This is a genomic window from Streptomyces sp. NPDC005648, assembly GCF_040605395.1.
GTDB lineage: Bacteria > Actinomycetota > Actinomycetes > Streptomycetales > Streptomycetaceae > Streptomyces.
Window position 1 is genome coordinate 1 of the sequence record NZ_JBEXCS010000053.1, and the last position, 56,642, is coordinate 56,642.

Below are 56,642 nucleotides of genomic sequence, written 5' to 3' on the forward strand. Positions count from 1 at the left end.
ACCCCGACCAAATTCTTTTTTTTAATTTTTTATCTTTATCCTTGCGTTATTTTTCACCCCACACACTCTTTCCTAACTCGCCGCCGGGGCTGACCGACCGGTCAGCCGCGTCCGGTCTCGTCACCGTCCGTCAGCTGAGCGTGACCTGCCGGTTGGTGAGGCCTCCGCGCGCGCGGCGCTCGTCCGCGGTCAGCGGCGCGTCCGAGGTGAGGGCCCCGGCGAGACGCTCGGCGAACTCGGCGGCGGGCTTCTCGATGTCGTCGGCGGTGACCCCGCTCGGCAGGTCCCAGACGGGCACGGTGAGCCCGTGAGCGCGGAAGGAACCCACGAGGCGGGTGCCGTCACCCAGGTTGGACCGGCCCGCCGCGTGCAGTCGCGCGAGGGCGTCCAGAAGCTGTTCCTCCGGATGCGGCATGACCCAGCGCAGATGGTTCTTGTCCGGGGTCTCGCACCAGTACGCCGCGTCCACGCCCGTCAGCTTCACGGTCGGGATCGCCGCGGCGTTCGCCCGCTCCAGGGAGGCGGCCACCTCGGGCGTCGCGTTCTCCGCGTCCGGCACCCAGAACTCGAAGCCCTCGTGCACAACTGGCTCGAACACGCCTTCGGGATCCAGCAGATCCTGCAGCCGCGGCCCGTCACCCGGGGCGCGCCGGCCCTCGACCGGCGTGCCCGGCTCGGCGGTCAGCGCGCGCTGGAGGGTGTCGGCGAGGTCGCGGCTGATGTCGCCGGACGCCGTGTCGTTCTGCAGGCCGAGCAGCACCGAGCCGTCGTCGCGGCGCAGGGCCGGCCAGGCCATCGGCAGCACGGTCGCCAGCGTCACCGACGGGACGCCCTCCGGGAGGCCGCTCTTCAGGGTCAGCTCGACGGTGGCCGCCGGCACCAGCTCACGCAGCGCCACCCAGTCGCACTCGCCGGCGAGCCCCTCGAAGGGCCGGTGTACCAGCTCGGTCGCCGCCTGCGCGGCCGCCCGCCCGTGGCAGGCCTTGTAACGCCGTCCACTGCCGCAGGGGCAGGGTTCACGCGCGCCGACGACCGGGATCTCTCCGTCGGTGATCTGGGGTTTGGCCTTGGTCTGGGGGCGCTTCTTGGCCATCGTGGGTCTCCCGGTTACGGCTCGTCTGTACGGCGGGAGCCTAGCCGTTCACGCCATCGACGACGGGACCCTGTGGACAACCCACCGCGGGCCTATGGGCCTTCTGATGGATCTCCGCGGCGTCACGACGCCCGGCACGCCCGCTGGACGCCGCTCCTTCCTCCGCGGCATCCACCAGAAGGGCCCTAGTCCGGCCCTAGTCCAGGTTGTCGAAGGCATCCCCGAAGTCCATGCCCGGCATCGCCGGGATCCGGGAGACCGTCGCCCCCGTGACGCGCGTAGCGAAGCCGTCGCGACAGCGGCCGGCATCCGGATCATGAACGCCCTCGTGGACCACGACCCACACGGTCACCTCGCCGCGCGCGTCGTCCCGTACGCCCCAGTCGTCGGCCAGCGCGGTGATGATGTTCAGGCCCCGTCCGCCGTGCGCGGTGACCGAGGGGGTCGCCGGAGCCGGCCGGGTCGGGCCGCCGCCGTCGGTCACCTCCACCGTGAGCCGGCCGCCGAGATCCACGCGCCACGCGGCCCGTACGTCACCGTCACCGGCCAGGGCGTCACCCAGGGGCCGTCCGTGTTTGCACGCGTTGCTCAAGAGTTCGGAAAGAATGAGTACGGCATCGTCGATCACCGCCTCCGACACACCGCCACTGCGCAGCTGCTCGCGCATACGGTGTCTCGCCTCCCCCACGCCCGCAGGGCCATGGGGTACGGCCATGCTCGACGACGTGGGCACCTCCTGTGCCACCACCAACGCCACCCCCGAGACCTCCTTTGCCCCACGCCACGGTGTGGATGCCCCATTGGCCTGTACCGGAAACCGGCCAAGCCATGTGCGGTGACGCATTCGCAACGATCGAATACGGACCGAACGCGCCGGAGCACTCCCTGTAGCTGAGTGGCTTGAATTCGACGGTGTCCGGAAAGGGAGAATGGTGCCCATGGGGTCGAAGGGTCAAGAGTTCTTCACAGGTCTTTACCAGTGACACACCTGTGAGCGGCCGGTGAAACCCCCGTCAGCGGTCCAGCCGGCGCAGCACCGCGCGCGGGCGGTTGGTGATGATGGCGTCCACTCCCAGCTCGACGCAGAGATCCACGTCCTCCGGTTCGTTCACGGTCCATACGTGCACTTGGTGGCCGGCCTGCTTGAGCCGCTGGATGTACGCGGGGTGGTTGCGCACGATCCGGATCGACGGGCCCGCGATCCGGACACCCGCCGGCAGCCGCCCGTCGCGCAACCGGGGCGAGAGGAACTGCAGCAGGTAGACCGTCGGCAGCGTCGGCGACGCGGCACGCACGCGATGCAGCGAGCGGGCCGAGAAGCTCATCACGCGCACCGGGGAATCAGCGGCGGAGGCGGGAGCGTCCAGCCCGAACCGCTTCAGCAGCACCAGCAGCCGCTCCTCCACCTGCCCGGCCCAGCGCGTCGGGTGCTTGGTCTCGATGGCCAGCTCCACCCGCCGCCCCGCGTCCGCGACGAGTTCGAGGAGCCGCTCCAGCGTGAGCACGGAGGTGTGCTCCGGTCCTTCGGGGAGGTACTCCCAGTCGGGCTCCTCGTCGCGCGTCCGGAAGAGCTCGCGCGTCTTGCGGGAACCGAAGTCCAGCGTGGCGAGCTCGGCGAGCTCCAGCGCCGAGACCGCGCCGCGGCCGTTGGACGTACGGTTGACGCGGCGGTCGTGGACACAGACGAGATGCCCGTCCGCGGTCAGGCGTACATCGCACTCGAGGGCGTCGGCACCGTCCTCGATCGCCTTCGTGTACGCGGCCAGGGTGTGCTCCGGGGCCTCCTCGGAGGCTCCTCGGTGGGCGACGACTTGGATCGTGTGCTGCCGTGCGTGGGTCACCGCGTCATGGTGCCACCGACAGGGGGTAGTCGTGCGGTCGTAGGACCAGAGATTGCATCCCTTTTGCGCGACATGACCTATATAAAGAATGGCCGCACACCCACAGGCACCGCTTATGGTGCCCTGACGGCTCATGGGAAAAGCTGACGGCATACAAAAGGACATGCACAGCTGTAGCGCACCGGACCGTCGACCAACGTGAACGGGCGTGACCGAGTGCGACCGAGAACAACAGCCGTGGATCGAGGAGAGAAGCTGTGAGCACCGAGAACGAGGGCACCGCGGTACCCCCGGCCCCGTCTGCACCCCCCGTGCCGGTGGACGCTCCCGCTCCCTCGGCACCCGCCGCCTCCGAGGGGAGCGACCGTACGGCCCCGCTCCCGCCGGTGCCTCCGAGCGCCCCCGGCGCCCCGGAACACGACGTGCTGCAGGGCGGCCACGCGCCTGCGTACGCGTCGGCGGAGTCGGGCGGGGCCCCGCAGGGTGGCGTCCACCACGGTTCCGCGGGCTCTGCCCCGGACGCGTCCTGGCCGCCCCCGCCGCCCGCGACCCCCTCGTACGCCGACGGCGGCGCCGGTGGTGGCGGAGGGTGGGGCTCCTCCTACGAGCAGCCCGCGCCCAAGCCCAGGTCCGGCCGCGGTGGCCTGGTCGCCGCGATCCTGGTGGCCGCACTGGTCGCCGGCGGTCTGGGCGGCGGTCTCGGCTACACACTCGCCAAGAACAACGACGACAACTCCGGCTCCACCACGGTCTCGGCGTCCACCAGCGGCGGCGCCGTCAAGCGCGACGCGGGCACGGTCGCGGGCGTGGCCGCGCGGGCGCTGCCCAGCACGGTCACCATCGAGGCCGAGTCGAACAACGGCGAGGGCGGCACCGGCACCGGGTTCGTGTTCGACACCCAGGGCCACATCGTCACCAACAACCACGTCGTCGCGGACGCCCTCGACGGCGGCAAACTGACGGCCACCTTCCCGAACGGCAAGAAGTACGACGCCGAGGTCGTCGGCCACGCCCAGGGCTACGACGTGGCGGTCATCAAGCTGAAGAACCCCCCGTCGGACCTCAAGCCGCTGACCCTGGGCGACTCCGACAAGGTCGCCGTCGGCGACTCGACGATCGCGATCGGCGCCCCCTTCGGCCTCTCGAACACCGTCACCACGGGCATCATCAGCGCCAAGAACCGCCCGGTGGCCTCCAGCGACGGCCAGGGCTCCACCGCCTCGTACATGAGCGCCCTGCAGACGGACGCCTCGATCAACCCGGGCAACTCCGGAGGCCCCCTCCTCGACGCCCAGGGCAATGTCATCGGCATCAACTCGGCGATCCAGTCCACCGGCAGCGGCGGCCTGGGCGGCACCAGCCAGTCCGGCTCGATCGGCCTCGGCTTCGCCATCCCGATCAACCAGGCCAAGTACGTCGCCCAGCAGCTGATCAAGACCGGTAAGCCGGTCTACGCGAAGATCGGCGCCTCGGTCTCCCTGGAGGACTCCAGCAACGGCGCGAAGATCACCGAGCAGGGCTCGGGCGGCGCCTCCGCGGTCGAGTCCGGCGGCCCCGCCGACAAGGCCGGCCTCAAGCCCGGCGACGTCATCACCAAGCTCGACGACAACGTGATCGACTCCGGCCCCACCCTGATCGGCGAGATCTGGACCCACAAGCCCGGCGACAAGGTCACCATCACCTACGAACGCAACGGCTCCTCCCACACGGTCGAACTCACCCTCGGCTCCCGAGTCGGCGACAGCTGACCCCCGCACCCACGCGCGCGTACCTCCCCGGTCACCACCAACTGCCCCACACGCGCGCGTGCCGACCCGTTACCCTTGTCCCCGCGCCACCGATCACATCGACGGCGCGGGGTGGGTTGCCCGAGCGGCCTAAGGGAACGGTCTTGAAAACCGTCGTGGCAGCGATGTCACCGTGGGTTCAAATCCCACACCCACCGCGGTGAGAGCAGTGCGAACGGCCCCTGACCAGGTAAGAAGGTCGGGGGCCGTTGCTGTGGGCGCTGCCGCTGCACGGCAACCGGGCGGCGTCTGCTTGGATCGGCCCGTGGCTTCTGACGGCGGACCCGATGAGAGACGAGAGAGGTCGGCCCTCGCGATCTGGTTCGGCGGGTTGTCCACGGCGTGCTGGTTCTTCTGCCCGTTCTGGATGCTGGTCTGCTTCGTCGCGCTGCCCGTGGCCCTTGTCGGCCTCGTGCGGGCCTGGATCGAGTTCCACGCGTCGAGGGCGGGCCGGGCGAGCGGGCCGCGGGCCGTAGCAGGTGGTGTGTTGTCCCTCCTGGGCGCATCGGCGGCGATCGCCTACATGATCTTTCTGGCCGACCATCCGAACCTTCCCATCCAGGAGTAGGAACCCGGAGATCAGAGCTCGTAGTCCCGCGCCAGCCCCACCCAGTCCACCTCCCGCACCCCCATCTCCGCATCGCACTCGTAGGGCACACGAGGTGTCGACTGGAACCAGATCACCGTGAGGGTCGAGCGGTACGACACCGGATCGTGCTTGGGGTCGAGCGCGGTGGAGCGGAAACTGCCGATGCAGGCCACCGTCGGAAGCACCTCGACCGGACCGAACGCGCCGGCGTACTGGTCCGGATACTCGCGTGTCGGCGGCACGAGGTGGACCGGCGCGGTGGGGAAGGCGCGTTCGGCGATGCCCAGCAGGTCCTTGATGACCATGTCGTTCACCGGCTTGCACGGGTAGCCCTCGAGCATTCCGGCATACGTCGACGACAGCTGCAGCCCGGCGAGGTCGACGGCGCGGCCGGAGGTGAGGACCACGCGGCTCAGCGACATGGTCCGCACTCTGGGGCGGTGGTGCATCAGGGTCCTTTGTATTTCTGGTGCAGCAGTGTGCTCTTGGGGCTGGAGGGCTGGAGGGCTGGAGGGCTGGAGGGCTGGAGGGCTGGAGGCCTGAAGGGCCGGAGATCTCAGGGGCGATGTCCCGTCATCCGTGCCGCCGACGCGATCGTCGCCCGTGCCTCGCGTTCGGTCAGGCCGGTGTTGAGGGCCGCGTCGACCAGCGGAGCGACCAGGGCGGGGCCGATGCCGTTCTCGTAGGCGCGGCAGGCGGCCCAGAAGAGACGTGTGTTGCGCTGGCCCTCGTGCGCGGCCAGGACGAACTGGACGAGACCCTGGCCGTGATCGCCGGCCGAGGGGTGGGTCGCGGGGTGCGTGGGGCGCGGGGGCGGCAGCAGGAGACGTAGAAGGGCCGGCGGGCAGGGAGCAGGGGCCAGGTGGGCGGTGCCGGGGGCCGTCGAGTAGACGCCGTGGTCGGTGCGGGAGCCGGGGCCGACCAGGTAGCCGCCGGCGCCTCGGATGTCGATGCCGGGGGCGAGGCGGCCGGCCGAGTTGGGGATCGCGTTGTCCGACGGGCCGGTCAGCCACAGGTGGCGACCGCCGCTCGGGGTGAGGACGACGACCGTCTCGGGGATGGTGAACAGATGGCGCAGGGCCAACTCGCGCAGCGCCGCCGAGGAGTCCGTGCCCGTCTTGGTGTCGAGGTCGATGCCGATGAGGTGATGGGGCGGCAGCCCGCAGGCGATGCCGTAGCCGGTCGCCCAGGGTGCCGCGGCGAACAGTTCGCGGATGCGCGCCGGGTCGGTCGAGGCGTCGTAGACCCCGTGGCCGAGGCGGCCGCACTCGCCGTGGCAGTGGTGGGGGTCGGGGTCGCCGCGGTGGGGGGATCGCAGGGCCGGGAGTTTCGTCCGGGACAGGGGGATGACGGCCAGTCCGCGCTCGGCGGCGGACAGGGCGTGTGCGAGGGCCAGCGTCGTGGCCTGCCGGTCGGTGGTGGCCATGTCTCCATGTTCGTACGCATGTTCGAAAAAGGGAAGAGGGGGCGGGCGCGACGCGCCGGACCGAGGAGATTGGCCGGAAAAGTGCCGGAACGCTTCGCCCCTTGTGTGGCATGGGTGCGAGTTGCCGTTGATGCCCTGACCTGCGGCTTGGAAGTAGCGAAAGGGGTTTATCGACTTGTCGTAGCACTTGAGTGGGAATCAGGGCTTACGGGGTGGTTCGCCGGGGATTCGGTGGGCAACTCTGGTCTCGCGACGTCGTGCACCACACCGAGGCGGTCGGCCAACTGCCTTGGTAACAGCCTTACTTGACGTACTTCCGGCAAGGAAGCCGGGTTCTGGAGGAAGAAACATGGCAAGCATCCGTACCGCCCGCGTCATCGCCGCCCTCTCCGCCCTCCCGCTGGCAGCCGCCCTGTTCACCGGCGTCGCGGCGGCGGACAACGGCGCCTTCGCGGACGACGGATCGAACGCGGGTGTCGCGAGCGTCGTGGGCAGCGGCGTCGGACACGACAACAACGGCAACTCGTCCACCACGAACCAGAACGCGGTCGGCTCCGGCGCCTCGAACCAGAGCAACACCGCGCAGGTGAACGGCTCCGCGTTCACAGCCATCCAGCAGGGCAACGAGAACGTCGCCGTCCACTTCGGACACCTCTGGTGAGCCGGCGGCCCTGACTCCCGGCTGCCCTGACTCCTGGTGGTTCGGGAGTCCTGGTGGTTCGGGAGTCCCGGGCCCGGGGAGCGCAGGGAGCTGTGGGGTGTGACACGCCTGTGCGGCGGTGCTTCGGTGCCGCCGCACAGGCGTTTTCCGGGTACGGCTGCGCCGGCTTCGACCTTGACACCGCACGGTATCTGACGGACAGTCAGAAACTCTTGCGGGGATCGTGGGAACCCACTCGGCGGCTGCGGTGTACCAGAAGTGTCCATGCGAAACGGCAGGAACGGCGCGACCGGCGTGAGCGGTGCAGGCGGCGTAGGCAGCGGGAGATGACGAGGGGGACGACGGTGACCGACGAGCTGGGTGCACGACTGAGGACCTACGAGGGACGGGCCGTCGCCGCCACCGGCAGGGGCAAGGATCCCGTCAACGCGGCGATGATCCGGCACTGGTGCGAGGCGATGGGCGACACCAGTCCGGCGTACACGGGTCCCGACGCCATCGCACCGCCCACGATGCTCCAGGCGTGGACCATGGGCGGCCTCTCCGGCCACTCGGGGCGTTCCCAGGCGTACGACGAGCTGTTCGCCCTTCTCGACGAGGCCGGCTGCACATCGATCGTCGCCACCGACTGTGAGCAGGAGTATCTACGCCCCCTGCGCCCCGGGGACGAGGTCACCTTCGACGGGGTGATCGAGTCGGTGTCCCAGCGCAAGACGACCAAGCTGGGGACGGGCTACTTCATCACCACCCGCACGGACGTCAGAGTCGGCCAGGACCTGGTCGGCACCCACCGCTTCCGCGTCCTCAAGTACGCCCCCGCCCGCCGGAAGCCCGCACCGCAGCCCGCCCGCCGCCCCCGTCCGGTGGTCAACAGGGACAACGCCGGCTTCTGGGAGGGAGTCGAGCAGCACCGCCTCCTCGTCCAGCGCTGCACCGACTGCGCAACCTCGCGGTTCCCCTGGCTGCCCGGCTGCAACCACTGCGGCTCCCTCGACTGGGACACGATCGAGGCGAGCGGCGAGGGGACGGTCTATTCGTACGTCGTCATGCACCACCCGCCCTTCCCGGCGTTCGACCCCCCGTACGCGGTGGCCTTGATCGAACTGGCAGAAGGCATACGGATCATCAGCAACGTCATCGGCCTGCCCCACGACAAGGTGCGCATAGGCCTGCCGGTCCGTCTCGAGTTCCAGTCCTACGACGACGAGTTGGTGCTGCCCGTGTTCCGTGCCCTGGAGGAGGCCACCGCCGGTGGAGGCCGTGTGAGGAAGGAGGTGGAGGCTCCATGAGGCCCGGCGAGAAGCTTCCCCCGCTGGAGATTCCGATCACCCGCACCCTGATCGTCGCCGGGGCCATCGCCTCCCGCGACTACCAGGATGTACACCACGACGCCGAGTTGGCCCGGCAGAAGGGCTCCCCGGACATCTTCATGAACATCCTGACCACCAACGGCCTGGTCGGCCGCTACATCACCGACCACTTCGGCCCGACGGCCGTGCTGCGCAAGGTGGCCATTCGACTGGGGGCGCCCAACTACCCGGGAGACACGATGGTGTTGACGGGCACGGTGGAGGAGGTCGACGGCGACACGGCGACGGTCCGAGTGGTCGGGGCGAACGACATCGGCAAGCACGTCACAGGCACGGTCACCGTCACAGTCCCTACGCCCACATCCCCGCCCCCCACCCATCCGTCCGGAGGCACCTCATGAGTGTTCGTGTCCGCGACGCGCTCGGCGGGCGGGCGGCTGTCGTCGGCATCGGGGCCACGGAGTTCTCCAAGGACTCGGGGCGCAGTGAGCTGAGGCTGGCCGTGGAGGCTGTGCGGGCCGCGCTCGAAGACGCCGGGCTGACGCCGGGTGACGTGGACGGGATGGTGACCTTCACGATGGACACCAGCCCGGAGATCACCGTGGCCCAGGCGGCCGGCATCGGCGACCTGTCCTTCTTCTCGCGCATCCACTACGGCGGAGGCGCGGCCTGTGCGACGGTCCAGCAGGCGGCGCTCGCCGTCGCCACCGGTGTGGCCGAGGTGGTCGTCTGCTACCGGGCGTTCAACGAGAGATCCGGCCGCCGTTTCGGCTCCGGGGTGCAGTACCGCGAGCCTTCGGCGGAGGGCGCGGCGCTGGGCTGGGCGCTGCCGTTCGGGCTGCTCACCCCGGCGTCCTGGGTGGCGATGGCGGCCCAGCGCTATCTCCACACGTACGGGCTGACCCCGGAGGCGTTCGGGCAGGTGGCCGTGGTCGACCGGAAGTACGCGTCGACCAACCCGGCGGCGTACTTCTACGGCCGTCCCATCACCCTCGCCGACCACGCGGCCTCACGCTGGATCGTCGAGCCGCTGAGGCTGCTGGACTGCTGCCAGGAGACGGACGGCGGCCAGGCGATCGTGGTGACCTCGCTGGAGCGGGCCCGTGATCTGCCGAACTCACCGGCGGTGATCGCGGCGGCCGCCCAGGGCGCGGGGCGGGGACAGGAGCAGATGACCAGCTTCTACCGGGACGATCTGGCCGGTCTGCCGGAGATGGGCGTGGTGGCACGACAGCTGTGGCGCACCTCGGGGCTGACGCCGGCCGAGGTGGACGTGGCGATCCTGTACGACCACTTCACGCCGTTCGTGCTGATGCAGCTGGAGGAGTTCGGGTTCTGTGGGAAGGGGGAGGCGGCCGACTTCGTGGCGGGGGAGGTGCTGCCGGTCAACACGCACGGAGGGCAGCTCGGGGAGGCGTACCTCCATGGGATGAACGGGATAGCGGAAGGGGTCCGTCAGGTGCGGGGGACGGCGGTGAACCGAATACCGGGTGCGGGACGGGTTCTGGTCACGGCCGGTACCGGAGTACCGACATCCGGCTTGATCCTAGCCTCGGACGACTGAACGCCCGCACCCCTGGCTGTGCGCCGAACGTACCCTGGCCACACTCCCACTCGTACCGTCGGCCACACGCCCGCCACACCGTTCTCCGTACCCCATCCGCACACGCTCCCGTACACCTCAGCGGGCCATCCCTCAGGGGTCATCCCGCAGTAGCCCCGAGCCGTTCGTCCACCTTCAGGAGGTGCAGCCAGCCCCACCCCTACAACCTGAGGCGGACTTTCCTTCGGGACCTGCGGCCGATGAGCGGGAGGCGCCCTCGCTCATAGCGTGGAGTCATGACCACACCCGTCTGCACCAGCGCTTCGACCGCCGCCACCCCGGCGACGCAGACCTTGCCGTACCCGTCGTTCTCCTCGTACGTCAGGGCCCGGCAGCCGGTGCTGCTGCGCACGGCCCGGTCGCTGACCGCGAACCCGAGCGACGCGGAGGACCTGCTGCAGACCGCGCTCACCAAGACGTATGTCGCATGGGAGCGGATCGAGGACCACCGTGCGCTGGACGGTTATGTGCGCCGGGCGCTGCTGAACACACGGACCTCGCAGTGGCGTAAGCGCAAGGTCGACGAGTTCGTGTGCGAGGAGCTGCCCGAGCCGGAGCCCGTGCCCGGCGAGGACGACACGGCCGAGCAGCAGGCGCTGCACGACGCGATGTGGCGGGCGATCATGAAGCTGCCCGACCGGCAGCGGGCGATGGTCGTCCTCAGGTACTACGAGGACCTCAGCGAGGTGCAGACGGCCGAGGTGCTCGGGGTGTCGGTGGGCACGGTGAAGTCGGCGGTGTCACGTGCGCTGGGAAAACTCCGCGAGGATCCCGAGCTGGGACTGGTCCGTTAGCCCCAACGTGACTTGATCGATCATCGGCACCTAGTGACATACCAAGCGGTATGTGCGCAGAATCAGGCGCAGCCCCCTACTACCGCGTAGGCAATGTCGCCCCGGGAGGACGCCGTGCTGAGCACGATGCAGGACGTACCGCTGACCGTTACCCGCATCCTCGACCACGGGATGCTGGTGCACGGAAGGTCCCAGATCATCACCTGGACCGGCGAGGGTGAGCCGCAGCGGCGCAGCTTCGCCGAGGCGGGCAGCCGCGCGGTGCAGCTGGCGAACGCCCTGCGCGACCAGCTGGGCATCCAGGGCGACGAGCGGGTCGCGACCCTGATGTGGAACAACGCCGAGCACGTCGAGGCGTACTTCGCGATCCCGTCCATGGGCGCGGTCCTGCACACGCTCAACCTGCGGCTCCCGCCGGAGCAGCTGGTGTGGATCGTGAACCACGCGGCCGACAAGGTGGTCATCGTCAACGGCTCGCTGCTGCCGCTGCTCGCGCCGCTGCTGGAGAAGCTGCCGACGATCGAGCACATCGTGGTGTCCGGGCCCGGCGACCGTTCGCTGCTCGCGGGTGCGCGTGCTCAGGTGCACGAGTACGAGGAGCTGATCGCGGGCCGTCCGACGACCTTCGACTGGCCGGAGATCGACGAGCGGCAGGCCGCCGCCATGTGCTACACCTCCGGCACCACGGGGGACCCGAAGGGCGTGGTCTACAGCCACCGTTCCATCTACCTGCACTCCATGCAGGTGAACATGGCTCAGTCGATGGGGCTGACCGACCGGGACACCTCCCTGATCGTGGTCCCGCAGTTCCATGTCAACGCCTGGGGTCTGCCGCACGCCACCTTCATGACCGGCGTCAACATGCTGATGCCGGACCGCTTTCTGCAGCCCGCGCCGCTCGCCGAGATGATCGAGAGCGAGCGGCCGACGCACGCGGCGGCCGTCCCGACCATCTGGCAGGGCCTGCTCGCCGAGCTCACCGCCAAGCCCCGTGACGTCTCCTCGCTCACCCAGGTCACCATCGGCGGCTCGGCCTGTCCGCCGTCCCTCATGGAGGCCTTCGACAACCTGGGCATGCGGGTCTGCCACGCCTGGGGCATGACGGAGACCTCGCCGCTCGGTACGATCGCCCGCCCGCCGGCCCATGTGGTCGGTACGGAGGAGGAGTTCGCGTACCGGCTGACGCAGGGGCGTTTCCCGGCCGGCGTCGAGGCCCGCCTCACCGGCCCCGGCGGCGAGCGTCTGCCCTGGGACGGCGAGTCGGCTGGCGAACTGGAGGTGCGCGGCAACTGGATCGCGGGCGCGTACTACAACGGCCCGGATGCCGAACCCCTGCGCCCCGCCGACAAGTTCAGCGAGGACGGCTGGCTGAAGACGGGCGACGTCGGGACCATCTCCCCCGAGGGCTTCCTGACCCTCACCGACCGGGCCAAGGACGTCATCAAGTCCGGCGGTGAGTGGATCTCCTCGGTCGACCTGGAGAACGCGCTGATGTCCCACCCGGACATCGCCGAGGCCGCCGTGGTGGCCGTCCCCGACGAGAAGTGGGGCGAGCGCCCGCTGGCCACGGTCGTCCTCAAGGAGGGCGCCACCGCCGACTTCGAGTCTCTGCGCGCCTTCCTCGCGAGCGACGCCTGCAAGATCGCCAAATGGCAGCTCCCGGAGCGCTGGACGATCATCGAGGCGGTGCCGAAGACGAGCGTGGGCAAGTTCGACAAGAAGGTGCTCCGCAGGAAGTACGCCGAGGGCGACCTGGACGTCACCAAGCTCTGAGACACACCGCACCGACGTATCGACCGACGTATCGACCGACGTAACGAACGGCCTAACGACTGACGTAACGACCGACGTAGCGCCCCACGTACGAAAGCGCCGGGCGGGTTCCTGCCGGGAGACCCGCTCGGCAGCCCGGCGGCCGGCCGGCGGACGCTAGTTGGTGCCGATCCGCGAGAGCAGGTCGACGATCCGCGACTGCACCTCGGGGCTCGTGGAACGTTCCGCGAGGAAGAGGACCGTCTCGCCGGACGCCAGTCGCGGCAGGTCCGCCTGGTCGACGGCGGCCGTGTAGACGACGAGCGGGGTGCGGTTGAGCTGGCCGTTCGCGCGCAGCCAGTCGATGATCCCGGCCTGGCGGCGGTGCACCTGCATCAGGTCCATCACCACCAGGTTGGGCCTGAGCTGCCCCGCCAGCGTCACCGCGTCCGCGTCGCTCGCGGCCCGCGCCACCTGCATCCCGCGCCGTTCCAGCGTCGCGGTCAGGGCCAGCGCGATCTCCGCGTGCTCCTCGATGAGCAGCACCCGCGGCGGATGCTGCTCGGTGTCCCGAGGCGCCAGGGCCTTCAGGAGTACGGCGGGGTCGGCGCCGTAGGCCGCCTCGCGCGTCGCCTGCCCGAGTCCGGCCGTCACCATGACCGGCACCTTCGCCGTGACGGCGGCCTCCCGCAGCGACTGCAGCGCGGTCCGGGTGATCGGTCCGGTCAGCGGGTCCACGAACAGCGCGGCCGGGAACGCGGCGATCTGCGCGTCGACCTCCTCGCGCGAGTGCACGATCACCGGCCGGTACCCGCGGTCGCTCAACGCCTGCTGGGTCGTCACGTCCGGCGCGGGCCACACCAGCAGCCGACGCGGATTGTCGAGCGGCTCGGGAGGCAGCTCGTCGTCCATGGGCTGCGGACGCGGCGGATCCGCGACCTCGACCGCCCCGCCGGGACCGTCCAGCGGCTCGGGCCCCTCGGCGGCGTTCTCGTCCGGTGCGCCTATGGCGTACGAACGTCCGTTCCCCTCGGTGGCCTGCGCCAGCCGCGACTGCCCGGCGAGCGACGGCTGGGCCTGAGGTTGCGCCTGTGACTGCGGTTGCAGCTGTGGTTGCAGCTGCGATTGTGGTTGCGGTGCTACGGCGGCCTGTTCGCCCGACGGATGCGGACGCGCCGCCTGTTCCGGGCCGGCCGGGTCGGGACGCGTCCCGAGTTTGCGGCGTCGGCCGGAACCACCGGGGGTGTTCGGCGCGGGCGTGGCCGTCGGCTGCTGCACCTGCGCGGCCTGCCGGGTGAACGGCACGCCCTGCCCGAGGGTCCGCACACTGATCGCCCGACCCTGCGTCGAGTTGGGGTCGACAGGGGCGACGGCGGCCGCCTCGACGGGCATCGGGGTGCCGGGGGCAGGGACGGGGGCGTTGACGCCGCTCGGCGGTAGGGGGTTCGCCCCGGCCGGGGGTTGGCCGGGAGCGACGGCCTGCGGGCCCGGTGCCGGAACCGTCTGGGCCGGGTTGCCGGACGCGCCCGGCGGAAGCTGCTGACCGGGACCGGCCGCCGGGACCGGCGTACCCTGCGCACCCGGCGGAAGGGGCTGCCCCGGCTGCCCGGGGACGACGCCCGCCGGAGCGGCGCCCTGCGTACCCGGCGCCAACTGCGGCTGCCCGACGACACCCTCGGGGGCCTGAGCACCCGCCGCCGGAATCTGCTGAGCCGCGCCCGCGACGGCCTGGGCGGGGAGCGGCTGCTGCGCGGGAACGGCGATCTGCCCGGGCGTCATCTGACCGGGAACGGCCACCTGACCGGGAACGGCCACCTGTCCAGGAACGGCCATCTGCCCAGCAACGGCGGGCCCTTGAGCGATGGCCGGGGCGGGGACGGGCTGACCGGGAAGGCCTTGCGCTGCGACCGGCTGTCCGGGGGCGCCTTGCGCGGGCACCGGTTGGCCCGGGAGCCCCTGTGGGGAAACAGGCTGACCGGGAAGTCCCTGCGCCGGAACCGGCTGACCCGGAAGCGCCTGTGCCGGTACCTGCTGACCAGCGGCAGCCTGCGCCGGGATCGGCTGGCCCGGGGCCATCTGCACACCACCCGGCAGCGCACCCTGCGCGGGTACGGCCTGCGGGACCTGCGGTTGTCCCTGCTGGATCTGCTGAGCCTGCTGGACCTGCTGACCGGTCGCCGTACCGCCGACGACCGCGCCCGCGCCGGCCTCCAGCGCCGGTACTCCTTGTGCGGGCGTCCCGGTCGCCGTCCCCTGCTGCGCCACGGCACGGCGACGGCGGCCCGTCGGTGCGGTCGTGGGGTGTGGTTGGGGCGGGGTGTGGTCTCCGGACTGGTCGTGCGGAACGGCGTCGTGCCGCCCGTCGTCGATCAGAGCGTCACCGGAGACGTCCTGACCGCTCTGCCCGGGAAGCTGAGGCCGAACAGCGGCCTGCGCCTGCCCCACCCCCTGAACCGGAACAGCCCCCTCCATCGGGGCCGGCGACTGTCCGCCGTTCGCCGCCGTCCCGGCCACCCGGTCCGCCTCCGCCGGAGGCAGTGCGAACACCGTGCGGGGGGCCGCTTCCTGTGCGGCGGCGCGCTCACCCGCGGCCGCCAGCGCACGCCGCCGACGGCCGGTCGGCTGGCCGCCCTCGGCGGTGACCCCCTGGTCGACCTGGCCACCCGGGTCCGACATGCCATCCCCGGCCGCGGCGCCGCCACCGGCAGCCGTCGCACCCGTTCCCGTACCCGTCGTACCCGTACCCGCGGGCAGCGCGGCCGCGGGGAGCGCGTTCTGGGCGCCGCCCCCGTGCCGAGCGCGTTGCCCACCATCGGCCGGCACGCCCTGCGGCGGAACCGTGCCACCCAGCCCCGTACCTGCGGCCGCGGTCCCGGCGGCATGCTCGGCGGCCGTCATCACGGCACCCTCGGAGACCCCGCCACCTCCGCCCTCGGCACCTTCGGCACCCTCCGCACCGTCACCCGCGCCCTCGGCCGAGCGTCCGCGCCGCCGCCCGGTACCGCCGGACACCTCCAGGGCCGCCGACGCATGCGCCGCGGCCGACTCCTCGACCGCACGCCTCCGACGGCGCCCGGTCGGCACACCGGCATCAGCAGGAGCCGTAGCGGAGGCAATGGCTGGAGGGGAGGATGTGGCGGATGTGGCGAACGGGGAGGGGTCGCTGCCCTCTCCCGGACCCTCGCTGTCCAGGAAGGCGTCCACGGAGGACCGCCGTCGTCCGCCGGCGGAGGTCTCGTCGGTGATGACGGCGAGCTCGGCGGGCGGTACGGCCCCGGCCCCGCCCCCGATGGGCACCTCCAGCACATACGCGCTGCCGCTCATGCCCGGCACTTCATGGGTCTGCAGCACGCCGCCGTGCGCGCGCACGATCCCGCGCACGATCGGCTCGTGCACCGGGTCTCCCCCGGCGTACGGCCCCCGCACCTCGATCCGTACGACCTCACCGCGCTGCGCGGCCGCGACCACGACCGTGTTGTCCATGTAACCGCCCGCCGAAACGGGCGCGTTGCCGGTCGCGTCGACGCCGGCGACATCGGCGATGAGATGGGCGAGCGCGCCGGCCAGCCGCTGCGGGTCGACCTCGGCCTCGATGGGCGGCGCGTGCACGGCGAACTGCACACGGCCCGGCCCGATCAGCTCCACCGCGCCGTCCACACCCGCCGCGACGACCGCGTCGAGCATCACCTTCGTACGGCTGATCTGCTCACTGCCCGCGTCCAGCCGCTGGTAGCCGAGGACGCTGTCGATGAGCGTGGTGATCCGCGAGTACCCGGCGGAGAGGTGGTGCAGCACCTGGTTGGCCTCGGGCCACAACTGCCCCGCGTCATCGGCGGCCAGGGCGGCGAGTTCACGCCGGAGCTCGTCGAGCGGGCCCCGCAGGGACTGGCCCAGCAGGGTCAGCAGCTGTTCGTGCCGGCCGGCGAGCGCCTCGTAGCGGTCCTTCTCCCGTTCACCCAGCGCCGCGTACCGGTCCTCGCCGGCGGCGAGCTGCTCGTCGTGCTGTTCCTGGAGGTCCTCGAGCTCGTTGAGGTGCTTCTGGCGCAGGGAGGTCAGCTCGGAGGCGTGCTCCTCCTCGATCCGCTCCAGCTCGTCCGCGTGCCGCCTCTCGAGCGCGGCCTTCTCCTCTACGACGGCGTCGTACGGGCGCCGGTCGGTGAAGGTCATCACGGCGCCGACAAGCTGGTCGCCGTCGCGCACCGGCGCGGTGGTGAGGTCGACGGAGACCTTGTCGCCGTTCCTGGCGAAGACGACCTGCCCGCGCACCCGGTGCTTGCGCCCGGAACGCAGGGTGTCGGCGAGCGGAGACTCCTCGTACGGGAACGGTGACCCGTCGGGCCGCGAGTGCAGGATGAGGGTGTGCAGCTCCTTGCCGCCGAGGTCACTGGCCCGATAACCCAGTATCTGGGCGGCGGCCGGGTTGACGAGCACGATCCGCCCGTCGGTGTCCGTGCCCACCACACCCTCGGCGGCGGCCCGCAGGATCATCTCGGTCTGCCGCTGCGAACGCGCCAGCTCCGCCTCGGTGTCCACGGTCCCGGTGAGGTCGCGCACGACGAGCATCAGCAGCTCGTCGCCGCTGTAGCCGTAACCGTCGTAGGCCTGCTGACCGTTCTCGAGGTTGGCGCTGGTGACCTCGACGGGGAACTCGGTGCCGTCCGTGCGACGGGCGATCATCCGGGTCGGCTTGGTCCTGCCCTGCGGGTCCATGTGGTCGGGCCGACGCATGGAGCCAGGGATCAGCTTGGAGTCGAACTGCGGGAGGAGATCGAGCAGCCCGCGCCCCACCAGGGCCGTTCCCGGTGCTTCGAAGGCCTCCAGGGCGATGGTGTTGGCGTTGACGACCGTCCCGTTGGCGTTGACCAGCACCAACGCATCGGGAAGCGCGTCGAGTATGGCTGCGAGGCGAGCAGCGCCTCGGGATGGCCTGCTGCTCACGAGACGCTTCCTCCCTGTTACCGCACCTTGCCGACCGCTCGGGCCATCTTGCCAACCTGCCCGCCACGTGTCACGCGAGGGAGTCTAAGGGCAGTGGTCGCGCGCGGGGCGCCGGATGAGAGGGAGGTCGCACGACGAAGTGAGGCAGAACATGTGACCGTATCCCCGCCCGGTCGCCTGGCCTGCGCGACTTTACGGACCCCGGTGTTTCCACCGGCCGAAACCTGTGCACACGTTCGACGCCCACGAACACACGACCCCGTTTCGGGGGCTCGCGCTACGACTGTCCGCGCGGGCTCAGGTCGGGCAGCAGTGGTACGAGACGGTCCCAGCGGCCGATCTCGCATCCGTCGCTGCGGTCGTACGAGGCGTCGACGGGACGCCCGGCCCAGGTCCCGGTGACATGGGCGGTCGCGGGGCCGCCGTACTGCATGGTGCAGACGCTGCCGCCGGGCACGGGGGCGAAGGTCTCGCGTCCCCACCGGGTGCCGCGGTCGAGGGCCCCGCAGGCGCCGGCCACGTCGGGGTGGTCGCCGCTGCCGGGGTGGCAGTACAGCTGATAGGTCCCGTCCCGGCCGGGACCGGCGTGCCGCACGGTGACGGTGAGGTGGTCGGCACGGCGGTCGGCGGGCCCCTCCGTGGGCCGCTCGGTGGGGCGGTCCTCGTCGCGGGTGGGCGGGGGCGCCAGGGGGAGGGCGTTCGCGACGGGCGCGGCGGCGGAGACGGCCGCGGCGGCTACGAGGAGACCACGGAGGGCGTGACGGGTGACCTGCGACATGACCTGACTAACGCCGACCGCCCGACGACGTTGCGGGGCCGCCGCGCGCCGGGAAGCCCTTTGCCCTGTGGCCGGGCTGCCTAGTACCGTGGAGGCCGATTGGTGACAGCACGCTCGACTGTGTCATCATCTGCACGCACCACTCGCGCTCGCGCGGGCGGCTGTGCTGGAGGCGTCGCCTAGTCCGGTCTATGGCGCCGCACTGCTAATGCGGTTTGGGACTTACATCCCATCGAGGGTTCAAATCCCTCCGCCTCCGCACCTGATCAGCTACTGATCACCGAAGCCCCGGTCCACCCGACCGGGGCTTCGTCGTTCCCGGACCCCCTCAGAGCCGTTTTCGCAGCTCACAAGGGGTAGACCAAACGGATTTCACATGGCGGCGGCAGTCATGTAATGTTCTTCCTGTCGCCGCGAGCGGGTCAAAAGGACCGACCGGGGCGAAAAACAGAACAAGCACTCGTAGCTTAACGGATAGAGCATCTGACTACGGATCAGAAGGTTGCAGGTTCGAATCCTGCCGAGTGCACAGCACGTCAGAGGCCCTGTGGAGTGATCCACAGGGCCTCTGGCTTATGCGTTGACGGCAGTGTTTGACGGCAACCGGATTCGAGGGCCGATCAGACGGCTACCGGGACACCGGCCGCGCCGTCATCGTCGTCCGGATCGTTGCCGTCACCCCTGAGCGCGTCGCCGACGCGGTCGAAGGCGGAGCGCTGGGAGTCGAGCCGGACGAAGGTGTAGATGTCCATCGTCACGCGGATCGAGCTGTGGCCGAGGACTTCCATGATCATGCGGGCGTCGGCACCCTGTTCGTGGAGGAGCGAGGCGCAGGTGTGGCGCAGGTCGTGAAAGCGGACCTTGCGGACGCCGGCGCGGGCGCAGAGCACCTCGAAGGAGCGGTTCAGGTTACGCGGCTCGATGGGGGTCCCGTTCTTGGTGGTGAAGACGAGGCCCTGGCCCGTGCCCTTCCAGTTGTCCCCCGCGCCCTTCCGGTCGGCGATCTGCTGCGCACGCTGAGCACGGAGCGCCGTCACGCACTCGGATGGCAGGGCCACGCGACGGGCCGAGCGCTGAGTCTTCGGAGCGACGATCAGCAGTTCCCCGCCGACGCGCTGTAGGGCCTGCCGAACGGTGAGCACCCCTTCGTGAAGGTCCACGTCCGACCAGCGCAGCCCCAGCAGCTCACCGCGCCGGAGGCCGATGCGGACCGCCAGTTCGTACGCGGCCCACAGCCTGTTATCCCGGGCCGCCGCCAAGAGCTGACGCCCCTCCTTGGCGGTGAGCGGCTCGATCTCGCGCTTGGTTCCCATGCTCAGCTCCACGTTCCGGGCCACGTTGCGGGGCAACTCGTCTTCGCGTACGGCGTGCTGGAGAGCGGCACGCAGGATCACCAGGAGGAAGCGCACGGTCCGATCCGACGGGAGCTTCTTGCAGCACTTCCGGAGGGCGCAGCAGCGCCGCTTGTGCTCCGGCCGATTCTTGTCCTTGCCCTGTGCACAGCACTGGCAGGTGACCGCCGTCTTCGCGAGGAAGGCTCGTATTTCGCGAGCGGTGAGCCGTACCAGCTTCTTCTTGCCGAACTCCGTGGTGACGTAGTTGCGAACGAGGGACTCGTAGTTGACGTACGTCGTCCGGCGGACCTTGCCTTGCGCAACGTTCGTCAGCCAGTAGGCCAGATACTCGGCGATCGTCATCTTGTTGGTGGCGACCGGGAGGCCACTGAGGGAGTTCGCCTTGAGCTTGGTGAGCTTCTCGTGGGCGTCATCCCAGTTCTTGCCGTAGACGCTGCGCCGCTTGTACGTGCCGTCCGTCGTGAGGACGTACGCGCTGCCCTCCCAACGGCCGTCCTTGCGCAGGTAGATGGTGCCCTCGTTGTTGGCGTTCTTCTTCGACTGAGCCATCAGGCGGCTTCCTGTTCGGTGCGGAGGGAGATGTACGCGTCCACGGCGGGTTCGCTGATGCGTCGGCAGCGGCCGATCTTGAAGGAGGCGAGTTCGCGCGAGCGGATAAGGTCGTGGACCTTCCAGCGGCTGATGCCGAGACGCTCGGCGACCTGGTCCACGGTGAGCACGGCCGTCGTCATGCAGGCAGCAGCCCTTCCTGTTTGGCGCGTTGGGCGTGGGCGATGTCGTGGCGGACCTGGGCAGCGAGGAGTTCTTCGCCGGGGCTGTAGCCGCTGCTGAGGTATGTCCAGGAGGAAGCAGTGACGAGGGTGGTGTTTTCGTCCTCGACGGGGAGGCCGGCCCGGATGCGGGCGGCTTCGGCCTGAGCCGTGCGCCAGGCGCGGCGTACGTCGCGGAGTGCGCCGAGGGTGGTCGAGTACGCGCGGGACTTGCTGGAGAAGTGGCCGCGGAAGCCGAGCATGTGGGCCCACTTCCAGAGCTTGAGGTGGGCGAACTCGGGGAGGTGGCCGAGGGCCCAGGCGGTGCGGATCATCTGCCGGGCGTGCTGCTGGACGGGGAGGTCTGCGAGGGGTTCGGCTTGGCCGGTGCCGTCGCAGTCGCCACAGAGGTCGCGGAAGCCGTCAGGACCGCGTACGTGGCCGCGTCCGGTGCAGGGGCGGCATACGAGGGTGCGGTCCACGGTGCCCGCGCCTTCGGCGTTCTTGGTGGCGTACTTGGCGACGTATCCGGCGACCTTGGCGTCCGTGAGTTCGCCGTCCCCGAGAGCGGAGATCTGATCCACCTTGAAGCGGTCGCCCCACCGGATGACGCGTTCGCCGACCGCGTCCGACTCGACGGTGAGCCGGGTCCGCTCGACCGCCAGACCGACGGCGACCCGGAGGGCATCGAAGGTCGCCCAGGCCGGGGGCGAGGTGGTGTGGCCGTCCGGGCCATCGAAGCGGACGACCGCATGGAAGTGGACGAGGCCGCGCTGTTGGTATTCGGCGACCTTGGCGAAGGAGACGCGGAGAGCCGTGTTGAGCGCCTTCTGCGTCATGCCGAGGTGCTCGGCGAGGGCACGACGCAGGTAGGTGGTGAAGCGTGCCCAGAGGGCGCCAGCGTGAGCGTTCCACAGAACGGCCCCGGCGTAGTCGTAGCTCGTTGGGCGGAGCGGGGTGCCGAGTTCGGGGGCGTCCTGGGGGTGGTTCTCACCGCATGCGCAGGGGCGGGGCTTGCCCGTGTCCGTCGTCGGACGGTTGTGGACGGGGCCGAAGGACGGGGCGGTGAGGGTGACGAATGCGCGGGGGTGGTCGCGGACGGCTTCGGCGACGTTCTTGCCGCCGGACAGTCCGGCCTTGATCAGGTGGTAGGTGTCAGCGGCGTAGAGGCGGGAGCAGGCGGGGCAGCGGGAGGCGCGGCGGTTGCCGCAGGTGGTGAGGAGGCGTCCAGAGGGTTCGTCCTCGGAGCGGTAGGAGCGGACCACTTGCTTGGTGGTCTGGTCGGTGGTGACCGTCCAGCCGTGCAGGTTGACGGGACTGGTGCAGCCGCGAAGGTCGCGGACCTGTTCGGCGACTCGGTCGAAGTCGTCCGTATTGGCCAGTTCGACCAGGTCCCGCAGGCCGGGACTGATGACGTGGCGCAGGTCGAGGGGGCGGCGCATGAGTGGCGGGGAGTCCTTTCTGGCATGAGGGTGGGCCTGCGGGCAGCAGCGATTCAGTGCGCTCGGGCTGCTGCCCGCAGGCATGGCGGATCGGGCCCAGGGGCGGGCGGCGGTGGGGAGTGCCGGAGAGGCCGGCGGAGGGGGCGTAGCTGCTACAGAGCGGCGTGCAGCGCGGTGGCCATGGGCAGGCCGATCCCGAGTCGCGTCTTGAGCTGTGCCGCCGTGATCGGTTCGCCGTGCTCGGTGTGGTGGGACGTCGCGATGGAGCGTGCTTCGGTGAGCAGCGGTTCAGGAACCTTGATCGCGGGTGGAGTGGGAGCCGGGGAGATCTGAGGAGCGGCCGAGGCCGGGGGCGGAACGGTGGGCGGCACCGCAGGACGGGAGGGATCGGAAGTCGTCTCAGGCTCCGACTCGATCGCACCCGGCAGGGGAGTCGATACGGCGGGGCGCGCAACAGCGTGGAAGGCGCGCAGGAGCTGCGGGCCGACGGAGCCCCAGCCGAGGAGGAGCAGCGGGGCCACCGCGTCGACAGCGGCACGGCCGTAGTGTCCGGCTACGACCGGTTCGGCGACGTTGAGGGCGAGCGTCAGCAGTCCGGAGAAGTGCATGAGGCGTGTGGCGGACGTCATCTGCTCTGCGGGGAGACCGCGTAGGGAGAGGTAGCGGAGTGCGACCAGGAGGCCGACCACGGACAGGTCGACCATCGGGGCGATGAGCGGTGCGATCGGGCCGGGAACGCCGAGGCGCAGGGCGAGGGACCAGACGTTGCCGAAGGAGAAGACGAATGCCAGCGCGGCAATGACGATCATGACGGCGGTGATGGTGCGCTGAGTGATCCGGTCCTCTGTCATGTGCTTTCACCTCCTCTCCGGGGTGTCGGGAACGTCCGAGCGGGGTCGGGCAGGTCGCTCAGGCATCGAGCTTGGTGAGGTCCACGTCCGGCATGTGAGGCCCGAGGAGAGCTTCCAGAAGGGCGTGCGGATCAACGGTGAGGCCGGCCGTCTGTTCGGCGATGCGCGCCGCTACCGCATCGGGCACGTAGGGCGTACGGATACGGGTGAAGCCAGGTTGCGACTGGTGGTTCATCGACGCGACGCCGACGTAGGTGGGGTCCTGGAGGTTGATCGGGTTGGCGTCCGGCCATTCCCGGATCTCGTCGCCGAGCGCGGCCACGGCGGCTTCGGCGGTCTTCTGGGCGAAGCTCAGGCCCACAGGGCACACGTCGCGGATGAAGGTGGGGATCGCGTCGCCGGTGGACTTCTGAGTGGTGAGGATGACGAGCAGTCCCACGGACCGGCCCTTCTTGACCAGGTCTTCCACGAGTCGCGCGTTCTCGGCGGCGAGCGCGGCCAGCTTCTTCGTCTGCTGGTCGCTGCCCTTGTGGTCGCGGAAGTAGGTGTGGGCTTCGTCGACGATCAGTACGACCAGGGGCCAGCTCTCGGACGGGCCGACGTCCCACATGGACTTCACCCCGAGTACCTGGCGCACCGACGCCGACCGGGCGCGGCGGAGTTCCACCAGGTGCCGGAACAGCTTGTTGGCCTCTTCCAGGTCATCCCCCACGAAGGCGAACATGCGCTGTACCCAGTCCGCGTAGTCACCTTCGTACGCAGCCGACACCTTGCCGTCCGCGCAAGCGAACTGCACCGCAGGCGAGGGCGCCCAGTCGGAGAGCAGCCGGTTGATCAGGCTGGTCTTGCCGAAGCCGGGGAGGCCGGCCACGGTCACGCCGGGCACCTGCGTGAGGTTCACTGACACGGGCTGCGCGTACTCGTCCAGGCCGAGATCCCATCGGGCCGTCTCCTCGGGGGGCTCGCCCGTGGGGTGGTGCTCGGTGGGGAACTTCAGTGGGTCCAGTCGTACACCCCGGATAAGGACCTGCCCGGGACTGTCCTGGGTGATCGCCACCCGTGTGCACCGCCAGGCGTCCGCCAGGTGCGGGCCCGCCTTCTGGAACTGATGAAGCCCAACGCCAGGCAGGCACTGCGCACGCGCGATCACTCCATACGCGTCGTGCTTCACCTTCAGGGCGGGGATGAGGACGCGGGCCTTGATCGGCTTGCCGTTCGTGTTCGCCAGCGATGCCAGCGCGGTCGGTGTCTTGTCCGTGGCCGACAGTTTGAGCATCGGCGCGAGCCGCTTCCACCCGCACCGCACGCGTATGGCCTGGCGTATGGACTGCCGGGTCATGGCATCGGCGCGTACGTAGCGGACCACCCACCAGATTGCCCAGCTGGCGAGCACTACGAGCAGCAGGTCGCCGATGAGCGGGACGTGGGCGAAGACGCTTTCCGTCGGGGCGTTCGGATCCTTCATATGCGGCTCTCCAGCGGGTTGTAGGGGTTGCAGAGGAAGGCTCTGAGGGCCGATTTGAGGGCCGCCCGATCCGAGGAGGAGTCCGGGCGGGGGTAGCCGTAGCCCACGAGGACGCCCGCCACCGAGGTCACCAGCGATTCGGTGGACCGGGCATCCGGCCCGGCGTGAGGCAGCGGGTAGCTGCGATCAGCGCCGGACCGGAAAGCGGTGCCGCTCACGCCGCATCAGCGGCCGGGGCCACCAGGTCCAGACGACCCGCGCGGTAGGCGATGCCGTCCGAGAGCGAGCCGTTGAAGATGCGCGCCCACGGAGTGGCGAACAGCTCCACCGGCATGACCGGGACACCAGGCCGGAGTCCGTTTGGCAGGCCGGTCTCCGGAACGGTGATCTTCAGAGCTTCGGCACGGTCCTCCTCCATGAAGAAGAGGGTGATCGTGTAGAGCTTCGCGCCGGTCTCACGGTCGGTGGCGAACTGTGTCTTCTCCTGGTCCGCGTACTTCGGGACCGGCAGGGTGCCGACCATGAACGAAGAAGTGGGGAGCAGGCCAACACGGATGCGTGCCATGGGAGTTGATTCCTCTCGGTTGCGCGCCACCAGGGCGGTGGGGTGCGATCTCTATTGAACATAGCAGACCTAGCAGTGTCAAGTGAATCGAGTGAGCTAGGTATCAACTGACATGGGTCACCTATGTCAGTGGGGTGTGCTAGGGGTGCTAAGAATCGCTACTCTTGGGCCATGAGCCCCGCGCCAGAGAGCAAGCAGGACCGCCGGCCGCCGTATCAACACGCCGCCGACGAGATTCGGCGCGACATCTTGCAGGGACGGATCAAGCCGGGCGAGCAGATGCCGTCCATCCGCGAGCTACAGGAACGCTTTGGCGTGGCGAACATGACCGCCAGGTCCGCGCTCAACGTGCTGCGCGATGAGGGCTTGATCTACACGATCCACGGGCGGGGCAGCTTCGTCGCTGACCACAACGCCGGCGGGGAGCTCTCGGCGAACTACAACGCTCCAGCCTGGTATCTGGCGAACAAGGACGCGAGCGTCGGCCAGGCAGGGCAGAGGGAGGGGGAGCCCGACGACGTCGAAGCAGTCGAAGCCGCCGGGACCACCCTTGCCGAGGTACTCACCGCACTACGTGACGAGATCCGTGCTCTCAGTGCCGATCATCAGGAACTGCGTCGTGAGGTCGAGGAACTGAAAGCAGCTCAGCAGCCGAAGCCGTAGTACTGAACCGGGACACTTCCTCTCGCAACTCCCTTGTCTCTCTGCTGAGGCGAGCGACCATGGCCCGCATCTCCTCGATCAGTGCGACTACCTGATCCGTGTCCCCGACGTGAATGCTGGTCGACCCCATTTCGTTGTCCGGTATGTGCTCGGTCGTCGTTCCTCGCTTGCCACCGTGCCGTCGTTGCGTGCCGCACTTGCTCCCACCGCCGGGGCCTGCCCGCCGCATCCGTGTCTCTCCCAGGTCGAACGGCTACTGCACTGCGGTGCTGTTCAGAGTTTCTTTACTGGATCAAGGCGGCCCGCCTGCGGCGGGCCGCGCGCGCTGGCGGCCCGGGGCCGCCGCCGCTCCTTGTCTCCGCCACCGCTCCGGCGGCCCCACCCGCTCAGCGCGCAGCCCGACCAAGGCGGACAGCCAGAGCAGGAAGCAACCCGACCCCTTCGAGCACCAGGAGCAGGCCGACCCAGACCACGCGTGACCATGCCGCCCGACCAGTCGCGTTCCGCAGCCGGGTGACCGTCAAGTCGCGGGCGGAGCCCAGGAGCAAGGCGGCTTCGTCGACGACGCCCAGGCCAGGGCGGCGCTGAGCGCCGTGACGCATCGAGGAAGCGTGGCTGAGGCAGGTGGGGGGTTGCTGGAAACACACGTGGCAGGTGCTCGTTCGGCGCACCCGTCGTCGTGGCTGACTTTCGGTGGCTCAGGTCAGAACCCTCTCTAACTCGACATCGAAGCACCGGAGTTGCGGCAGCACCCGAATCAAGGCACGCCAACCGCCCCGGTACCATCGGCACCGGGGTCCTGATCAGGACTTCCGCGACCGGACCACCCGGAATGCTGTCCAGGCTGAGGGTGGTCCGGTCTTTGGTTCTTGGTGTTCGTTGCGAGCGACGTTGGGCGAGCGGGGCCTCAGAGGCAGTTCAGGGCTTTGCCCACCTCAAAGATGGTGGGCCGATCTCCGGGGGCGTGGCTGAGCATCGCGTCGACCAACTTGCCCAGCTCACCGGGCGCCTTGACCGGTCGACGTCGACCGTCGGCCACTGCCTCTCTTTGGACGGAGCGGGGGGCGTCGTCCGGGTACTCGACGGCCCGCCAGCCGGTGGCGGAGATGAGCAGGGAAGCGCCGAGCGCGTAGATATCGGCTTCCGGTGTCGGCTCGGCTTCCCCCGTGTTGAGCACGCTGCGTGCGATCTCGGGTGCTTCGTAGTGGACCAGGCAGCCGCGGAACGGAAAGTCGTAGCCCTCGGGCACGTGCCCGCCCTGGGCAAGGGCGAGGTCGATCAGATGCGTCCGTTCCGGCCCGATGATGAAGTGCGCGGGCTGTACGTCGCCGTGGGCCCAGCCCCTGGCGTGGAGTTCGGCCAGCGCCTCGACGCAGCCCAGTGCCACGGTGAGGTGCGGTTCGATCGATGATCCTGGCCGGCGGCACGGCTCCCACAGCCGGTACAGGTCCGGCCCTTCGTGCCACGGCTGGAAGTTCCAGGTTCCGCGTTCCCATTCGCCGTACGCGAGGTCGACCAGGCCGAGGCGCAGCAGAACGGCCCCCTCACGTGCGGGGGCGAGGGCGGTCCAGGGCTGGGCAGACCAATCGGGACTGGCCTCGATCGGATAGCCGACTTTCACGGCGTAGTGGCCCCGATGGCTCTGTACCTCCCAGACCGCCGAGCCCCGGCGGTTGGTGATCAGGTTTTGGGCCGTGGGCATGAGCGCGTCGAGCACCACGATCGGCAGTTCAGGGGGTGACCCGGACAACGTCTGTTCTCCTTCCGGGCGAACGCGGCCGACCACGAGTGGAGGCCGGCCGCGCCGCTGCTGTCGTGTCCTACTCCTGGTAGTCCTGACCGTACGGACGGCCGCAGTCCGAATCGCACTGCGCGAGATTCGTGCCGTCCACGGTCCACAGGTCGTCGAAGACCCTGAACCCGGCCGCCTTCATGGCGCGCGCCGCAGTGATGACCTTCAGCAGGTCACGGGGCCCGCCGCCCGGCTTCGGGTTGTGGTGCAGGAAGCGCCCCGCGTACCGCTCGCACAGCCGCGCGTACTCCCTCGTGTGCAGGATCAGCGCGTGCAGGCCGAGGTCCACGTCATCCGACGGGACCATGGGGACGTTGGCCGTTGCCGCCGTGACCAGGAAGGCGACCGCCTGGTCCGCGATCCGCTCGGCGCGCTCGGGCGACTGTCCGTTGTGGACGACCACGAAGTGGGCGAGGCTCTCGAACAGCTCCTCACCAGCTACCGCGCGACCGGTCTTCAGATCGTTCGTCGTTGCCGTCATACGAGTACTCCCTGTGTCTGGCGGTACGTGGATTGGATGGCTGGCCCCAAACGGGGAGCGGGTAGAGGGGAGCTGAGACCCGTCCGAGGGATCCGTCTGATGGCCCATGGCGAGTGCCATGTCGATCACCAGGCCGCACGAGTCGCTGATCATGATGGCGAACAGGACTCCTGCGTACCGGCCGAGTGGGGGCGTCACAGTCCGTCCCGGCTGTTGCCGTTCCTGATGGCCAGGCGCGCGCTCAGTTCCTCCCGTGGACTCGGCGCCACCACGTTGTCCGGCATGACGTCCCATTCCGTGCCGCCGCCGATGGGCCTCATCTGCACCCGACCGCCGACCGCACCCATGACGACGCCGATCCGGTCACGGGCGCTGTCCTTCGCCAGTTCACCGATGCCTGGTCTGGTCTGCTGGTTGCTCGCCATGGAAGGAGCATCGCGATCCGGAGGGCCGTGCCAAAAGGTCAGGCTGATTACCCAACTTGGGTAACATCGCGGCAAGTAGAGAATCAGCGACGTTGCGTAGCCCTCGCAGTGTGGGAGCTTGCCGATGCCCGACGCAGACCGGCCGCAGGAACTGCCAGCCAGGCTGCTCACCGATCCCGAGATGATCGACGCGTGCCGGGTGCGGGACTTCGCCAGAGTCTTCCGGCTGGTGAAGACCAAGGCGGGCATCTACCCATCCATGATCGCCAGGCGTTGTGAGCTGACTCCCAGCCGTGTCGGCGAAGTCATCGCCGGACAACGCCAGTTGCTGCACATGGACGTCATCGAACGGATCGCGGACGGCTTGCGTATTCCGGGCCACATGCTCGGACTCGCTCGTCGTGGGTGGGAGACGCCTCAAGCGCTCGTGGTCACCGAGCGAGAGGCTCCGCAGGCGCCGGAGCCCGAGGCGCAGACTCCTGCCGCCCTACCCGGCCCTGATGTGGACAGCATCCTGGCCCTGGCCACGCGAACGAGCCTGAACGCGGCCACACTTGAAGCATTCCGCTCCAGCATCGAGGACTACTGGCGACGAGACGACCAGCACGGAGGCGAGGCGCTGAGGCCGGCCATCGTCGGACAACTCCGCCATGTGGTCGGACTGTTGAAGGAGAACCGACCGCCGTCCATTCAGAACGGCCTGTACGGAATCGCGGCCGAGCTGGCACGCCTCACCGGCTGGACCTACTTCGACGCCCGCCAGTACAACCAGGCCCGCGCGTACTTCACAGAGGCCCTGCAACTGGCCAAGGAGATCGACGACCGCCAGTTCATGGCCAACGTCCTCGCCTGTATGAGCTTGCAGGGGACGTACCAGGACAAGCCCGCTGACTCCCTGGCCTTCGTCACCGCCGCTCAGGACCAGGCCCGCTCGGCCGTCGACACCACCCCACGGGTCCTGTCCATGCTGTCGATGCGCGAAGCCTTCGCTCACGCCACGCTCGGCAACCGGGACTCCACTCACCAGGCGATCGGAGAGGCGCACCGCCATTTCGAGCAGATCCGGGTGACCGACCCAGACCCGTCCTGGGTGACGTACTTCGACGAGACGAAGCTGATCGTGGACACGGGGATTGCGCACGGACGGTTGGGCGAAGCAGCGACCGCCGAACCCTTGATCGCGGACGCGTTGCGGCGCGAGGCCCGCAGCAACCAGCGAGGGCGCGCGTTTCACTCGTTCTGGCTTGCCCGTACGCAGCTGGATCAGGGCAAGCTCGACCAAGCGTGCGACACCGCCACCCAAGCACTGGAACCGGCGTCGGCAGTGGCCTCCGAGCGAGTGTCAGGCCATCTCCGGGAGTTCTACGACCAGTTGGCCCCGCACAGGCAGGAGCCCGTAGCCCTGGCCTTCGAGGCGCGGCTACGGGCACTCCTCCCGCCAGTCAGCGGATCGCTTCGTCCATGAGCAAGTAGAGGAGACCGACGAGCGAGCCGCTGCTCACGACCTCCCGACGGTCGATCATGCCCCGCAACTCTGAGAGGGGGATCCACTCGATCCGGTCGGACTCGTTCTTCTCTGTGGGCGGCCCGGCGTATGTGGCGCCGTCGATCCGGAAGACGTGATGCTGCGAGTCGGTGATCCCGTTGGCCGGCTCGGCGTAGATCAGAGGCTTGATGGGGCCGGGGCGCCACCCCGTTTCCTCCAGCACTTCGCGTCCGGCCGCCTCTTCGGGAGTCTCGCCCTCTTCGACCAGGCCCATGGGCAGCTCCCAGGCCCACGAATCGGTGATGAAGCGGTGCCGCCACATCATCAGGACCTCTTGACGGTCGTTGACCACGGCGGCCACGGCCAGGTGCCGCAGACGCACAACGTGGTACTCCCACCTGCGCCCGTCAGGCTGCTGGACGTCGACCAGACACAGATTCACCCACTTGTTCGTGTAGATCTGTCGCTCACCGTGCGTCTTCCACTCCATACCTGCGACCCCTCTCGATCGGTCTCCAGGATCTCAGACCGGTTCGGAGGAGGGCGCACGTTCAGCCCTTTTCACGTCACCTTGACGAGATGTCCGCTGGGATCGGCCGTCTGCCCCCGTGAGGCTGCGCTGTCATCCACTCCGTGATCTCCGCGGGCTCGCCACGGTTGACGGAAGTCCCCCCATTCGTTTACGTCAGGACGGCTCCCCGTCAACACGCTTTCCAACTGTGGTGGTGGGGCGATGAGTTGTGTGCGAGGGCCTTCACCAGCGTTCATGGTTGTACGGCTGGCGGGACAGTCACTACTCGGGGCCCCGTCTGAACGTCGACGAACGCCGGTGAATGAGACGGACATTGAGACGGACGTGGCCGGACTAGCCAGCACATCGGGCGTGGCCAGTCGGGAGGGAAAACGGGGCGGTGTCCTCGTCGCCATGCACGATGAATCGTGGGAGCTTCGTCGAGTACGACGAAAGTGACGTCCAAGGCCCTTGATCGCCTTTCCAGCGCGGGGGAGGCGCAGCGCGTCAGGCACGTGTGTCTCCGGGGACCTCACTGCGGACGCCCCTTTCGAGGTGCAGGAGCGTCCGCCCTCACGATGCGCCCATCTCTGCGGCTGTCACACCCTGAAACGCTCCGCCTAGGACTGGCACTCGATCTTTCAACCGAGTAGGGATGCTGTATGGCGACCTAGATAGCGGGCCACCTGAGCACCTGTAAGTAGCGGGGGGTCGAGATGAACTGGTGGCAGTTTGGCATCTTCGGTGCTGGGGGAGGCCTGAGCGTTGAACTCCTTGCTGTATTCCGGGGATGCGCGGAATGGCAGGCCGCCCGCCGCACCGCAAGCGGTCGGCTGCGAGCAAGGCCTCCTACTTTGCGGCAGTACCTGGACACGGCTGCTCACGTATGTCTTGCCGTCTTACGCTCCGCCATCGGAGCGGGCGCAGCAGTCCTCTTCGGGACCAGCGGGCAGATCAGTGGAACCTATGCCGCGGTGGCATTGGGGGTCTGCGCGCCGGCCGTTCTGGGCCAACTGGGTGCCTCCCCTCATGTCGCGCGTCTCATCGTCGGTCCTCCTGTGCCCGCACCCGCAAGTAGCGATGCGTCTCCAGGAGGATCCGCACTTGAGACGACTGGTTCCGGAGGCGCCCAGTGAGGACGAACCTGCAGCGGCGCGTGCTGATGACTCTCCTGGGAGTGCCTGAGAAGGGCTACCAGCCTCTCCTTCCCTCTCGACACTTCGAACTCCCTCTGTATCGTCGCGTAGCTGCAGGTCTGTTCGGCGTCTCCTTGGACCACCCTTTTGTTCAGAGGACGGCCGGGACGCCTGCCGTCAAAGCTCGTCCTGTGGGACCGAGCGCAACGCTGACGACGTTACCGAGTGACGGCGCCGCCGACACCGAGCCGCGATCGCCATCAGAGGGACGATCAGGGGGAAGTCTTGGTTGGTCCAGCTCGTCTCTGGAGAGCACTCACGAGGAATCCGAGCATCACGAACCACCTTTTGTGCCCCACCTTCTTCGAAAGCCATTTGACGAGAGCTCGGAGCCTCAGAGCCCGTACAGTGCCCCTGAGATCGTGGGACAGGCACTCCGTCGACCCGATCGCCTCCCTTCTCTTCTTGCCGCGGCGCGGCGGCGCAAGATATGGAGTCCTCAGCTCCTGCTGTCGGTAGCGGCGGGCGCTCTCGGTGCGGCCTTGGTTGTCACTGGTGTCTGGCTCGTCCTGGCGCAAGTCCGGTCTGGGGACGAGAACGTGCCCCCGTACGGGTCGAGGATCTCTCTTGCCGAATCGTTGAAGGACGGTGACTGCGTCGTCGCCGAGTGGCCGGGGGTTCGTTTCAAGGGCACGCCTCGCCTCACCTTGGACCTCACGTGTCGAGCCAAGGCGCTCGATGGCCAAGTCATGGCGATGGTTGAGGCCGCGACTGACTCGGAGGCGCGGTCGCATGGAGCCGCGCAGTGCGAACAGCAGACGCAAGAGATCCGGGCCAAACTGGCGGACGTCCGCAGCTTCGCCGTCGTTCCGACCCGAAAAGGGTTCAAGGCTGCCGGGGGGCGCATCGCGTGTCTGGTGCTGGGCGCGCATGGCCCGTTGTATGGACCACTCGGCAGCTATCGCAAGCTTGGTACAGCGTTCACTGACACGGCGACCATGCAGAAGGGGGACTGTCTGAAAACCTCGTCAAACAGGAACGCCCGTCTTGTCTCTTGCGCCGGCCCGCACGACGAACAGGTGCTCGGTTTTACTCGGCTCGGTTCTGAGGTGACGCTCGCCGAAGCCCGTAAAGGCTCGGATGCGGCGTGTTCAAAGGACGTGCCGCCGCGCGACTACGGCTTCGACCAGTCGATCTACACCTCCGGCTCTTGGAGCAGCAAAGGCTCCTGGTTGTCGGGCACCCATTTCGTCGTGTGCACGGTCCGGAAGCAGAACGGAGGCACCATCGAGGGGAGTGCATTCTCAACGAGCGCGGCTACGCTACCAACGGGCCCGGCTCCACCATCATCTTCGTGAATCTGAGCCGCCTGCGTACGCCCACGGGTTCCCTGGATGCGCTGTCTGTTCTGACCTGCGGTGGACCTGGAGTGGGACGGAGGTGGTCGCCGACTTGTTCCCTGCCGTTCCCCGTGGTTCTCCGCGGGATCTGGCACACATCTGGCACGTCCGACTTCTCCGGGCTGAGAGTCTGGGCCGGTGACTGATGATGAGGTTGTCGAGGCGTTGCGGGTCGTAGCGAGGGCGGGGACTTTGCCACCGCCCGCAACACCGGAGGCTGTCGCCGCGGTGGAAGAGGCCATCGGGTTCCCGTTGCCTCCTCTCCTGCGGCGCTTGTATGTCGAGGTCGCCAACGGGGGATTCGGCCCGAACAAGGGAATCCTGGGCGTGAGCGGTGGGGCCGCGCAGGGCAACTTCGCGGACATCGCCGAGTTGTACCAGGACGGGCCGGAGATTCGTGGCGTATAAGCCCGCCAGGTGGAGGCGTCGGTCTGTCGGTCCCACCAGGAGGCCCGTTTCGTCCTCGCAGAGGCGGAGGTCCCCCTGGTACTCGATCAGGTGCAGCCGGGGCATCCTGCCCGGCGGAGGCACGAACCGGCCTTTCGACCCGTCGGACGGAACGTAGAAGCTTTCTGCGGCTCGCGCATCCACGAGAAATCCTCTCTCCCCGAGTTGGCCAACCTACTGCGGCCACACGTAGGCCAGGGCCCACTTGGCGAGAACCCTGCACCTTGACCTGGCTCACAGCCCCAGAGGGACCGGCTCCACGAGGGTTGGCCTACGCATTACGAGTTGTCTGATCTTGGTCCGTAGGTATCCACGAGTGTCCACGAGTCGAGCTTCATACCTGGTCACTGCGACTATCGGACCTCCCCGGATGACCGCGGGCGTGGCTGGAACGAGAGGTCATCGAGACCACAACTGAGACCCGCCTTCAATCTTTGAGAGCAAGGCAATCTCGACTGCCTACCGCACGCCCCCGCCTTGATGGGCTCCGTTCCAGTTCGGGCCGTATGCCGAGAGAGATGACGCCGAACCCTCGTGCCCCTGTGCCGCACCTAACGCCATAGAAGCGTTCACCTCCGGTTGCGGCAGGCACTCTGCGGAGCGACCATGGAATGAGAGTTTATGGCTGTGGATGCACACAATCTACCAAAGATCTTGATAGTCGAATTAGCTGAGCGCGGCAAAAGAAAGAGTTACACCTCCGCGCTTACTCGCATCCGACACGTAATCGATCACGACAGGCACCCGATGACCAGCGCCTCAATTCTGCAAGGTACTCGTCACCTGCGAACCAATAACCAGAATCCTTGCCTATCTGGAAACCTCCCTCTCCTGAAATGAGGTGATGTTGATGGCTACCGGGGATCTGTTCGAGAACGTCCGCCAGGCAGCGGTTCACAAGCCTATCTGGTACACCCTCATAGCTTGTACTGCAGCAGCGACGCTAGGTCACGGACTAATCTGGCTCTCATGGGCGATAGATTGGACTAAATATATTCCGTGGCAGCCTGTCGCCGGGATTGCCCTGGTTATCACATCGCTAACCTCCTATGCAGGTTTCTACGTCGCTACACGGAGAGCTCGTATCGCGATCGCCTCTAGCTTCCTGGTGACATTCCTAGTTCTGCTTTCTTACACTGTCGCCCTCCAACCGTTGGCCGACGTCACACAAGGCAATGCTCACGAGATAGTAAGTGATTTTAGAGGCATCGTTAAGACAGTGATTGCTTTCTATTTCGGCAGCGAGGCGCTCGTTTCTACCGCAAAAGTCATAGCCTCCCGAAAGACCGCACGGGACGCTTCGGACATTAAAAGGTCTGACGCTGACCTCGTACTCCCCGCCCGGGAGGATGAATCTGACTCTTCTTTCGAACCAAAAATTGATTCGCGCAGCTCATCATAGATGACGGTTACCGGACGGATAAGTGGTGCCAAATGTTCAACTGCAAAGGCTTGGAAGTTCCTGCCAGGAGGTCGGATGTTTAGGATGCTTTTGCACGTCTTGTGATAACCGTGGGCCGCACCGTTCATTTAGCCGTCAAAGAGCGGATGCCGTAATCACACCAGCCACGCCATGATGGTTGCATCTCCCAACAGCCGTGACAGGTGTCCTGTCTCACTCAATCGAGTCGTTTTCTCAACGAACCGAGTCGTTCGGGCTTCCGTCTCAGCGAACCTAGTCGCGCGGTTGAGCGTGCTGGGGGTGCCGGATGGCTGTACCGGCTGGGGTGGATCAGGCAGGGTCGTGCGTCGAGTTGTCGTACGTGGACGCGGTGCACGGACTTCGTCGGCGTCCGCTGCGGGACTGTGTGACGGGCCGGTTCGAGGATGTCGATCCAGTGCGTACGTTCCGGTGGTCGCGCGGTGAGCGTCACTTCCCGGGCTGGTACTGGCCGGCGACGACCGGGCGGCACGTGGGCTTCGAGTCGTGGCTGGAGCGGGACCGGCTGCTGCTGATGGACTTCGATCCGAGCGTGGTGGGGATTGACTCTCAGCCGTTCTGGCTGCACTGGCATGACGGTGAGCGGGAGCGTCGGCACGCTCCGGATTACTTCGTGCGCCGTGCGGACGGCTCGGCGGTGGTCGTCGATGTTCGTGCGGACGATCGGATCGAGCCGAAGGACGCTGAGGCGTTCGAGGTGACGCGTCTGCTCTGCGCCCAGGCCGGGTGGAGGTTCGAGCGTCTGGGGACGCCGGACGCGGAGCTGCTCGCGAATGTCCGGTGGCTGTCGCGCTACCGGCATCCACGGTGTCTGCGCCACCCGGCGGCTGACCGGCTCCGGGAGGTCTTCGCAGCCCCGGGACCTCTCATGGTGGGGGCGGATGCCGCCGGGGATCGGCTGTTGACGCTGCCGGTGCTGCACGGCGGAGCCCGTTCCGCCCCTACTACCGCTGCTGAGCCTTGGAATGCCGGTCTCGCAGCCAGTCATCGATGACCGCAAAGTCCGTATCAGCAAGTCCGATCATGGCATCGACACGGTGGAGGAGGGCGTGCCCTTGATGGTGGGTTGACACCCACGCCCGGTCGAGATCGGTGATCGAGTCGTCGACCCAGACGAACGGACGTCCTGCCGCAGCCTGGACTAGGGCTCGGGTCTTCCAGTTCAGGGCGCCAACCTCGTACTCGTCCGGCACGTCCGGCAAGTCGGCCACCGGAAGCTCTGGCAACCCGAGCAGCGGAGATATGACCTCGTTGGCTTCTTCCATCCATGCAGTCGCCCACATCAGCACACAGGGCAACGCAAGCAGACGCGAACCATGCGCAAGATCGATATTCGCCAGCAGAGGGTTCGACACATCCTGCCAGTCGTCCCATCCCGCAGGGGTCGAAGGGAGCCGCGCTCTCCCGAAGGGCAGGAGCGTCCCATCGACGTCCAGGAAGAGCAACGGGTGCTCCGGATGATCGGCCATGGCCGCACGCTAGCGGCTCTCCGCCCGAGCGAGCAGCTGCATTTGGCTCACGTGGCCAGTCCCAACACGGTGAGTCTGTCTCAACGAACCCTGTCGACGCGTCTCACCCAATCTAGTCCACGCAGGTCAGCCCAGGACTGGACGACTAACTTCGTTGAGACAGGACAACAGGGGCGGCCATAGAGTGAGGCACCATGCGAAGCCTGGACCGTCTACCGAAGGCCCATCTCCACCTTCATCTCGAAGGTGCGATGCGTTCCGTCACTCTCGCGGAGCTGGCGAGCGAGCGTGGCGAACGACCACCGGATTCAGGTGGCTTCACCTCATTGCATGGCGCCGCGCTGCCCGGCTGGTGCGCGAGGGCCCGCGCAGGAACCTGCTGCGGCTGGTACGCGAGGTGGTCGAGGACGCTGCCGCGAACGGAGCGGTGTGGATCGAGCCGCACCTGAACCCCCTGACCTACGAAGACAATTCGGACGCCGCGCTTGACCTGCTGGACGAGGTGATAGACGAGGGTCGCCGCACGAGCGCCCGGCTGGGCGTCGGCTTCGGCATCCTGATGTTCGCCCGGCGCAACGCGGACCCGTCGTAAGCGGCCGAGACCGCCCGACTCGCGGCGAGACGGTCAGAGAATGGGGTGGTTTCCTTCGGCCTGACCGGAGATGAAGCCCGCCATGCCCCTGAGCCGTTCGCTGAGGCGTTCGCCATCGCGCGCGATGCCGGACTGATTCCCGCCGCACATGCAGGGGAACTCGCCGGCCCGGCCAGCGTGCGCGCCGCACTCGACGTACTCGGCGCGCGGCGAATTGCCCGTGGGGTACGGGCCATCGAAGACCCGCCTCTTCTTGCCCGCCTGGCCGCGGAAGGCATAGTCCTCGACGTCTGCCCCACCTCCAACGTCGCCCTCGGGGTCGTCGCACCCCTGTCTGCGCACCCCCTGCCCCAGCTCCTGCAAGCAGGTATCCGGTGCACCCTCAACGCCGACGACCCCCTCGTGTTCGGCCCGGGACTGCTGCAGGAGTACGAAACAGCCCGCACGGCCCTATCCCTCAACGACACCCAACTCGCCGCCGTGGCCCGCACCTCACTCGAAGCCTCCGGCGCCCCGCGCACCACCATGGAAGACGCGGTCACCCGCATCGACGCATGGCTCGACATCCCGGATCAGGCAGCTACGCCCCCCGATCCAAGAGGCACGCCAGCCGCCCGATCATAAGGCGCCTTCAGCACCAGCCAGAGATTGCGAGGCTAGTGTCTCTGAAACTGGATTTTCCGCGGTGCCTGAGCTGAGTTCGCCTGTGGTGTCACCAACGGGATGTAAGCGCCGCGGCAAGGCCGATGAGGGTTACTGAGGCACACATTGGGAAGACTGCTCCTTCTGGCATGAGGAATGCAACGACCAACAGTCCAGCGGTAGCCATGTGGCGACCAAGTTGTGTCGCTTCCCAGACCCAGAATTCTCCGGTAGGGATAAATTCGACTAGATCCACGGTAGACGCACCGACACCGCCGAATCCGAGGCCTAGAAGAAAAAGGGGAATTGTCATCAAGGAAAGGGGTCCGGAGTGGAGAAATGGTAGCGACAAGAGAGTGAATCCAAGGCAGAGAAGGAGGAGGTAGGCGATCCAGAGTGGCCTGGGACTTCTGACCGATTTGCGAAGACGGTGGCGGGTGGTTGCAGCGACACTTGCTGCGAATGCCATCAAGCTGAGCAGCAAGCCGGACTGTAGGACAGTTGCGCCTTCCACCCGCAAGAGGATGAAGGGCGCCATGGCGACGCATACCGCCTCCGCAGCTGCAGTAATCGCGACATTGAAGACAATAAATAGGGTTCTTGGGCTGGGTCGGTACGCAGACGTGACCAGTGACGGGCTAAAACGCCTACTGGACCATTGGCTGATGAGGAAAATGCTGACAGATCCCACCATGCCTGACCCTAGGAGTAGGGCTGCGAACGGAATGGAGCGGCTCGAGAAAGAGATCGACGACAGTGTGGAGACGGTGAAAACTAATGCCACTCCCCACCTTAGCCTTGACTGAGGCGTGGTCACAGTGAACCCATCAATGCGCTGCACTAGTAGCAAGCTGATTGCGGCGGCACACGCAGGGAGGGGGAAAGCTAATTGCCACCCGGAAAGGCCGAATAGTGGATTCTGAGTGACTAGTAGCCCGCCGAGGAGGGGGCCAAGCAAAAGGCCGCAAAAGGCAGCGGCACTGTGGAAGCTGAGTAGGACGATTCTTTCTCTAGCTTGCGAAATCCGGTTCGCATGCATGACCAGTGAGATTAGTCCGAACGAGCCCACCCCTTGCAGGAAACGCCAAACCGACATCTGTTCAGTCGACGTTGCGGTCATGGCTCCCACTGATCCCAGCAATAGCGCCGATAGTGTCACGTAGTGCGCCACCCTTTTCGCATGCTGAGAGCCGCCAATTATGATGGCCGTGGCTGCCGCTCCCGTGACGTAAGGGCCCGCTAGGCGCAACCACTGCCCCGGTTGGTGGAGCTCGCGTGTCAAGGTGGGTAGATTGGTCGCGACCGCAGTCATGGCCACATTGTTGAGAAACACAGCGATAGCCAGCATAAGTACAAGGGTGCGGCTGAGGGCGGACGTCTGCGTTCGGGAATCGACCTGCCGCTCAAGAAGTTGCAATTCGGCTGCGATCGCGTCCATGCCGAGACCGGAATCGTGAACCCGCTCTTTCCAGCTCTCTCCTGCTTCGGTCCTTCCTGTTGCGTCTTCTCTCCGTAGTTGTACCGCTTCGCCACTTACCTTCACTAAATCGTCGGCCGCACGCGAGACCTGCTTCTCTTTCAGTCTACGTTCGAGGCAGTCGGACCAGTTGGGGATGATCGTTGTCTGAGCGGTGGGCAGGAAGGCGGGAGCACGCCGTGACATGACCGCAACGACACGACCAATGAAAGAGTCGGCCCACATGGCGCCTATGCACCCCCTGCCTGTGAGTTCTCACCCTGACCCGTTGAGTTCCCTGTGCTGGACTGGTCTTGATTCTGCTCTTGTGCAACTAGCAGGCTCGCGCGAACTATCAATGGGACGAATGTCGTGATCTTTTCAAGAACGTGAGGCGCCGCTGCGCCGATGATGACTACTGACCATGCAGGTGTCGTGTGTGGGAACGTCGCTGTCATTGCTGCGGCGGTTCCGGCACCGAGGGTCACGCGCAGTACTGTCGCAACGGCATATGCCAACAGGCCAGGGGCCGGTAATGGATTGCGCTGGTTGCGCGGTGGCTTGGGTGGCTCCTGGCCTGACGTCAGACTGCTCGCCTTGACCTCCCAAGGGAGCCGCTGCCACCGTCTAACAGCAACGATGAAGTCGAGGGCGTCCATCGCGAAGCCACCAAAAGCCCCCCATGCTGCCCCCTCGAGTAGTTGCATGACATGAGGTTAGGGCGTGATGGGGCGGTAGTTGAGGGGAATGTTGCAACTTTGCCCACCGGCTCACTTTCGCTGTTCGCCGGTGGGCGGGTGCTTCCGCGAAGCCAGTGCGCACGGGGTCTCGGCGTCGCTCGAATCCTGACCCTCTGACGAGTAGAGAAGGTTGTAACTCAATCGGGTTGTTGGGGTTGTGCCACTGACGATCTGCGGGGGCCGACTGCCGCAGCGGTAGTTGCCAACGTCGGCCGTGCCAGAGCTGTGGCGGATCTGATCACAGACCGTCGTTGACGGCAGCGCTGACGGCAACGACGGCACACGGACGCACATGATCGCCAGCCTGAGCATTCGGACTGGGAGCCCGTTGGTGCCCCTCACAGCAAGCTGCCCGATCCTACGGATCAGAAGGTTGCAGGTTCGAATCCTGCCGAGTGCACACAGATCGAAGGCCCCTTGGGATCATCCCAAGGGGCCTTCGGCGTCAGCCGGTGACATCGACAGCCCCTCAAGGACGCCCCGGCGACCACCCATCTGGTCGGGGCGATCTGGTTCGCGTGTGTTGTTCTTGGCCTGCATGGCCTGCTCATCGGGCGTGGTTTTGCCCTGCACGCCGAACCGAGGACTTGGCCCAGCAACGTCGGTTGGTCCAGGAGGTCCGCCCGATCCTGAAGTCGGGGTGTCGGAGGTGGTCGTATGGCACGATCTTCGGTGTGGACTGGGGGACGCTGGTCGGGACGGCGCTGGGAGCGGTGCTCGGGGTCGGGGCGACGTTGGCCGGGGAGCATCTGCGGTGGCGGCGGACGGTCAGGGACAACAGGTTGCAGGACCGCCGAACCATGTACGCGGATTGCCTGGTCGCCCTTCGTCGCGCGCACGAGGCCATGCGGCTGGCCGCTGACGAGGAGTACTCGGACCCCAAGGCGAGGGCGGCCAAGATCCGGCAGGCGTTCCAGGGGTCGGGGTGCGACGAGGCGCGAGAACGACTTGTTCTGACGGCAGCCACCGAAGTGATGGAAGCCATAGACGCCTCGTACCACTCCTTGCGCGAGGTTCGGGAAACACTCGCGTCCGGATGCACGGTGGCGTCGGACGAGTACCACGCGGCCAGGCAGGCTCATGGCGACGCGACCCGGGCCGCGCGCACGGTGTTCAGGCGGGATCTGGCGACCCTGGAGCTCTGATCCGTCCGCGTGTTCGAACCGCCCGGGACTCCCGGGCGGCGATTCTTCTTCCGATCTGTGCCGACGACCACAGCCAGCGGGGCCCGCGTAGGCTCATACTGAGTCATGACTAAGCCCGCGGTACCGAAGCGTCACCTGCCCACCAGCCCCTTCAAGGCCCCGGTCCCTCCGGCTCCCAAGCACTTCGCCATGGGCGACCAGGTCACTCATGACGTGTACGGCCTCGGCCGGGTGGTCGGCGTCGAGGACGGCATCGCCGCGCTCGTGGACTTCGGTTCGGCGCAGATGCGGATCCTGAGCCCCTACAACAAGATGACCAAGCTGTAGGGCCGCTTCAACCCTCCGGCGCGGCGCGTGACCCACGTGCCCAGGGGACCCGGTGATCGCGGTGGGGATTCCGTGCGCTAGCGTGGCTCGCTTTTGTCGTGTACACCAATGGGGGGTCCGATGCGGCGAACCGCAGCGGCCGCGAGCGCCGTCACCGTGCTCGTGCCGCTTCTCCTGGCCGGCGCTTCCACGGCGTCGGCCGCGACCACCGGGTCGCTCACCGTCAGGACGCTGGACCGCAGCGGCAAGGCGGTCTACGCGCAGGTGGCGGTCTACAACACCAAGACGTACGACTTCCGTTACATCGAGGGGAACAAGAAGACCTCTCTGCCCAACGGCACTTACGAACTCGCCAGCTCCTTCGTCGGCGGCAACAGCGAGGACGCCATCGTCGGCGGCCACAGCGTGAAGGTCTCCGGCGCGACGACGACCACCTTCGACGGACGCAAGGGCCGTGCCGTCAAGGTGTCGCTCAGCCCCGCCCCGGGCAGCGGCTACGACCACACGGTCACCGCGGCCGTCTGCACCGTCGACAACAGCCCGGCCACCATGAGCATTTCGGCCGACGCCGGCGACCTGTACGCCATCCCCAACAGCAGCAGGGCCTACGAGCTCTCCTACGGCACCACGTACGAGCCGCACTCCACGACCGGCGGGGACTTCTGGATGGCGTCGGCCACCCACAGCCGCGGTGTGCCGTCCGGCGTGTCCGCCGCGCTGAAGAAGTCCGGGCTCACCAACCTCAAGGTGTCCGCCCGCTCCGGCCCCGACAGCGGGCAGGCGCAGTTCTCCTTCAGCTACTCCTCGGGGGGTGGGGACGACTGCTCGATGCAGACGAACGGGCTCTGGTTCCAGCGCGACCTGCCCAACTCCTTCACCGCCCACATCCCGGCCGGCAGCTGGGATGTGAGCCAGCAGAGCCACGACTTCGTCTACAGCGGGCACCACACCTACGCGGCCGGCAAGACCACCTCGCTGTCCATCGGCCACGCCGTCTGGGGACCCGGCGGGAAACTGCCGTACACCTGGTACCACCAGCTGTACTTCGGGGACGACAACCCGTTCGCCGACCCGAAGTTCACGGCGGGCGGGGTGCTGGCCTCCGGCACTCTGAAGCTGACCCACGCGGGCAAGACGCTCTACCAGCACAACTACAGCCCCTCGACTCAGCTCGATCCGCATCCGCGTATCCCCGGGTCGGGCTGGTACACGCTCACCGAGACCGCCCATCGAAGCGGTCTGCCGTCCGGTTCGCTGTCGACCTCCTCCAGCCTCTCGCTGCACTTCTACGCCGACGCCGGCAAGAACCAGCAAGTGCGCGACTACATCAGCCGGTTCTGGCCCGAGGGGCTCAACTCCCGGAACCAGGCGGCCGCCGGCTCGACCACCACCGTCGACCTGGGCATGCAGCGGCTCGGTACGGACGACAGCACGATCGGCCGGCTGTCGGACGGCGTGAAGTCCGTGCGCGCCTGGTACACCACCGACAACGGCACCCACTGGAAGGCCACCGCGGCGAAGCTGTCCGGCGGCAAGTGGACCATCGCCGTCCACAACCCGGCCTCCGGCCCCGGCCGCGTCGGCCTGCGCTCGACGGTCACCGACACCCACGGCGACAGCTCCACGACCACGGTCTACAACGCCTACGCCGTGAGCTGAGGAGACAGCCTCTTTCCTTCTCCGGGCGTACGGCGGCCATACTCGGGGCCATGGCTCCAGCGCCCGCGCCCCCCACCGCCTCCGAGCCTCGCCCCCGCCTGCTCGCCGACGTACTCGCCGCAGGTGCTCCCTACTCCCTCGCGCTCACCGGTGACTACGCCGTCCAGGCACACGGCTTGGGGGGCCGTGTCGGCCAGGACCTCGAAGTCGCCACGGAGAGCGGCGAGGACATGGCGCGGATCGTCGCCGTGCTACGGGCGGGACTGTGGGAACGGGGCTGGCAGGCAGGGGTGTCGGGGGCGGCGGACTCCCTCACCGCGCGGCTGATCGTCACCGATCCGGACGACGGCGAGGCACACGGGGTCGGCGTCCTCAAGGAGCTGCTGTGGCGGCGGCCGGTCCCTACCGGGTTCGGCCTCGCCCTCTCCCTGGAGGACGTCGTCGGTACCAAGGTCCGGGCGCTGGCCGATCACGGACTTCCCCGCGACCTCATCGACATCCGCGCCGCCGCGGACCGCTGGACCGCCCCCGAGCTGGAGGAACTCGGTCGCCGTCACACGCGCGACGGCACCCTCGACCTCGCCGACCTCCGTATGCGGCTGACCGGCATGGAGTGGATCGACGACACCCTGTTCACCGCGTACGGCCTCGACACGGACGCGGTCGGCGAGCTGCGCGGGTGGGCCCAGGGGTGGGCGGACGACATCGGGGAGCGGTTGCTCGAAGGGGGCGATCCGGAGGAGGACGCGGGTCAGGCGTAGGTCCAGCGCCAGGCGTTCGAGCTGTACGCGCATCTGATCGCCGTACCGCCCGCCGTGGTCGTCGTGGCACCGTGGTCGCTGTTGCGGCAGAACTGTCCGGCCGAGTAGCAGTTCCCCGAGTTGGAGACGATCGAACAGGTGCCGGTGCTGTCATGGCTGCCACCGGTGGTTCCGGCGGACCTCGCGGTGGTCGTCCTCGTGACGGTGACCGTGGGGCGGGGCTTGGCCGCGGCCTTCACGGTCTCGGTGACGGTCGGAGCGGGCCGGGGCGTGGCCGTGACCGTCGCGGTGACGGTCGCCGCGGGCGGGGCTTGGGCCTCGACGGGCTGCTGGTCGCCGCCGTTGCCGGAGGTGCCGATGAGGATGCCCGCGATGAGGAGACCGGTTCCGCCGGCCCATACGCGCGGACGTCTGCGGAGCGGGCGGATGTCCGGCGGGCGTGGTGCGGGCGGTATGGGTGCCATGTACGGGTTGGTCATCTCGTCCCCCAGGGTGCTTCCGGTGGGGTGACCGTAGTCCCGCGTGCGGCGATGTGTGTGGGTTGTGTGAAATAAGTGATTGCCTTGTGACTTCTTGTGACGTCAGGGGTGTCGGCTCAAGCCGCCGCGCGTGTCCGCCAGCCGGTAGAACGCCTCTGTGGTGCGGGGGTGGGCGAGTTCGTCCAGCAGATGGCGCCATTCGGGGTCGGCGGCGTCCGGGTGGGCCTGGTCCCAGGCGGTGAGGAGCGGGCTGAGTTCGCTCTCGGACCTCTCGTGCGGGATGGGGTTCTGCTGTGGCTTCATGGGTTTCCCTCTCTTGTTCCGATTCCAGTCCCTGTGTTCTTGTTCGTGTCCCGGCTCCCGGTCGTGTTCCTGCTCCCGGTCCTGTTCCTGACCGATCCGATCGGATGCTTCTAAGATGCCGCCCTTCCGGCGCCACCACCATGAAGCGTCCTACCGAACCGGGGGTGCAGCCACCCGCACCCCGTAAGCGGGCGTATGCCCCCATCCCCGTACCACGGTCACCGTCGGTGCGAACCACGCCCCACGCGCGCGGGTACCCATCCGCCTGGGCTTCCGGGTCCCCTTCTCCGTCCCGCCCGCGAACACGAACAGCCGCAGGACGACGAAGCGGCCGACGCCGGCGAGGGCGGAGGCGCCCAGATAGACGATCTGCTCCGTCGCCATCGAGGGGGACGGCTGCACGGTGTGCAGGACGAACATCGCGGCGCAGGTCACCACATAGGCCGCCGTGGCCGAACCGGCCGAACGCCAGTGTTCGCGCAGGCCGGGCCGGCGTCCGGTGCCGAAGGTCACGCGTGCGTGGAGCTCGGTGCACAGGAGGGTCGACGCGACCGTGATCACCGCGTTGGCCACCACCCACGGCATCGTCAGGGCCACGAGCGGGACCGCCGCGCTGGAGAGCAGACCGACACCGCCACCGCACACCACGAAACGGAGGAAGGAGGCCAACGGGCCCACCGGGACCCGGACTTCCGGCGTGACCTCCGTGCGCAGCGTGTCCATGGCGGTTTCCCTCGGGTGTGGAGTCAGTGGTGATCAGCTGTCTCCCACCCTTCCGTCAGACGCCGTCCGGAACGATGGGGCACGCTCCCGAAGCCGGGGTAGGGCTGGCTACACCCTCAGTCCCGGAATCAGCTGGCTGACCTGCGCGGATGCCGCTGAACCGGGCCGTTGTCAGTGGCGCCCTCTACTCTCGGAGGCAATGGCACAGGCATGGAGGTGCTCGGGGCTGCGATGGGCGGGTGGTGGGCCCGAGCTGGAGTGGGACGGCGGGCGGCGCAGTGCGCTGACCTGGGGGAAACGGGTGGCCTTCGGGGTCGCGGACGGGGGTGTGCGGACATGTGTGGGAGCGCGGGGGCATGCGTGTCCGATGCGGGCGACCGTGTCGGGGCGGAGTACGGGGGCGCGGTGCGAGGAGTGCGCGCGGCTGGACCGTGCGCACTCGGTGGCCGCCGACACCATCGCGGACGATCCACGGCCGTACCACGTATATCTGGCGTGGTTCGGGCCCGGCATGGTCAAAGTGGGCATCACCGCCGAGGAGCGGGGCTCGGCGCGGCTGCTTGAACAAGGGGCCGTCTGCTTCAGCTGGTTGGGCCTCGGGCCGCTGATGGCGGCCCGGCGGAGCGAGGAGCTGTTGCGGGCCGCGCTCCAGGTACCGGACCGCGTTCCGTACGGCGAGAAGCGGGCTGTGCGGTCCCGGTTGCCGGCGTCGGCTGAGGAGCGGGCGGCAGAGGTGGAGGCGCTGCACGGACGGGCCGTCGGGTTGGCCGGCTGGCCCGAGTCGCTGGCGCGGGAGCCCTGCCACGTCGTCGACCATGCGGGGGTGTTCGGGCTGGAGGGGGTGCCGGCCGCTGTCGGGGAGGTGGCTGAGCTGGTCGCCGGTGGGTGGGTGAGCGGGGAGCTGGTCGCCGCCGCGGGTCCGGATCTGCACCTCGCCGCCGGGCGGGGAGTGGTGGTGCTGGACACCCGGCTGATGACGGGGTGGGACGTCGTGCCCGCCGCGGAGGAGCATGGATTGACCGTTCCCGTGCGGGAGTTGCGGGGGAGCCGTGAGGCTGCGGGGGTACAGGACGGGTTGTTCTGAGCGGTCGGGGGTGCCCGGCCGGAAGTTCAGGAGTTGGACCCCCGGGCGCACGCCCGGGCTCTCCGTCGTATGGGAGGGAACACTGGTACGAGCGATACTCCCTGCACATGGCCAGGGTCGAGCACAGCCACGGTTTCGAGAGGGTTCATGACTGGGACGGGTACGGGGGCGGAGACGGACGCGGGGGCCGAGGCCGAGGAGGTCCGGCGGTTCTGGCGGCGGCTGGGGCTGCCCGGGATCGTCGACGTCCACACCCACTTCATGCCGGAGCGGGTGATGCGCAAGGTCTGGGACTACTTCGACGGGGTCGGCCCGATGACCGGCGGACTGGAGTGGCCGATCACGTACCGGACGGAGGAAGTGGAACGGCTCGCGCTGATCAGGGAGTTCGGGGTGCGGGCCTTCACGGCCATGCTCTACCCGCACAAGCCCGGTATGGCCCAGTGGCTGAACGGCTGGGCGGTCGACTTCGCCGCGCGCACCCCGGACTGTCTGCACACCTCGACCCTCTTCCCGGAGCCGGGAGTCGAGACCTACGTCCGGGAGGCGCTGGACGCGGGGGCTCGGGTGTTCAAGGCGCATGTGCAGGTGGGGGCGTACGACCCGGCGAGTGAACTCCTCGACCCCGCCTGGGGGTTGCTCTCGGAGGCCGGTACGCCGATCGTGATCCACTGCGGGTCCGGGCCGGCGCCCGGCAAGCACACCGGCCCCGAGCCCATCGCGCGCGTCCTCGCCCGCCACCCCCGGCTGCGGCTGGTGGTGGCCCATATGGGGATGCCGGAGTACGAGGACTTCCTCGACCTGGCCGGGCGGTACGGGGAGGTGCGGCTGGACACGACGATGGCGTTCACGGACTTCGCCGAGCGGCTCGCGCCGTTCCCGCGCCGGGCGCTGCCCCGGCTGGCGGACCTCGGCGACCGCGTCCTGCTCGGCACCGACTTCCCCAACATCCCGTATCCGTACATCCGGCAGCTCCAGGCCCTGGAGGGGCTCGGGTTCGGGGAGGACTGGCTGAGGGCCGTGTGCCATGACAACGGGGCGCGGTTGTTCGGGCTGTGAGGGCGCCTCTCATGGAGCGCACAGCCTGGCTTTACGCCCCGATCACCGCTGCTTGACCGATGATGGGGGCCACGGCCCGGGTGACTGCCGGGCAGGAGCTTCCCAGGCGTTCCCTGAGAGGCGCCTGTGTGTTTCTTAGGGAAATCACAGGTTGTCGAAAGGGTGCTCTCAGAGGATCCAGACAGTGTGTCCGCCATGACCACGACCTCGCCCCAGGGGCGCACCGAACTGCTGAGGCCGGACGGGAGCCCCGTCCGAGTGCTTGTGGTGGACGACGAGATGTCGATCACCGAGCTGTTGTCCATGGCCCTGCGCTATGAGGGATGGCAGATCCGGAGTGCGGGGGATGGCACGGGTGCCATCCAGACCGCGCGGGAGTTCCGGCCCGACGCCGTCGTACTCGACATGATGCTGCCGGACATGGACGGGCTGACCGTGCTCGGCCGTCTGCGCCGCGAGCTGCCGGACGTCCCCGTCCTCTTCCTCACCGCGAAGGACGCCGTCGAGGACCGTATCGCCGGGCTGACCGCCGGTGGCGACGACTACGTCACCAAGCCGTTCAGCCTGGAGGAGGTCGTGGCCCGGCTGCGCGGCCTGATCCGCCGCTCGGGCGCGGCCGACCGCCGTTCGGACTCCGTGCTGGTCGTGGGTGACCTCACCCTCGACGAGGACAGCCACGAGGTGTCCCGGGCCGGTGACGGCATCCATCTCACCGCGACCGAGTTCGAACTCCTGCGGTTCCTGATGCGTAATCCCCGGCGTGTGCTCAGCAAGGCGCAGATCCTCGACCGTGTGTGGTCGTACGACTTCGGAGGGCAGGCCAATGTGGTCGAGCTCTATATCTCGTATCTGCGGCGGAAGATCGACGCGGGACGTGAGCCGATGATCCACACCCGGCGTGGCGCCGGTTACCTGATCAAGCCCGCGGCGTCATGAGCGGGCGACGACGGCCGCATGCGCAGAAGCGACGAGCAGGTCAGCCGCGCACGCTGCGGACGCGGCTCGTCGTCGCCTCCGTGGTGCTGATCGCCGTGGTGTGCGCGGTGATCGGCACCGTGACCACCCTCGCCCTGAGGTCCCACCTGTACGAGCAGCTCGACGGCAAGGTGAAGGACGTCGGCATGCGCGCGGTCGGCGGCCGCTTGGACGGCAAGCAGCTGCCGGGGGGCGGGAACCCGAACGGGGGCGAGGCGGACAAGAAGCCGCCGGTGAGGTTCAGCAACACGGCGCCGAGTGCCAGGGCCGCGGCGTTCGTCACATCGCCTCCGACCCAGCCCAGCACGATTGCCGCGTATGTGAAGGACGGCAAGATCGCCAGTGCCGCCGTCGCCGTGGCGACGAAGGACAGCAACGGCGCCTTCAAGGACATGAGCGCCGGCAGCCTCGACGCGGCCCAGAAGGCGGCCATCGCCTCGGTGGCCAAGGACGGCAAGGCGCACTCCGTCGACATCCCGGGCCGTGGCGAGTACCGCGTCTGGTACTTCACCAGTCAGGACGGCAGCGACTCCTACTACGTCGCCCTCCCGACCTCCGAGGTCGACAACACCGTCAACACCCTCATCCTCGTGGAGGTGAGCGTCACCGCCGCCGGTCTCGGTGCCGCCGTCATCGCCGGTTACGTGCTCGTCGGTGTGGCCACCCGGCCGCTGCGTCGTGTCGCCACCACCGCGACCCGGGTCTCCGAACTGCCTCTCCACACCGGCGAGGTGAACCTGAGTGAGCGGGTGCCGGAGTCCGAGACCGATCCGCACACCGAGGTCGGACAGGTGGGGGCCGCGCTCAACCGGATGCTGGACCATGTGCACGGCGCCCTCCACGCCCGTCAGCAGAGCGAGATGCGCGTACGGCAGTTCGTCGCCGACGCCAGTCATGAGCTGCGCACACCGCTCGCGTCGATCCGCGGGTACGCCGAGCTGACCAGACGCGGAAGAGAGCAGATCGGGCCCGACACCCGACACGCCCTCGGACGTATCGAGTCCGAGGCGGGCCGGATGACCCTGTTGGTCGAGGATCTGCTGCTGCTGGCCCGGCTCGACGCCGGACGGCCCCTGCAGTTCGAGCAGACCGATCTCATCCCGCTCGTCGTGGACACCATCAGCGACTCCCGCGCGGCCGGCATGGACCACAACTGGCGCCTGGACCTGCCCGACGAGCCCGCGCTGGTGTCGGCGGACGCGGCCCGGATCCAGCAGGTGCTGGTCAACCTGCTCGGCAACGCCCGTAAGCACACCCCCGAAGGCACCACCATCACCGCGCGCGTACAGCGGCGCGGACCGTGGATGTGCGTGGACGTGGAGGACAACGGGCAGGGGATCTCCCCGGAGCTGCTCCCGCATGTCTTCGAGCGGTTCGCACGCGGTGACTCCGCGCGCTCCCGTGCCACCGGGTCCACCGGACTCGGCCTCGCCATCGTGCAGGCCGTCGCGACCGCGCACGGCGGTGCCGTGACCGTGGACAGCGTTCCGGGACGCACCGTGTTCACCGTGCATCTGCCCGCTCTTGCCCCGGCGGCTCCCCGCCCGGCGCCGGAAACCAACTGGCAATCGTACTCACAGGTACAGCACAGTGCCGGCACATGGGTGCAACAGGGCACTTGACCAGAGTCGTTTCCATGCGAACCGACTCTTCTCCCGGCACCCTGCCGGCGCGGGAGCACCTCCCGGCCGGCGACGCCGGTACGCCTGTCCTGGACGTAGTGATCCCCGTCTACAACGAGGAGAAGGACCTCCAGCCGTGTGTGCTCAGACTGCACGAGCACCTCAAGCACACGTTCCCGTACGCCTTCCGCATCACCATCGCGGACAACGCGTCGACGGACACCACCCCCCAGGTGGCGGCGCGGCTGGAGGCGGAGATCCCGGAGGTCAGCAACTTCCGGCTGGAGCAGAAGGGACGGGGCCGGGCCCTGCGGACCGTGTGGTCCGCCTCCGACTCCCCCGTCCTCGCCTATATGGACGTGGACCTGTCCACCGACCTCAACGCCCTGCTGCCGCTGGTCGCCCCGCTGATCTCCGGTCACTCCGATCTGGCGATCGGGTCCCGGCTCGCCCGCTCCTCCCGTGTGGTGCGCGGTCCGAAGCGGGAGTTCATCAGCCGCACCTACAACCTGATCCTGCGCGGCTCGCTGCAGGCCCGCTTCTCGGACGCGCAGTGCGGATTCAAGGCGATCCGGCGTGATGTCGCCCAGGTCCTGCTGCCGATGGTCGAGGACACGGGCTGGTTCTTCGACACCGAGATGCTGGTCATCGCCGAGCGCGCGGGCCTTCGTATCCACGAAGTGCCCGTCGACTGGGTCGACGACCCGGACTCCACCGTCCACATCGTGAAGACGGCGACCGAGGACCTCAAGGGGGTCTGGCGGGTGGGGAAGGCCCTGGCCACCGGCTCGCTGCCGCTGGACCGGATCACCCGGCCCTTCGGCGACGACCCGCGTGACCGCGACATCCAGGACGTGCCGAAGGGGCTGGCCCGCCAGCTCGTCGGGTTCTGTGTCATCGGCGGACTGTCGACCCTGTTCTACCTGCTTCTCTACAGCGGCTTCCGGACCTTCGGCGGCTCGCAGCTCGCCAACGCGCTCGCGCTGCTGGTCTCGGCCGTGGCCAACACGGCGGCCAACCGGCGCCTCACCTTCGGCGTGCGCGGCAAGGGCGGCGCCGTCCGCCACCAGGCGCAGGGCCTCGTCGTCTTCGGCATCGGCCTCGCCCTGACCAGCGGTTCGCTCGCCGCCCTGAACGCGGCGACCTCCGACCCGGCGCACTCCACCGAACTGGCGGTGCTCATCGCCGCCAACCTCGCGGCGACCGTCCTGCGCTTCCTGCTCTTCCGCGCCTGGGTGTTCTCCGACCGGCGCGAGGACCAGCCGTCCACGGTGGTGGCCTCGCACACGCCGACGGCCGAATTCCCCCCGCACCAAGGCCGGTTCGGGCAGTCCTACCAGCCGCAGTCCTACCAGCCGCAGTCCTACCAGCCGCAGTCCTACCAGCCGCAGTCCTACCAGCCGCAGCCCCACCAGCCGCAGCCCCCGCTGCCGCAGCGCCAGACCACCCAGTTCCGCGCCGGTGAAGTCGCGGACCACCGCTGGGAGGACGCCACCCCGCATCTGCAGCCGGTGCGTCCGACCGACATCGATCCGAGGGACTGACGATGACCACCGACTACGACCGGCCGACCCATCAGGAAGGGGCCTACAACCCCTCCTCCTGGGGTCCGGAACCGACCACGGCCGTACAGGAGCCCGTCGCTCCGGCGGCGCCCGAGGCCGGCGAGCCCCAGCAGCCCTTCGTCCGCAGACTGTGGCGCGGGCGCCCCGAGGACCCCCGCTGGGTCCGCCCGGCCTTCTGGGCCCTCCTCCTCGCGACCGGCCTGCTCTACCTCTACAACCTGAGCGCCTCCGGCTACGCCAACTCCTTCTACTCGGCGGCCGTCCAGGCGGGCAGCAAGTCCTGGAAGGCGTTCTTCTTCGGCTCGCTGGACGCGGGCAACGCGATCACCGTCGACAAACCGCCGGCCTCCCTGTGGCCGATGGAGCTGTCGGTCCGCCTCTTCGGCCTCAACTCCTGGGCGATCCTGGTCCCCGAGGTCCTGATGGGCGTGGGCGCGGTCGCCGTGGTGTACGCGGGTGTACGGCGCCGGTTCAGCCCCGGGGCCGGTCTGATCGCGGGTGCGGTGCTCGCGCTCACTCCCGTCGCGGCGCTGATGTTCCGGTTCAACAACCCGGACGCCATGCTGGCCCTGCTGATGGCGCTGGCCTGCTACTTCGTGGCCCGCGCCGTCGAGGACGGCAGGACCCGGTGGCTCGTGTGGGCCGGTGTCGCGATCGGCTTCGCGTTCCTCACGAAGACCCTGCAGGCCTTCCTGATCCTCCCGGCCCTCGCGTTCGTCTACGCGATCTGCGCGCCGGTGTCCCTGAAGAAGCGCCTGGGTCAACTCGCCGCCGCGACCCTCGCGTTGGTGGTCTCCGGCGGCTGGTGGGTCGCGATCGTCGAACTGTGGCCGGCGTCCTCCCGCCCCTACATCGGCGGCTCGCAGAACAACTCCTTCCTCGAACTGACCTTCGGCTACAACGGACTCGGCCGTCTGAGCGGCGACGAGACCGGCAGCGTCGGCGGCGGTGGCGGAGGCGGCGGCACCGGCATGTGGGGCGCCACCGGCTGGAACCGGATGTTCAACTCCGAGGTCGGCGGCCAGATCTCCTGGCTGCTCCCGGCCGCGCTGATCCTCCTGGTCGCCGGCCTGGTCGCGACCCGGAAGCTCGGGCGGACCTCCGCGACCCGCGCGTCCTTCCTGGTCTGGGGCGGCTCGCTGCTGATCACCATGGCCGTCTTCAGCTATATGGCGGGCATCTTCCACCAGTACTACACGGTGGCCCTGGCCCCCTACATGGCGGCCGTGATCGGCATGGGCGCCGGCATCCTGTGGGAGAGGCGCGGCCGGATGTGGGCCTCGATCTCCCTCGCGGCCCCGGTGGTGGCGAGCGCGGTCTGGAGCTACGTCCTCCTCAACCGCACCTCCAGCTATCTGCCCTGGCTGAAGTACCTGATCCTGATCGGCGGTCTGACCGCCGCGCTCGGTCTGATCTTCGCGGGCCGTATCAGCCGCCAACTCGCCCTTGCGGCGGCGTCCGTGGGCGTCCTGGCCGCGCTGGCCGGTCCGACCGCGTACACCTTCAGCACCCTCCAGACGGGTCACACCGGCTCCATCGTCACGGCCGGCCCGGCCGGCGCGAGCGTGATGGGCGGCGGTCCCGGCGGCGGCCGGGGCGGCTTCGGCGGCGGCATGCCGGGCCGGCAGGGCACCGGCAACACCCAGGGCCGGCAGGGCAACGGCTTCCCGGGCGGCGGCACCACCGGCAACGGCAACGGCGGCTTCGGCGGCGGGATGCCGGGCCAGAACGGCAACGGCGGCACCCAGAACCAGCAGGGTGGCCGGGGTCAGCTGGGCGGCGCCGGTGGCATGGCCGGCGGCGGTGGCGTCGGCGGACTGCTCAACGGCGCGTCCGTCTCCTCCCAGGCCAAGAAGCTGCTGGAGACCGACTCGTCCAAGTACACCTGGGTCGCCGCCGCCATCGGTGCCCAGAACGCGGCGAGTTACCAGCTCTCCACCGGCGACCCGGTGATGGCGATCGGCGGCTTCAACGGCACCGACCCCTCCCCGACGCTGGCCCAGTTCAAGGAGTACGTGACGGAAGGAAAGATCCACTACTTCATCAGCAGCGGTACCGGCGGTGGCAGGGGCGGCAGCAGCAGCGGCACGTCCTCGCAGATCACCAGCTGGGTCGAGGCCAACTTCAAGAAGGTGACGGTCGGTTCGGCCACCTTCTACGACCTGACGCAGAAGACGAACGGCTGACGGGACGGACAGCAGGCATGCCGTACACCGTATAGCTACGGCTATACGGTGTACGGCATGCCCGTTTCTGTGCTGCTGGGTGGTTTGTCGGCGGCAGCGTTGCTGCGCAGGGCGGAGCGGGCAGACTCGGGGGTGGTGGAGCCGCTGACGGATACGGCCTCGCGTCCCGGCAGGGGCGGCCGGCACGACCGGCGTTCGAGGAGTGAGGAAGGGTGCGCCAATGGTGAGGGCAGCCGAGCGGGCGGCGCGGACCAGTGTGTGGCTGGAGGGGAAGGTCCGGCGGGGTGGGCGTGGTGGTGGGCAGCCCTCGGGGCTGGACCGTGACCGGATCACCGCCGTCACCGTCCGTCTCCTCGACGCCGAGGGTCTGGCCAAGTTCTCCATGCGCCGACTGGCCGGTGAGCTGAACGTCACCGCGATGTCCGTCTACTGGTACGTCGACACCAAGGACGACCTTCTCGAACTCGCCCTGGACGCGGCCTACGGCGAACTGGAACTGCCCGACCCGGGGTCGTCGAACGAGGACTGGCGGGACCAACTGCGCACGCTGGCAAGGGAGTACCGCGCCCTCCTGGTCCGCCATCCATGGCTGTCCCCGCTGGCGGGCACGTTCCTGAACATCGGCCCGAACTCCCTGGCCTTCTCCCGGGTCGTGCAGCAGGTCATCCGCCGGACGGGCCTGCCCGTGCCCGGCCTGACCGGAGCCATCTCGGCCGTCTTCCAGTTCGTCTACGGCTTCGGGACCATCGAGGGCCACTTCATCGCCCGCTGTGCCACCGCCGGTATGAGCCAGGACGAGTACTTCCGGCACGCGATGAGCGCGGTGACACAGTCCCCGGAGGCCGCCGAGATCGTCAAGGAGAACGAGGAGATCATGGCGGCCCGGGGCGGCGACACGGTGGAGGACATGAGGGACCGTGACTTCACCTTCGCCCTCGACCTGCTGATCGCGGGTATCGAGGCGATGGTCCCCGCCACCTGACCACTCCCCGGCGCCCCGCCGCGCCGGCCCTAACCCTCGGAGACCAGTCGGGCCGGGAAACCGCCGGTGGCGACGGGCCCCCACCGCTCCGGGGTCACCCGGATGATCGACTTGCCCTGCTTGACCATGGCCTCCCGGTACTCGTCCCAGTCCGGGTGCTCGCCGGAGATGTTGCGGAAGTACTCCACCAACGGCTCCACGGAGTCCGGGGAGTCGATGACCTCCGCCGTGCCGTCGATCTGGACCCACGGACCGTCCCAGTCGTCACTCAGTACGACGACGCTGACCCGCTCGTCCCGCTTGGCGTTGCGGGTCTTGGCCCGGTCGGGGTACGTGGAGACGACGATCCGCCCGGAGTCGTCCACCCCACAGGTCAGCGGTGAGGCCTGCGGGCCGCCGTCACCGCGCCGCGTCAGCAGGATGGCGCGATGACGGGGCCGTACGAAGTCCAGCAGCTCGTCCAGGGAAACAGTGGTGTTCGTCGCGATGTTCGGTGCCATGGGCTCAGCCTAGGGCTGCGGCAGCGATTCCCCCTGCACCGCCTGGATGTCCAGCTCCACCTTCAGCGTCGTACCGATCGCCGCGATCCCCGCCTGCACCACCTGGTTGTAGTTCATGGCGAAGTCCTCGCGATGGAGTTCCGCCGTCGCGCGGAACGCGGCGCGTGTGCCGCCCCACGGGTCCGCGCCCGTCCCCAGGTAGGCCAGGTCCAGGTCCACCGGCCGTACGACCCCGCGCAGGGCCAGCTCCCCGTGGACCGTCCAGCGGTCGCTCCCCGCCGCCGTGAGACCGGCCGAGCGGTAGGTGATCTCCGGGTGCTTCGCCACGTCCAGGAAGTCCGGCGAGCGCAGATGGTCGTCCCGCATGCCGTTGCCCGTGTCGATGGAGGACGCCCGGATCACCGCCTCCACCCGTGACTTCTCCACCTCGTCCGGCGCGATCTCGATCCGCGCCGAGAAGTCGGTGAACCGCCCGTGCACGCTGGAGATCCCCAGGTGCTGGGCGACCGCGCCCACCGACGAGTGCGCCGGGTCGACGGTCCACGGCCCCGGCGGCGGCAGCTCGGTGCCGCCCTGCCGGGCCAGCGTCACCGCACCCAGCTCGGCCCGCCCGCTCCTGGTGACGATGGCGGTGGACGCGGCGGGCGCGTACCCGACGGCGGTGACGATCACGACGTACGGCCCGGGGGCCAGCGGCGTCGAGTCCCGCACCGCGCCCTCCGCGTCGGCCTCCGCCCGCAGCACCTGGCTGCCGGCCATGTCGGTCACCGTGACGACCGCGTGCGACACGGCCCATCCGTCCCGCGTACGGATCTTCGCGGTCAGGCCCATCTTGACTCCCTGTCTAGCCCTGCAAGTCCAACTGGTCCGGATAAGTGAGCGGCCCGTGGCAGACGTACCCCGGCCGGGGGCACGCCCGCCACGGGCCGGGGTACGAACTACTCGGCCGGGTGGGCCAGTTCGATGTCGTGGCCGTCCACGGCCCCGCCGTGCACGGTGAGCGCGGTGGCGACCGGCGGGTAGCCCGTCGCGATGACGGTGTACTCGCCACTGCCCAGGTCGGTGAAGGCGTACGCCCCGTCCGCCCCGGTGGTGGAGGTGCCCACGACGTTGCCGGCGGCGTCCACCAGCGTCACCCGCGCGTCGGCGAGCGGCCCGTGCGGCGCCCGTACGACACCCTGGAGCCGGGCCCCGGAGTCCAGGTCGACCTCGATCCGGGTGACCCCGGCGCCGCCGACCTCGACGGGCAGCGCGCGCGGCCGGAAACCGGCGGCGTTCACCGCGACGGTCACGGCACCCGGCACCAGCTCGGCGAAGCCGAACTCGCCCTGCTCACCGGTGGACCCGGTGGCCAGCAGATCCCCGCGCACATCGGTCACGATGACCATGGCGTCCTTGACGGGCAGCGCGTTCTCGGCGGCCCGCACCACACCGCTCAGCCCGCTGGTACCGCTGAGCAGGACGTCGTAGGCCACCGGCTCACCGTTCACCACGACCGTGGAGGCCTGCGGCTGGAACCCGTCGGCGGCGGCGATCAGGACGTACGACCCGACGCTCGGCGCGTCCAGGGCGTAGGAGCCGTCGGCCTGCGT

General features: G+C 68.5%; 52 protein-coding genes and 3 tRNA genes (1 of these 55 running past the window's edge). 29 read left to right on the forward strand and 26 right to left on the reverse strand.

Annotation, left to right across the window (positions count from 1 at the left end):
- Positions 1-130: 130 nt before the first annotated feature.
- The 3 genes from ABZT17_RS27300 to ABZT17_RS27310 all read right to left on the reverse strand — a co-directional run bounded on the left by ABZT17_RS27300 (position 131) and on the right by ABZT17_RS27310 (position 2,934).
- A complete protein-coding gene (locus ABZT17_RS27300) occupies positions 131-1,093 on the reverse strand; it encodes a DUF5926 family protein (RefSeq protein WP_356352316.1) in 963 nt (320 codons plus the stop codon).
- 196 nt (positions 1,094-1,289) lie between these two features.
- The gene (locus ABZT17_RS27305; RefSeq protein ID WP_356352318.1) at positions 1,290-1,937 is read right to left on the reverse strand and encodes an ATP-binding protein; all 648 of its coding nucleotides are present in this window, start codon (positions 1,935-1,937) and stop codon (positions 1,290-1,292) included.
- 169 nt (positions 1,938-2,106) lie between these two features.
- On the reverse strand, positions 2,107-2,934 hold the full coding sequence (locus ABZT17_RS27310) for a glycerophosphodiester phosphodiesterase (protein ID WP_356352320.1): 828 nt from the start codon (positions 2,932-2,934) through the stop codon (positions 2,107-2,109).
- A 257-nt stretch (positions 2,935-3,191) separates the two neighbouring features.
- Between ABZT17_RS27310 and ABZT17_RS27315 the strand changes: the two genes are divergently transcribed.
- From ABZT17_RS27315 to ABZT17_RS27325, 3 genes are all read left to right on the forward strand, one after another.
- Positions 3,192-4,682, forward strand: coding sequence for a trypsin-like peptidase domain-containing protein (locus ABZT17_RS27315; protein ID WP_356352322.1), 1,491 nt, complete (start codon positions 3,192-3,194; stop codon positions 4,680-4,682).
- A 110-nt stretch (positions 4,683-4,792) separates the two neighbouring features.
- Positions 4,793-4,879 (forward strand) — tRNA-Ser (locus tag ABZT17_RS27320).
- A 107-nt stretch (positions 4,880-4,986) separates the two neighbouring features.
- Entirely contained in the window at positions 4,987-5,289 is a 303-nt protein-coding gene (locus tag ABZT17_RS27325; RefSeq protein WP_356352324.1) for a hypothetical protein, read from the forward strand.
- Between the two features lie 11 nt (positions 5,290-5,300).
- On the opposite strand, the gene ABZT17_RS27330 is transcribed toward ABZT17_RS27325, so the two are convergent.
- Positions 5,301-5,732 (reverse strand): hypothetical protein, encoded by a 432-nt coding sequence (locus ABZT17_RS27330; protein ID WP_356352326.1) that lies wholly within the window; start codon positions 5,730-5,732, stop codon positions 5,301-5,303.
- A gap of 134 nt (positions 5,733-5,866) precedes the next feature.
- On the reverse strand, positions 5,867-6,736 hold the full coding sequence (locus tag ABZT17_RS27335; protein WP_356352328.1) for a bifunctional DNA primase/polymerase: 870 nt from the start codon (positions 6,734-6,736) through the stop codon (positions 5,867-5,869).
- A gap of 349 nt (positions 6,737-7,085) precedes the next feature.
- On the opposite strand from ABZT17_RS27335, the gene ABZT17_RS27340 reads away from it, so the two are divergent.
- The 6 genes from ABZT17_RS27340 to ABZT17_RS27365 all read left to right on the forward strand — a co-directional run bounded on the left by ABZT17_RS27340 (position 7,086) and on the right by ABZT17_RS27365 (position 12,877).
- A complete protein-coding gene (locus ABZT17_RS27340) occupies positions 7,086-7,397 on the forward strand; it encodes a hypothetical protein (protein WP_356352330.1) in 312 nt (103 codons plus the stop codon).
- Between the two features lie 326 nt (positions 7,398-7,723).
- A complete protein-coding gene (locus tag ABZT17_RS27345) occupies positions 7,724-8,686 on the forward strand; it encodes an OB-fold domain-containing protein (RefSeq protein ID WP_356352332.1) in 963 nt (320 codons plus the stop codon).
- Complete coding sequence (locus ABZT17_RS27350) at positions 8,683-9,108, forward strand: MaoC family dehydratase (protein WP_356352334.1); 426 nt, start codon at positions 8,683-8,685, stop codon at positions 9,106-9,108. Before ABZT17_RS27345 ends, ABZT17_RS27350 begins: the two co-directional genes overlap by 4 nt.
- The gene (locus ABZT17_RS27355; RefSeq protein WP_356352336.1) at positions 9,105-10,271 is read left to right on the forward strand and encodes a lipid-transfer protein; all 1,167 of its coding nucleotides are present in this window, start codon (positions 9,105-9,107) and stop codon (positions 10,269-10,271) included. The genes ABZT17_RS27350 and ABZT17_RS27355 overlap by 4 nt, the downstream gene beginning before the upstream one ends.
- A gap of 275 nt (positions 10,272-10,546) precedes the next feature.
- The gene (locus tag ABZT17_RS27360) at positions 10,547-11,104 is read left to right on the forward strand and encodes a SigE family RNA polymerase sigma factor (protein ID WP_356352338.1); all 558 of its coding nucleotides are present in this window, start codon (positions 10,547-10,549) and stop codon (positions 11,102-11,104) included.
- Positions 11,105-11,197: 93 nt separating this feature from the next.
- The gene (locus ABZT17_RS27365; protein WP_356352339.1) at positions 11,198-12,877 is read left to right on the forward strand and encodes a long-chain fatty acid--CoA ligase; all 1,680 of its coding nucleotides are present in this window, start codon (positions 11,198-11,200) and stop codon (positions 12,875-12,877) included.
- A 156-nt stretch (positions 12,878-13,033) separates the two neighbouring features.
- On the opposite strand, the gene ABZT17_RS27370 is transcribed toward ABZT17_RS27365, so the two are convergent.
- Positions 13,034-17,794 (reverse strand): PAS domain-containing protein, encoded by a 4,761-nt coding sequence (locus tag ABZT17_RS27370; protein WP_356352341.1) that lies wholly within the window; start codon positions 17,792-17,794, stop codon positions 13,034-13,036.
- Between the two features lie 277 nt (positions 17,795-18,071).
- Entirely contained in the window at positions 18,072-18,572 is a 501-nt protein-coding gene (locus ABZT17_RS27375; RefSeq protein WP_356352343.1) for an SSI family serine proteinase inhibitor, read from the reverse strand.
- Between the two features lie 168 nt (positions 18,573-18,740).
- Here ABZT17_RS27375 and ABZT17_RS27380 point away from each other — a divergent pair.
- Together ABZT17_RS27380 and ABZT17_RS27385 are read left to right on the forward strand one after the other, a co-directional pair.
- Positions 18,741-18,831: transfer RNA gene (locus tag ABZT17_RS27380), tRNA-Ser, on the forward strand.
- 197 nt (positions 18,832-19,028) lie between these two features.
- Positions 19,029-19,101, forward strand: a tRNA-Arg gene (locus ABZT17_RS27385).
- A gap of 91 nt (positions 19,102-19,192) precedes the next feature.
- Here ABZT17_RS27385 and ABZT17_RS27390 read toward each other — a convergent pair.
- From ABZT17_RS27390 to ABZT17_RS27420, 7 genes are all read right to left on the reverse strand, one after another.
- Complete coding sequence (locus ABZT17_RS27390) at positions 19,193-20,476, reverse strand: tyrosine-type recombinase/integrase (RefSeq protein WP_356352345.1); 1,284 nt, start codon at positions 20,474-20,476, stop codon at positions 19,193-19,195.
- Positions 20,476-20,658, reverse strand: coding sequence for a helix-turn-helix domain-containing protein (locus ABZT17_RS27395; RefSeq protein WP_356352347.1), 183 nt, complete (start codon positions 20,656-20,658; stop codon positions 20,476-20,478). Before ABZT17_RS27395 ends, ABZT17_RS27390 begins: the two co-directional genes overlap by 1 nt.
- Positions 20,655-22,118, reverse strand: coding sequence for a replication initiator (locus ABZT17_RS27400; protein ID WP_356352349.1), 1,464 nt, complete (start codon positions 22,116-22,118; stop codon positions 20,655-20,657). The genes ABZT17_RS27395 and ABZT17_RS27400 overlap by 4 nt, the downstream gene beginning before the upstream one ends.
- Positions 22,119-22,270: 152 nt before the next feature.
- Positions 22,271-22,969, reverse strand: coding sequence for a DUF2637 domain-containing protein (locus tag ABZT17_RS27405; RefSeq protein ID WP_356352351.1), 699 nt, complete (start codon positions 22,967-22,969; stop codon positions 22,271-22,273).
- Positions 22,970-23,027: 58 nt separating this feature from the next.
- Positions 23,028-24,434: a cell division protein FtsK gene (locus tag ABZT17_RS27410; protein WP_356352352.1), complete on the reverse strand. Its 1,407-nt coding sequence runs from the start codon at positions 24,432-24,434 to the stop codon at positions 23,028-23,030.
- Positions 24,431-24,652 carry a hypothetical protein gene (locus ABZT17_RS27415; RefSeq protein ID WP_356352354.1) on the reverse strand — a complete coding sequence of 74 codons (222 nt, stop codon included), beginning with the start codon at positions 24,650-24,652 and terminating at the stop codon, positions 24,431-24,433. The genes ABZT17_RS27410 and ABZT17_RS27415 overlap by 4 nt, the downstream gene beginning before the upstream one ends.
- A complete protein-coding gene (locus ABZT17_RS27420) occupies positions 24,649-24,999 on the reverse strand; it encodes a hypothetical protein (protein WP_356352356.1) in 351 nt (116 codons plus the stop codon). The genes ABZT17_RS27415 and ABZT17_RS27420 overlap by 4 nt, the downstream gene beginning before the upstream one ends.
- 171 nt (positions 25,000-25,170) lie before the next feature.
- On the opposite strand from ABZT17_RS27420, the gene ABZT17_RS27425 reads away from it, so the two are divergent.
- The gene (locus ABZT17_RS27425; protein WP_356352358.1) at positions 25,171-25,662 is read left to right on the forward strand and encodes a GntR family transcriptional regulator; all 492 of its coding nucleotides are present in this window, start codon (positions 25,171-25,173) and stop codon (positions 25,660-25,662) included.
- Positions 25,663-26,569: 907 nt separating this feature from the next.
- Here the strand turns inward: ABZT17_RS27425 and ABZT17_RS27430 are convergent.
- The 3 genes from ABZT17_RS27430 to ABZT17_RS27440 form a co-directional block, all read right to left on the reverse strand.
- Positions 26,570-27,412, reverse strand: coding sequence for a protein kinase (locus ABZT17_RS27430; protein WP_356352423.1), 843 nt, complete (start codon positions 27,410-27,412; stop codon positions 26,570-26,572).
- A 70-nt stretch (positions 27,413-27,482) separates the two neighbouring features.
- Entirely contained in the window at positions 27,483-27,935 is a 453-nt protein-coding gene (locus ABZT17_RS27435) for a hypothetical protein (protein WP_356352360.1), read from the reverse strand.
- A gap of 194 nt (positions 27,936-28,129) precedes the next feature.
- Positions 28,130-28,360 carry a hypothetical protein gene (locus ABZT17_RS27440; RefSeq protein ID WP_356352362.1) on the reverse strand — a complete coding sequence of 77 codons (231 nt, stop codon included), beginning with the start codon at positions 28,358-28,360 and terminating at the stop codon, positions 28,130-28,132.
- A gap of 124 nt (positions 28,361-28,484) precedes the next feature.
- Between ABZT17_RS27440 and ABZT17_RS27445 the strand changes: the two genes are divergently transcribed.
- On the forward strand, positions 28,485-29,825 hold the full coding sequence (locus ABZT17_RS27445; protein ID WP_356352363.1) for a hypothetical protein: 1,341 nt from the start codon (positions 28,485-28,487) through the stop codon (positions 29,823-29,825).
- Here ABZT17_RS27445 and ABZT17_RS27450 read toward each other — a convergent pair.
- Positions 29,803-30,336, reverse strand: a complete 534-nt coding sequence (locus ABZT17_RS27450) for an NUDIX hydrolase (protein WP_356352365.1) — start codon at positions 30,334-30,336, stop codon at positions 29,803-29,805. The two genes, ABZT17_RS27445 and ABZT17_RS27450, sit on opposite strands and share 23 nt — an antisense overlap.
- 1,579 nt (positions 30,337-31,915) lie before the next feature.
- Between ABZT17_RS27450 and ABZT17_RS27455 the strand changes: the two genes are divergently transcribed.
- From ABZT17_RS27455 to ABZT17_RS27465, 3 genes are all read left to right on the forward strand, one after another.
- Positions 31,916-32,851 carry a septum formation family protein gene (locus ABZT17_RS27455; RefSeq protein ID WP_356352366.1) on the forward strand — a complete coding sequence of 312 codons (936 nt, stop codon included), beginning with the start codon at positions 31,916-31,918 and terminating at the stop codon, positions 32,849-32,851.
- 315 nt (positions 32,852-33,166) lie between these two features.
- Positions 33,167-33,301 carry a hypothetical protein gene (locus ABZT17_RS27460; protein ID WP_356352368.1) on the forward strand — a complete coding sequence of 45 codons (135 nt, stop codon included), beginning with the start codon at positions 33,167-33,169 and terminating at the stop codon, positions 33,299-33,301.
- Between the two features lie 1,748 nt (positions 33,302-35,049).
- Complete coding sequence (locus tag ABZT17_RS27465) at positions 35,050-35,775, forward strand: TnsA-like heteromeric transposase endonuclease subunit (RefSeq protein WP_356352370.1); 726 nt, start codon at positions 35,050-35,052, stop codon at positions 35,773-35,775.
- On the opposite strand, the gene ABZT17_RS27470 is transcribed toward ABZT17_RS27465, so the two are convergent.
- A complete protein-coding gene (locus ABZT17_RS27470; protein ID WP_356352371.1) occupies positions 35,726-36,250 on the reverse strand; it encodes an HAD domain-containing protein in 525 nt (174 codons plus the stop codon). The two genes, ABZT17_RS27465 and ABZT17_RS27470, sit on opposite strands and share 50 nt — an antisense overlap.
- Before the next feature lie 352 nt (positions 36,251-36,602).
- Here ABZT17_RS27470 and ABZT17_RS27475 point away from each other — a divergent pair, with 352 nt between their 5' ends.
- Positions 36,603-36,842 (forward strand): hypothetical protein, encoded by a 240-nt coding sequence (locus ABZT17_RS27475; protein WP_356352373.1) that lies wholly within the window; start codon positions 36,603-36,605, stop codon positions 36,840-36,842.
- 45 nt (positions 36,843-36,887) lie between these two features.
- The gene (locus ABZT17_RS27480; RefSeq protein ID WP_356352375.1) at positions 36,888-37,466 is read left to right on the forward strand and encodes a hypothetical protein; all 579 of its coding nucleotides are present in this window, start codon (positions 36,888-36,890) and stop codon (positions 37,464-37,466) included.
- Positions 37,467-37,554: 88 nt separating this feature from the next.
- Here the strand turns inward: ABZT17_RS27480 and ABZT17_RS27485 are convergent, their stop codons facing one another.
- The gene (locus ABZT17_RS27485; protein ID WP_356352377.1) at positions 37,555-39,186 is read right to left on the reverse strand and encodes an MFS transporter; all 1,632 of its coding nucleotides are present in this window, start codon (positions 39,184-39,186) and stop codon (positions 37,555-37,557) included.
- Positions 39,187-40,354: 1,168 nt separating this feature from the next.
- Here ABZT17_RS27485 and ABZT17_RS27490 point away from each other — a divergent pair.
- The 4 genes from ABZT17_RS27490 to ABZT17_RS27505 all read left to right on the forward strand — a co-directional run bounded on the left by ABZT17_RS27490 (position 40,355) and on the right by ABZT17_RS27505 (position 43,572).
- Positions 40,355-40,825 carry a hypothetical protein gene (locus ABZT17_RS27490; RefSeq protein ID WP_356352379.1) on the forward strand — a complete coding sequence of 157 codons (471 nt, stop codon included), beginning with the start codon at positions 40,355-40,357 and terminating at the stop codon, positions 40,823-40,825.
- Between the two features lie 105 nt (positions 40,826-40,930).
- Positions 40,931-41,152 (forward strand): hypothetical protein, encoded by a 222-nt coding sequence (locus ABZT17_RS27495; RefSeq protein WP_356352381.1) that lies wholly within the window; start codon positions 40,931-40,933, stop codon positions 41,150-41,152.
- 120 nt (positions 41,153-41,272) lie between these two features.
- A complete protein-coding gene (locus ABZT17_RS27500) occupies positions 41,273-42,811 on the forward strand; it encodes a hypothetical protein (protein ID WP_356352383.1) in 1,539 nt (512 codons plus the stop codon).
- A gap of 50 nt (positions 42,812-42,861) precedes the next feature.
- Positions 42,862-43,572 (forward strand): nucleotidyl transferase AbiEii/AbiGii toxin family protein, encoded by a 711-nt coding sequence (locus ABZT17_RS27505; protein WP_356352385.1) that lies wholly within the window; start codon positions 42,862-42,864, stop codon positions 43,570-43,572.
- Here ABZT17_RS27505 and ABZT17_RS27510 read toward each other — a convergent pair.
- From ABZT17_RS27510 to ABZT17_RS27520, 3 genes are all read right to left on the reverse strand, one after another.
- On the reverse strand, positions 43,563-44,051 hold the full coding sequence (locus ABZT17_RS27510; protein WP_356352387.1) for a hypothetical protein: 489 nt from the start codon (positions 44,049-44,051) through the stop codon (positions 43,563-43,565). The genes ABZT17_RS27505 and ABZT17_RS27510 overlap by 10 nt on opposite strands.
- A 102-nt stretch (positions 44,052-44,153) precedes the next feature.
- Complete coding sequence (locus ABZT17_RS27515; protein WP_356352389.1) at positions 44,154-44,354, reverse strand: hypothetical protein; 201 nt, start codon at positions 44,352-44,354, stop codon at positions 44,154-44,156.
- 150 nt (positions 44,355-44,504) lie between these two features.
- Positions 44,505-45,077, reverse strand: a complete 573-nt coding sequence (locus ABZT17_RS27520; RefSeq protein ID WP_356352391.1) for a GtrA family protein — start codon at positions 45,075-45,077, stop codon at positions 44,505-44,507.
- Between the two features lie 199 nt (positions 45,078-45,276).
- Here ABZT17_RS27520 and ABZT17_RS27525 point away from each other — a divergent pair, with 199 nt between their 5' ends.
- From ABZT17_RS27525 to ABZT17_RS27555, 7 genes are all read left to right on the forward strand, one after another.
- Positions 45,277-46,161: a DUF2797 domain-containing protein gene (locus ABZT17_RS27525; RefSeq protein WP_356352393.1), complete on the forward strand. Its 885-nt coding sequence runs from the start codon at positions 45,277-45,279 to the stop codon at positions 46,159-46,161.
- Between the two features lie 147 nt (positions 46,162-46,308).
- On the forward strand, positions 46,309-47,220 hold the full coding sequence (locus ABZT17_RS27530) for an amidohydrolase family protein (RefSeq protein ID WP_356352395.1): 912 nt from the start codon (positions 46,309-46,311) through the stop codon (positions 47,218-47,220).
- 195 nt (positions 47,221-47,415) lie between these two features.
- Positions 47,416-48,156: a response regulator transcription factor gene (locus ABZT17_RS27535; protein WP_356352397.1), complete on the forward strand. Its 741-nt coding sequence runs from the start codon at positions 47,416-47,418 to the stop codon at positions 48,154-48,156.
- A complete protein-coding gene (locus ABZT17_RS27540; protein ID WP_356352399.1) occupies positions 48,153-49,817 on the forward strand; it encodes a HAMP domain-containing sensor histidine kinase in 1,665 nt (554 codons plus the stop codon). Before ABZT17_RS27535 ends, ABZT17_RS27540 begins: the two co-directional genes overlap by 4 nt.
- A gap of 14 nt (positions 49,818-49,831) precedes the next feature.
- Positions 49,832-51,361 carry a bifunctional glycosyltransferase family 2/GtrA family protein gene (locus ABZT17_RS27545; RefSeq protein WP_356352401.1) on the forward strand — a complete coding sequence of 510 codons (1,530 nt, stop codon included), beginning with the start codon at positions 49,832-49,834 and terminating at the stop codon, positions 51,359-51,361.
- A gap of 2 nt (positions 51,362-51,363) precedes the next feature.
- Positions 51,364-53,568, forward strand: a complete 2,205-nt coding sequence (locus ABZT17_RS27550) for a glycosyltransferase family 39 protein (RefSeq protein ID WP_356352403.1) — start codon at positions 51,364-51,366, stop codon at positions 53,566-53,568.
- A gap of 220 nt (positions 53,569-53,788) precedes the next feature.
- Positions 53,789-54,550: a TetR/AcrR family transcriptional regulator gene (locus tag ABZT17_RS27555; protein WP_356352405.1), complete on the forward strand. Its 762-nt coding sequence runs from the start codon at positions 53,789-53,791 to the stop codon at positions 54,548-54,550.
- A 29-nt stretch (positions 54,551-54,579) separates the two neighbouring features.
- On the opposite strand, the gene ABZT17_RS27560 is transcribed toward ABZT17_RS27555, so the two are convergent.
- The 3 genes from ABZT17_RS27560 to ABZT17_RS27570 all read right to left on the reverse strand — a co-directional run.
- A complete protein-coding gene (locus ABZT17_RS27560) occupies positions 54,580-55,050 on the reverse strand; it encodes a PPOX class F420-dependent oxidoreductase (protein ID WP_356352407.1) in 471 nt (156 codons plus the stop codon).
- Positions 55,051-55,059: 9 nt separating this feature from the next.
- Positions 55,060-55,881 carry a YceI family protein gene (locus tag ABZT17_RS27565; protein ID WP_356352409.1) on the reverse strand — a complete coding sequence of 274 codons (822 nt, stop codon included), beginning with the start codon at positions 55,879-55,881 and terminating at the stop codon, positions 55,060-55,062.
- A gap of 107 nt (positions 55,882-55,988) precedes the next feature.
- On the reverse strand, positions 55,989-56,642 hold the end of the coding sequence (locus tag ABZT17_RS27570) for an MFS transporter (protein ID WP_356352411.1). 1,917 nt of this gene lie beyond the right edge of the window; only the last 654 of its 2,571 coding nucleotides appear in the window; its start codon lies off the right edge, out of view; its stop codon occupies positions 55,989-55,991.

Coding starts and splice junctions, on each gene's coding strand:
- ABZT17_RS27400 (WP_356352349.1), bottom strand. CDS start 22,118: ATGCGCCGCCCCCTCGACCTGCGCCACGTCATCAGTCCCGGCCTGCGG.
- ABZT17_RS27465 (WP_356352370.1), top strand. CDS start 35,050: ATGGCTGTACCGGCTGGGGTGGATCAGGCAGGGTCGTGCGTCGAGTTG.
- ABZT17_RS27545 (WP_356352401.1), top strand. CDS start 49,832: ATGCGAACCGACTCTTCTCCCGGCACCCTGCCGGCGCGGGAGCACCTC.
- ABZT17_RS27445 (WP_356352363.1), top strand. CDS start 28,485: ATGCCCGACGCAGACCGGCCGCAGGAACTGCCAGCCAGGCTGCTCACC.
- ABZT17_RS27375 (WP_356352343.1), bottom strand. CDS start 18,572: ATGTCGCAGGTCACCCGTCACGCCCTCCGTGGTCTCCTCGTAGCCGCC.
- ABZT17_RS27405 (WP_356352351.1), bottom strand. CDS start 22,969: ATGACAGAGGACCGGATCACTCAGCGCACCATCACCGCCGTCATGATC.
- ABZT17_RS27390 (WP_356352345.1), bottom strand. CDS start 20,476: ATGGCTCAGTCGAAGAAGAACGCCAACAACGAGGGCACCATCTACCTG.
- ABZT17_RS27355 (WP_356352336.1), top strand. CDS start 9,105: ATGAGTGTTCGTGTCCGCGACGCGCTCGGCGGGCGGGCGGCTGTCGTC.
- ABZT17_RS27485 (WP_356352377.1), bottom strand. CDS start 39,186: ATGTGGGCCGACTCTTTCATTGGTCGTGTCGTTGCGGTCATGTCACGG.
- ABZT17_RS27425 (WP_356352358.1), top strand. CDS start 25,171: ATGAGCCCCGCGCCAGAGAGCAAGCAGGACCGCCGGCCGCCGTATCAA.
- ABZT17_RS27340 (WP_356352330.1), top strand. CDS start 7,086: ATGGCAAGCATCCGTACCGCCCGCGTCATCGCCGCCCTCTCCGCCCTC.
- ABZT17_RS27305 (WP_356352318.1), bottom strand. CDS start 1,937: ATGCGTCACCGCACATGGCTTGGCCGGTTTCCGGTACAGGCCAATGGG.
- ABZT17_RS27510 (WP_356352387.1), bottom strand. CDS start 44,051: ATGACCAACCCGTACATGGCACCCATACCGCCCGCACCACGCCCGCCG.
- ABZT17_RS27515 (WP_356352389.1), bottom strand. CDS start 44,354: ATGAAGCCACAGCAGAACCCCATCCCGCACGAGAGGTCCGAGAGCGAA.
- ABZT17_RS27350 (WP_356352334.1), top strand. CDS start 8,683: ATGAGGCCCGGCGAGAAGCTTCCCCCGCTGGAGATTCCGATCACCCGC.
- ABZT17_RS27520 (WP_356352391.1), bottom strand. CDS start 45,077: ATGGACACGCTGCGCACGGAGGTCACGCCGGAAGTCCGGGTCCCGGTG.
- ABZT17_RS27450 (WP_356352365.1), bottom strand. CDS start 30,336: ATGGAGTGGAAGACGCACGGTGAGCGACAGATCTACACGAACAAGTGG.
- ABZT17_RS27410 (WP_356352352.1), bottom strand. CDS start 24,434: ATGAAGGATCCGAACGCCCCGACGGAAAGCGTCTTCGCCCACGTCCCG.
- ABZT17_RS27560 (WP_356352407.1), bottom strand. CDS start 55,050: ATGGCACCGAACATCGCGACGAACACCACTGTTTCCCTGGACGAGCTG.
- ABZT17_RS27500 (WP_356352383.1), top strand. CDS start 41,273: ATGCGGCGAACCGCAGCGGCCGCGAGCGCCGTCACCGTGCTCGTGCCG.
- ABZT17_RS27335 (WP_356352328.1), bottom strand. CDS start 6,736: ATGGCCACCACCGACCGGCAGGCCACGACGCTGGCCCTCGCACACGCC.
- ABZT17_RS27495 (WP_356352381.1), top strand. CDS start 40,931: ATGACTAAGCCCGCGGTACCGAAGCGTCACCTGCCCACCAGCCCCTTC.
- ABZT17_RS27525 (WP_356352393.1), top strand. CDS start 45,277: ATGGCACAGGCATGGAGGTGCTCGGGGCTGCGATGGGCGGGTGGTGGG.
- ABZT17_RS27530 (WP_356352395.1), top strand. CDS start 46,309: ATGACTGGGACGGGTACGGGGGCGGAGACGGACGCGGGGGCCGAGGCC.
- ABZT17_RS27365 (WP_356352339.1), top strand. CDS start 11,198: ATGTCGCCCCGGGAGGACGCCGTGCTGAGCACGATGCAGGACGTACCG.
- ABZT17_RS27360 (WP_356352338.1), top strand. CDS start 10,547: ATGACCACACCCGTCTGCACCAGCGCTTCGACCGCCGCCACCCCGGCG.
- ABZT17_RS27300 (WP_356352316.1), bottom strand. CDS start 1,093: ATGGCCAAGAAGCGCCCCCAGACCAAGGCCAAACCCCAGATCACCGAC.
- ABZT17_RS27555 (WP_356352405.1), top strand. CDS start 53,789: ATGGTGAGGGCAGCCGAGCGGGCGGCGCGGACCAGTGTGTGGCTGGAG.
- ABZT17_RS27535 (WP_356352397.1), top strand. CDS start 47,416: ATGACCACGACCTCGCCCCAGGGGCGCACCGAACTGCTGAGGCCGGAC.
- ABZT17_RS27440 (WP_356352362.1), bottom strand. CDS start 28,360: ATGGCGAGCAACCAGCAGACCAGACCAGGCATCGGTGAACTGGCGAAG.
- ABZT17_RS27505 (WP_356352385.1), top strand. CDS start 42,862: ATGGCTCCAGCGCCCGCGCCCCCCACCGCCTCCGAGCCTCGCCCCCGC.
- ABZT17_RS27550 (WP_356352403.1), top strand. CDS start 51,364: ATGACCACCGACTACGACCGGCCGACCCATCAGGAAGGGGCCTACAAC.
- ABZT17_RS27435 (WP_356352360.1), bottom strand. CDS start 27,935: ATGACGGCAACGACGAACGATCTGAAGACCGGTCGCGCGGTAGCTGGT.
- ABZT17_RS27330 (WP_356352326.1), bottom strand. CDS start 5,732: ATGTCGCTGAGCCGCGTGGTCCTCACCTCCGGCCGCGCCGTCGACCTC.
- ABZT17_RS27345 (WP_356352332.1), top strand. CDS start 7,724: ATGACGAGGGGGACGACGGTGACCGACGAGCTGGGTGCACGACTGAGG.
- ABZT17_RS27420 (WP_356352356.1), bottom strand. CDS start 24,999: ATGGCACGCATCCGTGTTGGCCTGCTCCCCACTTCTTCGTTCATGGTC.
- ABZT17_RS27470 (WP_356352371.1), bottom strand. CDS start 36,250: ATGGCCGATCATCCGGAGCACCCGTTGCTCTTCCTGGACGTCGATGGG.
- ABZT17_RS27565 (WP_356352409.1), bottom strand. CDS start 55,881: ATGGGCCTGACCGCGAAGATCCGTACGCGGGACGGATGGGCCGTGTCG.
- ABZT17_RS27395 (WP_356352347.1), bottom strand. CDS start 20,658: ATGACGACGGCCGTGCTCACCGTGGACCAGGTCGCCGAGCGTCTCGGC.
- ABZT17_RS27540 (WP_356352399.1), top strand. CDS start 48,153: ATGAGCGGGCGACGACGGCCGCATGCGCAGAAGCGACGAGCAGGTCAG.